We start from the raw sequence: 57,350 nt of genomic DNA, 5'->3' as shown, positions 1-57,350 counted from the left end.
CTGTCGCCCTTTTCATGTTGAGCACTCCTGACGCCACCGCAAAACCTGGCACGGTCGACCTGACGTCCTGTGACCGCGAACCGATCCGCTTTCCCGGCAGCATACAGCCACACGGTTTCCTGCTGACCCTGGCACCGGCACCCGCTCTGCATGTGCTGCAAGCGAGCGCCAACCTGGCCGACTGGGCAGGCCCGGCAGCTGCCGAGGTGATCGGCCGGCCACTGCACGAGGTGATCGGCAGCGCTGCCGCCGCCAGCCTGGGGCCGGAGCTGGCCGCCGGCACGGTCGGGCCGCGCCCGTTTTATCTGGGCACCGTCACGCTCGCCAATGGCAAGCATTTCGACGTGTCCGCGCACCTGTGCGACCAGGTCACGATCATCGAGTTTGAAGTGGTGCAGCGCAGCCGCACCGCCGACTTCCGCCACCTGTACCCGCTGCTGGGCGACTTTTTACTGAAGGTGAACGACGCCCCGACCATCGAATCGCTGGCGCAACTGGCCGCGCGTCAGATCCGCGCCGTGACCGGCTACGGGCGCGTGCTGGTCTACCTGTTCGACCGCGACGGCCACGGCCAGGTGCTGGCCGAAGCGCGCGATCCGGCATATCACTCTTACCTGGGCCAGCGCTTTCCGGCCTCGGACGTGCCGCGCCAGGCGCGCGAACTGTACGCGTCGTCGCGCATCCGCGTGATCCAGGACGCCAACTACACCCCGTCACCGCTGGTGCCCGCCATGAATCCCGTCACCGGCGGCGCCAACGATCTGTCGTTCGCCAGCCTGCGCAGCGTCTCGCCGGTGCACCTGCAGTACATGCGCAATATGGGCACGCTGGCGTCGATGTCGGTGTCGCTGATGGTCAAGGGCAAATTGTGGGGCCTGATTTCCTGCCATAACGACAACCCGGCGCCGGTGGGCTTCGAAGAGCGGGCTGCCTGCGAGCAGCTGGGCCAGATTCTGGCGCTGTGCATCGGCGCGCGCGAAGATGCGCAGGAGTTGCAATTCCGCCTCGATGTGCGGCGCATCATGGTGTCGATGCTGGGCGGCCTGACCCAGAGCCAGGATTTCATCGACAACCTCAGCAAGCTGTTCCCGGAACTGCTGCAGTTTGCCCGCGCCGACGGCGTGGCGATCGTGGTCGACGACCAGGTCATGGCCTTCGGCGACACGCCCGGGCAAGACCAGATCCGCGACCTGACCGGCTGGCTGCAGACCCGCATCAACGATGATGTGTTTCATTCCGACGCGCTGTCGACCGTGTACCCCGGCGGCGCGGCCATCGCGCACAATGCCAGCGGCTTGCTGGCGATGCCAATTTCGAAGATTCACCAGCATTATTTGCTGTGGTTCCGGCCCGAGCAGGTCTACAGCATCGACTGGGCCGGCAATCCGCACGAGAAACTGACGCTGTCCTCTGGCCAATTGTCCCCGCGTACCAGCTTTGCCGCCTGGCACGAAACCATACACGGGCACAGCCGTCCGTGGCACGAGGCTGAAGTCGAGCTGGCGGTAGAATTTCGCGCTGCCCTGCTCGGCATTGCGCTTGAGCGCGCCGAGCAGATGGCCGAACTGGCCGAAGAACTGGGCCGCGCCAACAAGGAGCTCGAAGCCTTTTCGTATTCGGTGTCGCACGACCTGCGCGCGCCGCTGCGCCACATCGTCGGCTTTTCCGACCTGCTGCTGGACACGTCCGACAGCGACGACCCGACGCGGCGCCAGCGCTTCCTGAAAAACATCAAGGATTCGGCACGCCTGGCCGGCAAGCTGGTCGATGACCTGCTCAGCTTTTCCCAGATGGGACGCGCCTCGCTGCGCCCGGCCGCGGTCGACATGGGGGAACTGGTGCGCGCCTGCATGCAAAAACTCCTTCCCGACGTCGGCGCGCGCCGCGTCGAGTGGCGCATTGGCGCGCTGCCGAACGTCACCGCCGACCCGGCCTTCCTGTACCAGGCGCTGTACAACCTGCTGTCAAATGCGGTCAAGTTCACCGGCCAGAAAGAGATCGCCATCATCACCATATCGGCCGAGAAAAATGCGCTTGAAACCGTGTTTCAGATCGCCGATAATGGCGCCGGTTTTTCCATGGACTACGTGCATAAACTGTTCGGCGTGTTCCAGCGCCTGCACCGGATGGAAGATTTCGAAGGCACCGGCATTGGCCTGGCGAATGTCCGCCGCATCATCGAGCGCCACCATGGCCGCGTCTGGGCCGAAGCCGTGCCCGGCCAGGGCGCCACCTTTTCCTTTACGATCCCGAACCATTTTGAAGAATGAGCGCAATGACCTCGATGCTTAAACCAATTTTGCTGGTCGAAGACAATCCGCACGACCTGGAACTGACCCTGATCGCGCTGTCGAAAAGCCAGCTTGCGAATCAGGTGGTGATTTGCCGCGACGGCGCCGAAGCGCTCGATTACCTGCTGGCGCAGGGCGAATACGCCGGCCGCTCGGCCGGCAACCCGGCCGTCGTGCTGCTCGACCTGAAGCTGCCGAAAGTCGACGGCCTGGAAGTGCTGAAAACCGTGCGCGCAACGCCGACGCTACGCTCGATGCCGGTGGTGATGCTCACGTCCTCGAAGGAAGAACAGGACCTGGTGCGCAGCTACGAGCTGGGCGTGAATGCCTACGTGGTGAAACCGGTCGACTTTACGGAGTTCGTGCGGGCGATTGCCGATCTGGGGATTTTCTGGGCGGTGCTCAATGAACCGCCGCCTGGGTCGCTGCGCTACATCAAGCCGCATTGACGGCAGTGGGCCAATCAGGCTTCGCATGGCACACCACGCAAATTTTGTTGCCCTCCGTATCCCTGAAATACGCGCCGTAGTAATCCGCATGGTATTCCGGACGCAAGCCAGGCGCGCCATCGCACGTGCCGCCATGTTCCAGCGCCAGCCCATATGCCCTGTCGACGCCGTCGCGATCGAACGCCAGAAAAGCCGCCATCTGCCCGTTCCCGGGCGCGTGTGCACGGCCATCCTGCGGCGCGCCAATTAAAAATAACGGCCGCGGCTCATGCTGCGCTTGCCAGCCGGCCCACGGCCTCGACCGATCGCAAAAACGCAGCGCATTACCGAGGCTTTCCATCAGCGCCATATAAAAGGGCAACGCTCGCTCGAAGTCGCTGACACCGACAAATATATGTGAAAACACCTTCGCCCCACTGGCAGAAAATAGAAGCCGATTCTAACCCGGCCCCCGCCGCGCCGCCTCAATTGTCGCAATATCGATGCGCCGTGCGCACCCTAGCTGCCCGGAAAATGCGTGGCACTTTCCTGCAGTCCGGGCAAGGGCAGATACGGCGCCCGGTGGCGCAGCAAATGGCGGATGCGCGCGCCCAGTTGCTCGATGCTGTAGGGTTTTTGCAGCAAATTCAGGGTGGCGTCGACCTTGCCGGCATGCGCCAGCACGCCTTCGGCATAGCCCGAGGTGAACAGGATCTGCGCGGACGGCAGCTTCTCGCGCACGAAACTTTCCAGGTCGCGGCTGCTCACCGGCCCCGGCATGATCACATCGCTAAACACCAGGTCGATGCGCCCATCCCCTGCCAGCGTGGTGCGGATCACCTCGACCGCGGCGGCGCCATCGGCCGCTTCCAGCACCCGGTAGCCGAGCGCCGTCAAAATACCGCTGCTGGCGCTGCGCACTGCTTCTTCGTCTTCCACCACCAGGATTGTTTCCAGTCCGCCCACCACGTGCGCATCGACGCCGGGCGCCATGGCGCTGGCCGGCGCCGCGTTGCGTGGCAAATAGATACGCACGCTGGTGCCCGCCCCCAGCGTGCTGCGCAGGACAATCTCCCCACCCGACTGCTTGACGAAACCGTAGGCCATCGACAGGCCCAGGCCGGTGCCCTGCCCGATCGGCTTGGTGGTGAAAAACGGTTCGAAGGCGCGTTCGATCACGTCGCGCGTCATGCCGGCGCCGGTATCCCTGACTTCTATGAGCACGTGTTCGCCTTGCGGCACTTCAGCGGGACGCTCGGCATCGCGCCCATTGTTGCGCGCCGAAATGGTCAGGGTACCGCTGCCCTGCATCGCGTCGCGCGCGTTGATGGCCAGGTTCAGCAACACATTGTTCAACTGGCTCGGGTCGACCAGCGTGTTCCACAGGCCCGGCTCGACGTCGGCGACGACATGGGCGTTCGGGCCCAGCACGCGCCGCATCATGTCGTTCATCTCCAGCAGCAATTGGCCCGGGTTGATGACCACCGCCTGCAGCGGCTGGCGCCGGGCAAAGGCCAGCAGGTGGGCCGACAATTTGGCGCCCCGCTCCACTCCGGCCAGGGCAGTATCGACCCGGGCACGCGCCGCATCGTTCAGCCCGCCCAGCAGTTTTAAAAGTTGTAAATTGCCGCCGATAATTTGCAGCACATTATTAAAATCGTGGGCCACGCCGCCGGTCAGCTGGCCGATCGCTTCCATTTTTTGCGCCTGGTGCAGGGCCGACTGGCTGCGCGCCAGCTCGTCCTGGCTCACGCGCAGCCGGGCGAAGGCCTGGTCGCGCTCGCGCCGCGCATGGCAGGCTGCAGTGTGATAGCGCACCCGCGCCACCAGCTCGCGCGTGTCGGGCCATTTCACCAGGTAATCGTTGACCCCGGCGTCGAACGCCAGCGCCTTGATCTCCGGGCTGTCTTCGGACGACAGCAAAATGATGGGAATGTGTTCCGTGGCCGGATGGGCGCGCAGGCGCCGCGTGACGTCGAAACCGTCGGCGCCCGGCATGCGCAAATCGACCAGCACCAGGCTGGCATCGATGGCGCGCGCGCTGGCGACCGCCTGTTCGGCATCAGGCTGGTAATGGAGGATGACCTCCTTGCAGCTATCCAGACTGGTGGAGACGATGTCCTGGGCAAAGGACTCGTCATCGATCAGGAGAACCGAGCAAACGGCGGCGTTTTCGACAGTCATGGTGGCAGCTTGCTACCGGCGCTGCGTGAGGACCCGCCTCTTCCACCCTGCCAATAGTCTTGCTATAAAGTAAGCACTCATTTTACACAGTTCTAAAATCTCTTGCCGTAGCCCAGCCTATCGTGCGCTGGGCTAAAATCTGCGGTGACCTTTATTTTTCCATTGGAGTTCCATGACCGATTATGTGATTACCCAGCCTGCCGTTCCCTCTGTCGCCGTGGCCGGGACGCTGGCGCGCTTCCCGATCCGCCGCGTGTTTTGCGTCGGCCGCAACTACGCCGCCCACGCTCGCGAAATGGGAAGTGACCCGGACCGTGAACCGCCGTTTTTTTTCTCCAAGCCAGCTGACGCGGTGATTGCCGCCAGCGGCACCGTGCCCTACCCCACCGCCACGTCCGATCTGCACCACGAAATCGAACTGGTGGTGGCGCTGGGCAAGGGTGGCACCAACATCGACCTGGCCGATGCCATGGACACGGTGTGGGGCTATGGTGTCGGCCTCGACCTGACCCGGCGCGATTTGCAGGCCGCCGCCAAGGAGATCGGGCGCCCGTGGGACATGGCCAAGGGCTTCGACGCCTCGGCGCCCTGCACCCCCTTGATTCCCGCGAGCACCCTCGGCCATCCGGAAGGCAACACCATCTGGCTCGATGTGAACGGCGTGCGCAAGCAGGAAGGTTTACTCAGCGACATGATCTGGTCGATTCCGGAAGTGATCGCCGCCCTGTCGCGCCTGGTAACCCTGGCGCCGGGCGACCTGATATATACCGGCACGCCCTCCGGCGTCGGCGCGCTGAACCCGGGCGACGTGGTGTCTGGCGGGGTTGACGGCGTCGCCGAATTCACGCTGACGTTCGGGCCAAAACCTTAAATCTTCTGCAACAAAAAGATGGTGCCGTGTACCGCTGCATCGCGGTCGCGGCGCAGGATGGCCGGGAGCGCGGCGTGCAGGCGCAGGCCTGCATCGCGTACCACATCCTCCACGTAGCCGGGCGCATGCGCGTAGCGGCTCGACGCCTGCAACACAAAGCCGGCGCCGGCGTGGGTCTCGACCGAACAGGCGAACCAGCCCTGCGAACGCAGGGCGACACCGACCTGGCCCAGCAACGGCGCCAGGTCGCCCACATACACCAGCACATCGGCGGCCACCACCAGGTCGAATGCCGCGCGGTGCTCGGACAACCACGCGCCCATCTCGGCGCAGGCCAGCACCTCATACGCGTTGCGCGCGCGCGCTTTCTCCAGCATCAAGGGCGACAGGTCGACACCGGTGAGCGAGCGCGAGCGCGCGCGCAGCACGGGGACGCACAAGCCTGTGCCGCAACCGAGGTCGAGCGTATCGAGCGCCGCCGGCAAATCGAGCGCGTCCAGCGCAGCACCGATCAGTTCGGGCGTGCGGTAGCCGAGCGTGTCGACCAGGTGCGTATCGAAGCGTTCGGCGTAGGCATCGAACAAGGCCGTGACGTAAGCGGCCGGCGCCGTGGCTGGCGCGGTGCCGGGCGCGAGCGACGCGATGGCAAACGCCAGCGCATCGGCGTCACCACCCAGCGCCAGTGCCTGCTGCCAGGCCGCCAGGGCCGGCGCGTGCTGCCCCAGTGCGCGCAGCACATTGCCGAGGAACTGGAACGCATCGGCAAACCCCGGGCGCTGGGCGATCGCCGCGCGGTAACTGGCGACCGAGTCCTCCAACCGTCCGGCCTTTTGCAGCGCGATGCCGCGCCAGCACCAGGCTTGCGCATGCTTGCCATCGAGGTCCAGCGCCTTGCCGAATTGCGCGGCGGCGTCGTCGAAGCGCTGCAAGCCATGCAAGGCATTGCCGCTGGCGCACAGTGCATCGACGTAGCGCGGCCGCAAGGCCAGTGCCTGGCTGGCTGCATCGAGCGCCGCCGCGTCGCGGTGCAGCGCGTGCAGGGCGATGGCGAGGTTGCAGAGCGCTTCCGGATAGTCCGGCCGCAACGCCAGCGCATGCTGGTAACTGGCACAGGCCTCCTCCAGCCGCTGCAACTGGCGCAGGCTGTTGCCGCGGTTGCTCCACGCCAGCGCGTACGCCGGCGTCAGGGCCAGAGCCGCATCGTAACTGGCGAGCGCCTTGCCTGGTTCACCGATATCTTGCCAGGCTGCGCCCAGGTTGCAGTACATGGTGGCCTGGCGCGGATCGATGGCAATCGCTTGCGCGATCAATTCGATGGCCTCCTCCGGGCGACCCTGTTGCCTTGCTACAACACCAAGCAAATGCAACGTGTTCGCGTGGCGCGGCGCTGTGGCGAGTATCGCCAGGTAGGCCGTGCGCGCCTTTTCCAGCTCGCCGCGCTGGTGAAGTGCCAGTGCCGGCTGCAGCGCGGTGTCGGGGTCATGACCCGGGTTTGTTGCGTTCATACAATAATCTCGGTCAGGTAATGTTTGCCGTATGGAAATAAAAGATCTAATCTTTCCAGCGTATCGAAGCGGAGATGTGCACTGCCTGTATTTATGCATTAAAATATTTCTCGTGCATAAGACATATTTCCGCATAGATAAATATTTATCTTTTGCAAACTTCCGGCACCATAAGGCAGGCGATTATCCGCCCTGCTGCCGGCCCAACAAGACTCTCCGTGCCCTGCTGACATAAAGCGCCACGGCTTACCAGTGGCGACGCTCACATGAAATCCGACAGCACCTACTACTCCGAAAACGCCGTCACCAACGCGCGCGACCAGAACGCCATCATGGAAGCGATCCACCGCATCCAGGCCATCATCGAGTTCGGCACCGACGGCACCATTTTGCATGCCAACGCGCTGTTCCTCGACACCATGGGCGTCACCCTGCGCGACATCGTCGGCAAGCACCACAGCATGTTCTGCCAGCCGGGCTACCCCGAAAGCGAGGCTTATCGGGCCTTCTGGCAGCGCCTGGGCGAGGGCCAGATTGCTTCGGGCGACTTCGAGCGCGTCGGCGCGAATGGCAAAACGGTCTGGTTGCACGCCTCGTACAACCCAGTGTACGGGGAGGACGGTGCGGTCCACAAGATCGTCAAGTTCGCCAGCGACATCACTGCCGCCAAGACGCGCGCGGCCGACGCCCAGGGCAAGATCGACGCCATTGACCGCCTGCAGGCGGTCATCGAATTCGACCTCGAAGGGCGCGTACTGCATGCCAACGACAATTTCCTGCAAACCTTCGGCTACGCGCTGGACGACATCGTCGGCCAGCATCATCGCATTTTCTGCGAGGCGCAGTACGTACGCACCAGCGAGTACGCCGATTTCTGGAAGCACCTGGTCGGCGGCCAATCACACTCGGGCGACTTCAAGCGCGTGGACAAGGACGGCGTCCCGGTCTGGATCAGCGCCACGTACAACCCGGTCTTCGACGCCAGCGGCAAGCTGCTTAAAGTGGTGAAATTCGCCAGCGACATCACCGCCGCCACCCTGACCCGCGTCGATTCGCAAGGCAAGATCAACGCGATCGAGCGCGTGCAAGCCGTCATCGAATTCGATTTGACCGGGCGCGTGCTGCGCGCCAATGATAATTTCCTGCTCACGTTCGGGTACCGCGCCGACGAAGTGGTCGGCCAGCATCACCGCCTGTTCTGCGACGCCGACTACGCCCGCTCGCCGGAATACCTGGCCTTCTGGGAACGCCTGTCGCGCGGCGAATTCAACGCCGGCGAATACCGCCGCTTAAACAAGCAAGGTGACGATGTCTGGATCCAGGCCTCCTACAACCCCATCCTCGACATCGATGGCAAGCCCTTGAAAGTGGTGAAGTTCGCCACCGATGTCACCCCGATCAAGCTGCTCAGCTCGGAAACCGCCGGCAAACTCGATGCCATCTCGCGCTCGCAGGCAGTGATCGAATTCGACATGGCCGGGAATATCCTCACGGCCAACAACAATTTTCTCCGCACCATCGGCTACACCGCCGACGAAGTCAAGGGCCGCCACCACAGCATGTTTTGCGACGAAGCGCTGGTGCAGTCCCCGGTCTACCGCCACTTCTGGGCCGACCTGGGCGAAGGCCAGTTCAAGAGCGCGCGCTTCCGGCGCGTGGGCAAGCATGGCGCCGAGGTCTGGCTGCAAGCGACCTACAACCCGATCATGAACATCGATGGCAAGCCGTTCAAGGTGGTCAAATTCGCCATGGATATCAGCACCCAAGTGCAGCGCGAGCAACTGGTGAAGAACAAGGTGGCCGGCATCACCGGCGTGCTCGATGAACTGGCCAAGTCGATCGACACGATCGCGCGCAATGCGCAGAGCTCGCGCGACATCGCCTTCGAGACCCAGATCCAGGCCAAGGACGGCAACGGCCTGCTGGACAAATCACGCGATGCGATCGGCCATCTTCAGCGGTCGTCGCAGGACGTGCACGAAATCATCGACACCATCAGCGACATCGCCAGCCAGACCAATTTGCTGGCCTTCAACGCCGCGATCGAAGCGGCGCGCGCCGGCGAACATGGGGTGGGCTTTTCGGTCGTGGCCGAAGAAGTGCGCAAGCTGGCCGAAAAATCGGGCAAGGCCGCACGCGACATCGGTAAGCTCATCAACGAGAACAACCGCCGCGTCGATGAGGGCGGCATGCTCTCCGACCAGGTCAAGCAGGCCTTCGACCGCATCGAGCGCGCGGTGGCGAATACCACCGTGTCGATCTCGGAAATCCACGACGCCACGATCGAACAGTCGAACGCCAGCCGGAATGTCGCCACGCTGCTGGCTGAACTGCAAAGCTCGGCGCAAGCGAGTTAATGGACGCCGCAGCCAGCCCAGGCGCCGGGACGCGCGGTTTCGCGCAGGTCGAACTGGCCGGCATGGCGATCGGCATTCCCGCCGAATACGTGGTGCGCGTGGTGCCGCGCCCGGCCGCGCTGACCGTGTTGCCGCGCAGCCATGACGCCATCGAAGGCGTGTTCCGCGACCGTGACCAGCTCATCACCGTGGTCGATTTGTGCAAGTGGATGGCCAAGCCGCCGGCGCAGGGCGGCGTGTCCGCGCACGTGATGCTGCTGTGCGTCGACGGGCGCACGATTGGCCTGGCGGTCGACGCCGTGCACGGTCTGGTGCGCCTGGCCGCAGAACAGATCGACCGCATCCATCACCATGCGCAGGACGACGGCTTTTTCCACAGCGTCGGCACAGGCGCCGATGACGCGCTGATCACGCTGCTCGATCCGGCCATCCTGATTGCCCAGGTGGGCGCCTGGGGCGCCGGCGCCCACCTGGACCAAACAAGCGTCGCGGGCGCGACCGAATTGGCGCCCGACAGCGCGATCCAGGCACTGGTGCGCATCGGCAGCACGGTGTTCGGCTTCCCCGCGACCATGGTGGGCGAGATCGTCCGGCACCTGCAGCTGCAGCCGCTGGCACTCGGTGGTGGCGAGATCACTGGCACCACCGAATGGCGCGCTCGCCTGACGCTGGTCGTCAACCCGGCCCGCACTGTGCTGGCGGTGGACGGCGGCAATACCCTGACGGTGGTGCTGGCGCATGACGGCCTGACGCTGGCGTTCCCGGTCGATGAAGTACTGGCAGTACGCACCTTCAAGGCCGCACAGGTGCAGGATGCCGCTACAGCCGGCCTGGACAGCGACATTTACCTCGGCTACGCGACCGAAGAATCCGGGCGTCGCATCCTGCTTGTCGATGGCCCGGCCCTGCTGGCGCGCTACGCCCTGCCGGCGCTGGACGACGCCGGCGCGCGCGCCAAAGCAGCAGAGCAGACCCGCACGCCGTTGCCGGCGCACGTGGTCTACGACGTCGGCCAGCTGTGCGCAGCGCCCATGCATGCGCTGCGCGAAATCGTGCCCCTGCCGGGCGACTACCAGGCCAGCGCCGAGCGTGCCGGCGGCATCGATGGCCAGTGCTCGTGGCGCGGACGCATGCTGCCAGTGATCGATTTGCGCACGCCGGACGCGCGCGCCAGCCTCGACAGTGCGCGCCTGATGGTGGTGCACCACGGCGAACGCGAAGTGGGTTTGCTGGTCAGGGACGTGGTGGCGTTGCTGCCGGCCAATACCGGCGAGCGCCTGCGCTTCAGCATGCCGGGCGGCCAGGCGATGCATATGATCACGGTCGGCGCGGCCACCGAAAGGAAGAGTTACCAAGTGCTGGATGTGGAGACGCTGCCGTATCTGGCAGCGTAGCGCCTCGCGCTAGCCCGCGCTATTTTTTTGATCGCGCTCCATGTCCGGCAACAGGACCGTCAGGATGCCCAGCAGCGGCAAGTAAGAACACAACTGGTAGACATGGGTGATCCCGGACACGTCCGCGATATGCCCCATCGCGGCCGCGCCAATGCCGCTGATGCCGAACATCAGGCCGAAGAACACCCCCGCGATCATGCCGACATTGTTCGGCACCAGTTCCTGGGCGAACACCACGATGGCGGAAAACGCCGAGGAAATCACGAAGCCGATGATGACGCTCAGCACCGCGCTCCAGAACAGGTTGGCGTACGGCAGCGCCAGCGTAAAGGGTGCGGCGCCCAGGATCGAGATCCAGATGACGCGCTTCCTGCCGATTCGGTCGCCGATCGGTCCGCCCAAAAACGTGCCGGCCGCAACCGCCGCGAGGAACAGGAACAGATAGATCTGCGCGCTGGCCACCGGCAGCGAAAATTTCTCGATCAAATAAAACGTGTAGTAGCTCGACAGGCTCGACATATAGATGTACTTCGAGAACACCAGCAGCGCCAGCACCACCAGGGCCCCGACGATCTGCCGCTGCGACAGGTTCGGGCCGACCGCGCCGCCGGCCTTGCGCCTGAACGTGGCCAGGTGGTGCGCGTACCAGTGCGAAACGCGGTACAGCACGCCGATGGCGAGAATCGCAAACAGCGCGAACCAGGCGATATTGCCCTGCCCCCGTCCCACGACGATGCCCGCGGCCAGTAGCGGCCCCAGCGCGCTGCCGCTGTTGCCGCCCACCTGAAACAGCGACTGCGCAAAGCCAAAGCGTCCGCCGGACGCCATGCGCGCCACGCGCGACGCTTCCGGGTGGAAGGCGGATGAACCGATGCCGATCAACGCCGCGGCCATCAGCAGCGTCGGGAAGGTGTTCACAATCGACAGCATCAGCACGCCGGCGAGTGTAAAACACATGCCAACCGGCAGCAGGTACGGGATCGGACGGCGGTCGGTGTAGAGGCCGATCCAGGGCTGCAACAGGGAGGCGGTGGCCTGGAACGTCAGCGTGATCAGGCCGATCTGGGTAAAGCTCAGGTGAAACTGGGCCTTGAGCATCGGGTAGATCGACGGCAGCATAGCCTGGATCAGGTCGTTGAGCAGGTGGGCGAAGGCGACCGCGCCGAGGATGCGCATGACGGTGCCAGGGACGGCAGCAACAGGGGTGGCGGCGAGCGCCGGCGCGAGGGGACGCGGTACAACAGTCGACATGATGGGTAGTAGCATGGAAGCCGGGTCAGCAGGACCTCCAGTGTAGCGTGATGCAGTGACGTTCAGTGTAGCGTGATGCAGTGACGTTCAGTGTAGCGTGATGCAGTGACGTTCAGCGCCGTTCGTCCAAACTTACGCAAACCTAGCCGAAGCTAAGTTTTCTTGCCGTTGGATTCCTGCTTCGCTGGGGCCGGTTTCGCCTTGCGTTTGCACGCCTGGGCGTAGCAGGGGTTTCTCGCCATATGCGGCGAGCCTGCGCAGCGACTTGCGCTTACAAGCGCAAGGCTATTCCAGAGCTATCCCCTCCACAGGCCGCAGCGGTAGAACTTACCGCCAGATTTCTCAAATTGATCGCCGCGTTGACGTCGCGGTCATGCATCGCATGGCACACCGGGCAGCTCCACTGCCTGACTCCCAGATCAAGCCTCTCGAGCTTGTCCCCACAGTTTGAACATGGCTTGCTGCTTGGATACCAGCGATCGGCGACGACGACTTCACCACCGCGCCGTGCTGCTTTGTAGGTGAGTTGGCGTAGCAGGGGTTTCGAGCCGCATGCGGCGAGCCTGCGCAGCGACTTGCGCTTGCAAGCGCAAGGCTCTCCCGGCGCTTCTGACCAGGTCCTCGATGACGATGGAATGAAAACGGCGCGTCAGCTCTGTCGTCAGCTTGTGCAGGCAGTCGCTACGCAGCTGGGCGATGCGCGCATGTAGTCGCGCCAGCTTCTGCCTGGCCTTGGCCCGGTTGCGTGAGCCTTTTACCATCCTCGACAGACCGCGTCCGAGGCGGCGCAGCTTCTTCAATAGCGTTGTCAAAGCCTTCGGCCCGACAAATTTCTCACCGGTCGACAGCGTGGCCAGCGCCGTAATGCCCAGGTCTACCCCAACCGCACCTTGGTTTTCGGCTTGCGGCAAGGACGTTTCGTCAGGCGTATCGACAGTAATGCTGGCGTACCAGTGGCCGGCATGACGCGCGACCATCGCCGAGACGACGTGGCCGGTATATCGCAACGACTCGCGCATGCGAACCCAGCCCAGTTTAGGAATGCGGATGCGTTTGCCTTCAATGTTGAACTGGTCGTTGGTGAGCGTAAAACGATCGTCACGGCCTTTCTGGCGGAAAGTCGGGTAGCGGCTGCGCCCCGCAAAGAAGTTCTGGAAAGCGTCGCCCAATTGCATGATGGCCATTTGCGGCGCGTTCTTGGTTACCTCCAGCATCCACGGAAAACTGCTACGCTTGATGGCATTGAGCTGGCGACGCAGTGCAGCCTCGTTCGGTTTTGGCAGCGCAGGGTTTGTTTGGCAAACGTCGTACTGCGGTTTCCACTCATTGAGCGCCCAGTTATAGGCGAAGCGAGCAACACCGGCGGCTTTGGATAATGACGTTGCCTGAACATTGTTCGGATTTAGCCGGATGCGGTGGGCTAACATTGTGCCTCCTTGAAGGCGCAGCGGGCAAAGTGAACCTGTGCTTGGCGAGACGCCGATGACTCTGGCTGCGGTACTGATCGGTACAGGCTTGTTCATCCGGATAAGACTAGCCAAGTTCAATTAAGTTCCAAGAAACTCTTAAAACTCTATTCCGGCGCGTGGCGGGCAAGACGGCGCAGGATTATTCTGACGGCATGGCGCCGGCCGGTCGTAGCCTCGACGGCAAGCATCCAGAATTGCGCGCCGTGTTACGATGCCCCGACGATGCTTAACACTTCACCTCATACATTTTCGCGGATCCGCCTGAAAATGCGCCAGCTGCTTCTGCTGAACGCACTCGACGAGCAGCGCAACATCCATCGCGCAGCCGCAGCGCTGCACATGACGCAGCCAGCCGCGTCGAAGCAGCTCAAGGAACTGGAAGACCTGCTCAATGTGCGCTTGTTCGAGCGCCTGCCGCACGGCATGCAACCTACCCTGTACGGCAAGACCATGATCCACCAGGCGCGCATGGCGTTGATCAGCCTGTCGCTGGGGCACGAAGACGTGGCCGCGCTGAAATCGGGCCTGACCGGTCAGGTTACCGTGGGTGCGATCATGTCGTCGGCGATGACCCTGCTGCCGCGCGCCATCGCCCGGGTAAAACAGACCACGCCGCTGATGCGTGTCGGGGTCGATTTTGCTACCAGCAATATCCTGCTTGATCGCCTGCGCCGCGGCACGCTCGATTTCCTGATCGCGCGCGTGGGCGAGCGGGACGACAGCGCCGAACTGGCATACGAGGAATTGGCTGACGAGCCGGTGTGTGTGGTGACGCGGCGCGGCCATCCACTCCAGCGTGCCGGTGCCTTGCAGCTGGCCGACATCGCCGGCGCGGCCTGGGTGTTGCCGCCGCCAGGCAGCACGCTACGCCACCGCTGCGATACCATGTTCCACCGCGCCGGACTGGCGCCGCCGGGCAATGTCGTCGAGACCACTGCCCTGCTGCTGACGGTCTCGCTGCTGCTGCAGACCGACAGCGTGCACCTGATGTCGCTTGATATTGCCCGTTACTACGCCGGGCTGGACCTGCTCGCCATCCTGCCGGTCGCTGTGCCGGTGCAGATGGATGGGTTCGGGATTATCACCCGCCGCAATTATCTTCTTTCGCCCAGCGCCACCATCCTGCTGGACGCGGTCCGGGCGGTTGCCGGGGAAATCTACCCAGAACCGTGAAAAAAGGCGTTGCCGCGCTCCGTCCCGGGCGCGGTGCAACGCCAAACGAGAGCCCCTCAGGATCAAAGGCTCTCGGGGACGACTGCCCTCTCAGGCCGCCATTGCCTTGTCAGGCGCTTAAAACCACGTTTCGACCTGGAAGCCGGCCGATGCGCCGCTGGTGTTGTTGTTGTACACCGGGCCGCTGTTGTTGGCAGCGTTGACCGACGCCGTGGCAGCATCGTTCCACTTGCCGTAGCTGACGTAGAGGCGCAGTTCAGGACGGTCGAACAGGCCAGGACCGGCTGAAATGCTCGGTGCCAGCGTGATCTTGGTCAGGCGCTTTGCAGGACCGCCATTCGGCGACGTGACGCGGTCGGTGCCCAGTTCCAGCGCTACTTTGAAGTTCTTGTGCAAGGCGTACACAGGACGCACACCCAGCGTGGTCCAGGTCGACGAGCCGCCGGCGTCGGACTCGTCGCGCTGTGCCAGGGCGACGAGTTCCATGCCGAAGTTGGTCATCGGCTGGATCGCCAGGTCATTGAAGACACGGAAGCGCTTCACGTCCGAACCGGACAGGGTGCTGCCGGAGGAACCCATGCGGGCGTTACCTACGCCGATGCCGCTACCAGGACCGACGCCATACTGCACGCCGAAGGTATTGCCGCCACCCATCACCTTGGCCTGGCGGTGGAACAGCGAAACTTGCCAGCCGTCATGGCGATCGGCCTTGCCCTGGGCGGTGATCACGGTCGCCACCACGTCGAGGGTGCCGTTCAGATTGACCGGGATGTCTTCATAGATGAAGTTCTGGCGGATGGCCGCGCTCGTGTTGGTCACCACGCCGGTATTCGGATCGATGTCGTTGGCATCGTTATCCTTGAAGAAGGCGTAGCTGGCATGACCTGGACCGAGGGCGACGCGGTTGATACCGGCGCCGGTACCGTTCAGGTTGATGTATTGCAGATCGAGCATGTGGATGTCAGGACGCATGTAGTAACGCTTGCCGACCCACGCGGTGCCGCCCTTGAGGAAGTCGATGCCCTTGGCCTCGACGTAGGCTTTGGCAACCTCCACATTGGCGTCGCCGAAATTCGAATTCGGTTTGTAGGCAGCGAACCACACCGTGCCGGTGTAGGTGACGCCCTCGACCGTGGCGAAGTCGCCGGTGTAGCCGCCTTCGAGGTAGGAATCGCACTCATTGCCCAAACGATATTTCATGGTGTTGCCGCCCAGGCCGAAGCAGCTTTGCGGGCCATGGGTGGAACTGGTACCAGCGCCGACCCGTGCGTAGCCGTGAAAGCCTGGGGTGTCGATGCCGGCATCGGCATGGGCGCTGCCGAACGCGAGCGTCAGCGCTGCGGCCATGGACAATTTTTTGAGCAGTTGTTGCATTTCGTCTCCTTGTTTTTTTTAAAAAAAGCGCGGTACTGTTACCGCGATTCGAGCGCAAGGCTCAAATTCGTTGTGGTGCCCGCCTCTCAAGAGCGGGTCACGGCTGGATCGTGGCAAACTTCGGCCGCTGCGCTCCCTTAGCGCAGCGAAAGCCTCGTCGCTGATTCGATCAGGATTGCCATTAAGGCAGTCGTCAAGCGGCACCGGCAGCACAAGCACGCACTGCAGGCGACTGCGGCGAGTTGAACTGCAGTAAATAATTACCAAATCTTAATGAACTGTAAAATACCCTCCTAATCAAAATTTCTTATGACCTCATACTGATTTCGGTATGTCAGGCCTGAACCTCCTGCAAACGAGCACTTTTTCATGCAGATTGCATAATTTATACGCAATTGATCGCAAATCTGTACTATTTCAGTAGAAAAAGAATACAATTTGCAAAAAAATATTTTTGGTATCGGTCGATATCAAAAATTGATTAGGTGAGAGTTGTGTAGACCTTTTACTATTGCCAGCAGCATGACTGCATGTACCTCCCGATGGAGGTGCTGTCGTGCGACTTGGCAGATGCCTTATAAAAAAATCACAATGATCTGGAGACGCAGTATGAAAATGCAAAAATTATTCGCCTTGTTGTTGACGGCCGGCGCCCTAGGTGCGAGTGGCGCGGCGCTGGCGCAGGCCAAGGGCCAGATTGGTATTTCGATGCCGACCAAAGCTTCGGCACGTTGGATCGACGACGGCAACAATATGGTGAAAGTATTCCAGGCCAAGGGCTACAAGGCCGACCTGCAGTACGCAGATGACGATATTCCGAACCAGTTGGCGCAGATCGAAAACATGATCACCAAGGGCGTCAAGGTGCTGGTCATTGCCGCCATCGACGGCACCACCCTGTCGGACGCGCTGCAAAAAGCGCACGACAAGGGCATCAAGGTCATTTCGTACGACCGCCTGATCCGCAATTCAAAAAACGTCGACTACTACGCCACCTTCGATAACTTCCAGGTCGGCGTCCTGCAGGCACAATCGATTGAAAAAGCGCTCAACCTGAGCGCTGGCAAGGGCCCGTTCAACATCGAACTGTTCGGCGGTTCCGGCGACGACAACAATGCCTTTTTCTTCTATGACGGCGCGATGTCGGTCCTGAAGCCGTATATGGACAAAGGCAAGCTGGTGGTGCGCAGCAAACAGCTGGGCATGGCCAAAGTGGCCACCTTGCGCTGGGACGGCGCGGTCGCGCAGTCGCGCATGGACAACCTGCTCAGCGCCAACTACGGCACGGCACGCGTCGACGCGGTACTGTCGCCGTATGACGGTTTGTCGATCGGCATCCTGTCGTCGCTCAAAGGCGTCGGCTACGGCACGCCGAAGATGCCAATGCCAGTGGTCACCGGCCAGGATGCGGAAGTCGCATCGGTCAAGTCGATCCTGCGCGGCGAACAGCGCTCGACCATCTTCAAGGATACGCGCCAACTGGCCAGCGTCACCGCCGAAATGGTTGACGCCATGATGAGCGGCAAGCAAGTAACGGTGAACGATACCAAGACCTACAACAACGGGGTCAAGATCGTGCCGGCCTATCTGCTGAAACCAGTCGTGGTCGATATTTCGAACTGGAAAAAAGTGCTGGTCACCGACAGTGGCTACTACAAAGAGACGCAATTCAAGTAAACAAGTAACGGGCCGCCCTCCCCTGCCCAGGTACGGGGCGGTCCAGATTGTCGAGGTTTAGTTATGGGCGATACCATCCTGGAAATGCGCGGGATCAGGAAGACGTTCCCGGGCGTCATTGCGCTCGACAACGTGAATTTGAAAGTTCGCAGTGGAGAAATCCACGCCATCGTCGGCGAAAACGGCGCTGGCAAATCCACCCTGATGAAAGTACTCAGCGGTGTCTATCCGCACGGCAGCTATAGTGGCGGCATTCATTTCCTGGGCGAGGAACGCCGCTTCAGCGGCATCAGCGACAGCGAAAAACTCGGTATCATCATCATCCACCAGGAACTGGCGCTGGTGCCACAGCTGTCCATTGCAGAGAATATCTTTCTGGGTAACGAGCAAGCCAGCGGCGGCGTCATCGACTGGCACGCGGCGTACGTGCGCACCCGCGCCCTGCTGCAAAAGGTGGGCCTGAAAGAGTCGCCTGACACCATCGTCAGCAAGCTCGGCGTTGGCAAACAGCAGCTGGTTGAAATTGCCAAGGCGCTGTCGAAAGAGGTCAAATTGCTGATCCTCGACGAGCCCACGGCCAGCCTGAACGAGAGCGACAGCGATGCGCTGCTCAAATTGCTGCTGGACCTGAAATCGCAAGGCATCACGGCGATTCTCATTTCCCACAAGCTTAACGAAATTTCACAGGTCGCCGACGCGATTACCGTGCTGCGCGACGGGAATACAGTCGACACCTTCGATTGCCGTGCCCAGCCGATCAGCGAAGACCTGATCATCGCCAACATGGTCGGGCGCGAAATGGCTGACCGCTATCCACCGCGCGTATCGCAGGTGGGCGCCACCATGTTCGAAGTGCGCAACTGGCGCGTGTTCCATCCGGAGCAGAGCGAGCGCGAAGTCATCAAGGGCATCGACCTGCACGTGGGCAAAGGCGAAATTGTCGGCATTGCCGGCCTGATGGGCGCCGGCCGCACCGAGCTGGCGATGAGCCTGTTCGGTCGTTCGTACGGCCGCAAAATCAGCGGTAGCGTGTTCAAGGACGGCGTCGAAATCGATGTCAGCAGCGTGCAGAAAGCCATCAAGCACGGCATTGCGTATGTCACCGAAGACCGCAAGGCGCTCGGCCTGGTGCTGGACGAAGACATCAAGAAAAATGTCAGCATGGCCAATTTGAAGGGCGTGTCCGACCACCTGGTGATCGACGAGCAGCGCGAGGCTGCAGTTGCCGCCGACTACCGCAGCAAACTGAAAATCCGCTGTTCCGGCGTGCTGCAGAAAGTGCTCAACCTGTCCGGTGGCAACCAGCAAAAAGTGGTGCTGGCGAAATGGCTGTTTTCGCGGCCCGACCTGCTGATCCTGGATGAACCGAGCCGCGGCATCGACGTCGGCGCCAAATATGAAATCTACAGCATCATCAACGAACTGGCGGCGGAAGGAAAAGGCATTCTGATGATTTCGTCGGAAATGCCGGAACTGCTGGGAATGTGCGACCGCATCTATGTCATGAACGAAGGCAAATGGGTGGCGCAATTCACGCAAGCGGAAGCGACACAGGAAAAGATCATGCGAGCAATTGTAAAGAATGGAGAAGTGGTTTATGGGTAAGAATGAAAACGTGCGCGTGCCGGCACTGCAAGCAGTCGGGGACGTGACGCCACCGCAAGCACCAGCGCAGCGCAGCCACGCCGCCTTCATCAAGGAACACGTGCGCGATTACGGGATGCTGCTGTCGCTGGTGGCGATCATGGCCTTCTTCCAGTACATGACCGACGGCACCCTGATGCAGCCGCTCAATCTCACCAACCTGATCCTGCAAAACAGCTACGTCGTCATCATGGCGCTGGGCATGCTGATGGTGATCGTGGCCGGTCACATCGACCTGTCGGTGGGTTCGGTGGTCGGTTTCATCGGCGCACTGGCAGCCGTGCTGATCGTCAACTTCGACATGAATTTCGTCAGTGCCGGCCTGATCTGCCTGGCTGCCGGCGGCCTGATTGGCGGCGCCCAGGGCTATTTCGTGGCGTTCTTTAAAATCCCGTCGTTCATCGTCACGCTGGCCGGCATGCTGGTCTTCAAGGGCCTGACGCTGGCGCTGCTGCAGGGCCAGTCGGTCGGTCCCTTCCCGGGCGGCTTTCAACGCTTGAGCTCGGGCTTCATCCCCGATCCGATCGCCGCTGGCGACCTGCGCTACACCTCGCTTCTGGTCGGCGTGCTGCTGGTCGCTGCCTTCCTGTTCGTCAACGTGCGCAGCCGCGCCAAGCAGGTCAAGCACGGCATGGCGGACGAGCCACTGGCCTTTTTCATCACCAGGAACGCCGTACTGGCGGCCGCCATCGTCTACCTGAGCTACCTGCTGGCCTCGTACCGCGGTATGCCGAACGTCCTGATCGTGATGGCAGTCCTGATCGTCGTCTACAGTTTTGTGGCGAACCGCACCGTGATCGGGCGGCGCGTGTATGCAGTCGGCGGTAACGAAAAGGCCAGCAAGCTGTCCGGCATCAAGACCGAGCGCGTCACGTTTTACACCTTCGTGAATATGGGCGTGCTGGCGGCGCTGGCTGGCCTGATCTTCGCCGCGCGCCTGAATACCGCCACGCCGAAAGCCGGCACCGGCTTCGAGCTGGACGTGATCGCAGCCTGCTTCATTGGCGGCGCTTCGGCGTCGGGTGGTGTGGGCAAGGTCATGGGTGCTGTGATCGGCGCCTTCGTGATGGGCGTCATGAACAACGGCATGTCGATCATGGGCATCGGGATCGATTACCAGCAGGTCATCAAGGGGCTGGTGTTGCTCGCTGCGGTGTTCTTCGACGTGTACAACAAGAACAAATAAAACAGCACCACGTAAAAAAGCGCCGCATGCGGCGCTTTTTTTTATCGGTCGTGCACAAGCGTAGGGATCACCACACCACATTCTCCGGGCCGGCCAATTGCTGATGCGCCACCGCCTGCGGCCTGGACATCAGCACCGTCACATTCTCGGGATACGCAAACCCGGCGCCCGAGTGGCGGTCGATCAGGTAGCCCACACCCACCGTCGTCACCACATTGCCCACCATGTCCATCGCCGCGTAGCGTGAATTGAACTGTTCGCGCGCCGTGCCCTCACCTGGCTTGCTGCAGTGAACCGCCAGGGCACTGGTGCTGGTCGTGACCATCACGCGGCCCGGCGCGGTGGTGAACCAGCGCCCCACATCATTCGACAGCACGCAGCCGACCCCGCCGATTTCGCGGTTCTCGCTGATAACGTGAACGGTCAGGAGTTGTTGATTCGACGCGCTGATGGTGGCGCAGCCGCCCAGGGCAGCGAGCAGGGCCAACGAAACGACGGAAGGAAAGGAAGCCATGGCGTGATCCGGGGTTGTTCTCCTGCCTGTTTACGGCAGAAAACCCGGGATCATGAGGGACATGGCGAGCGCTGCGCTCAGGAGAGCGGCGCGAAACGCGGCGTCTGCACACCATCGACGTCGATATCCTGGAAAAATACATCGCGCGGACGTATCCAGACCGAGCCGTCGGCAGCCTTGTATACGACCATCGGTGTGAGGTCCGCTTCCAGCGTCGCCTCACACACGAAGTCGTAAATGCCACCTTTATAGTGGCGGTATTGCATCAGCCTTCGCTGCCGGCCGTGGCCATCGCCTTTTGCTTCTTCTTCAGGCTCTGGATCACTTTCAGCAAACCTTCGATGCCGGCGTTTTCATCGAGTTCGCTGAATGCATCGAGGACCTCGTTGAGCACGCTGTTGCGGACTGCCGCTTCATCGGCGACACTCGGGTCGGGACGCACGCTGGCGCGGACCGGCTCCGGCGGACGCACGGCAGGCCTGGCGGCCACGGCGGGTGCGGCGACAGCCGGCTTGGTCGCGTCACTTGCCTGCTGGCCATGTGCCAGTGCAGCTTGCCAGATCACCCAGCGGCGCTGGGTCTCGTAGACCAGGTATTCCTCGGGTTTGTCTTCACGGCGGCGAACGATGTGGCCGTCGCGTTGGGCCCAAGCTTCAAATGCGTTACGCATTTCTATCCTTTTCATGAATATACGTGGTGTGGAACGATTACTATGCAAACTGCAACATTTCTTGATAGTACCACCGTTCCCACCGGATGATCGTTAACTTGCAAGCAACATAGTTGACTGTTGCTACAAACTGACGATTGATCGTGTTGTCAAACGCTATCTCACCACTAGCGACAGAACAATGAACGTTATGTGAGCGCAATTTTATATTACTTAAAGGTAATAAAGGTGTTTGTAACGCATTTTTATACTTGTTACATATTGAAACTACTTCATCTAAAAACTTACACCACTTGTACATACCGCGCAACAAAAATGCGTTATTCCCACCATTTGCTTATCATTACTACAATTACTATCTCGCACAGTCGATACAAAAATGAAAATTGCCACCTGGAACGTTAATTCTCTCAAAGTCCGCCTGCCCCATTTATTGGCATGGTTGGCGAACAATCCCGTCGACGTTATATGCCTTCAGGAAACGAAGTTGACCGATGATAAATTTCCGGTCGCCGAATTGAACGCGGTCGGTTACGAGGTCGTGTTTTCTGGCCAGAAAACTTACAACGGCGTCGCCATCCTGTCGAAATTGCCTGTCACCGACGTCCAGAAGAACAATCCGCTGTTCGATGACCCGCAACAGCGCATCCTCGCCGCCACCATTGGCGGCATGCGCATCGTGTGCGCATACGTGCCGAACGGCCAGGCCGTCGACTCCGACAAGTACATCTACAAGATGGCCTGGCTGGCCGCCTTCCGCGACTGGCTGGCGACTGAGCTGGTGCTGCATCCGCAACTGGCCGTGCTGGGCGACTACAACATCGCACCGGAAGACCGCGACGTGCACGATCCGGTCGAATGGGAAGGCGGCGTGCACGTCTCGCCGGCCGAACGCGCGGCGCTGGCGAGCTTGTCGGCACTGGGCTTGCAGGATGCGTTCCGGCTGTTCGAGCAGCCCGAGAAATCCTACAGCTGGTGGGATTACCGGATGATGGGATTCCGGCGCAACCGAGGGCTGCGCATCGACCATATCCTGCTCTCACCGGCCCTCGCCGCGGCCTGTACCGCCTGCACCATCGACCGCGAGCCGCGCAAATGGGAGCAACCGTCGGATCACACGCCGGTGGTGGCCACACTCACCTGACCCACGTCGTGCGCGCGCAGGCGGGGACCCATCGCACGACCATGCGCTAAAGCAGACTTGCTGGAACGCTCATTCAGGGCGCCAGCACGCTCCAACAATTTCTGCGTCGCCGCGGCGTCTACCGGCTTCGAAAACAGATACCCCTGCACCAACTGGCAACCCTGTTCACGCAGCAGCGCGAACTGGGCTTCAGTCTCGACGCCCTCGGCCACCACCGCCAGCTGCAGGCTGCCCGACAAGGCGACGATTGCCGCCACGATGGCGCGGTCTTCGCTGCTGGTCTCCAGGTCGCGCACGAAGGCGCGGTCGATTTTAAGCGTATGCACCGGGAAGCGCTTCAGGTAGGCCAGGCTGGAGTAACCCGTGCCGAAATCGTCGATCGACAGCTTGACCCCCATCTGCGCGATCTGGCTCAGGATTTCCAGGGTCTGGGCGCCGTGCTCCATCAACGCGGTCTCGGTAATCTCGCACTCAAGCAGCGCCGGGTCGATCCCGGTGTCGCTAACGATGGCCTGCATGGCATCGACCAGGCCACGATGCATGAACTGGCGCGCCGACAGGTTGACCGCGATCGGCACAGCCGGCAAGCCGGCCCGCTGCCAGGCCATGCTTTGCTCGCAGGCGCGCCGCATCACCCACTCCCCCACCGGTACGATCATGCCGTTTTCTTCCAGGATAGGGATGAACTCATCGGGCAGCATGAGGCCGTGAACGGGGCGGCGCCAGCGCAGCAGCACCTCGAGCGCAGCGAGGCGGCGCGTGGCCGTCTTGAACAGCGGCTGGTAGAACAGTTCGAATTCACCGCGCGCCAGTGCACCGCGCAAGCTGCTCTCCAGTTCGAAGTGGCGCGCTGCGGCCTGGTTCATGTGCGCCGTGAAGAACTGATAATTATTGCGCCCCGCCGCCTTGGCTGCATACATTGCAGCATCGGCGTGGCGCATCAGCGTGTCGACATCCACGCCGTCGTCCGGGTACAGGCAAATCCCGATCGACGGCGAGATGTGCAGCGTGCGTCCCTCGATCAGGAACGGCGCCGCCAGTGCTGCGATGATCTTGTCGCCCACCGCGGCGCACTCGCCGTTGCCGCGCACGCCAGGCGCGACCACCACGAATTCGTCGCCGCCCAGGCGCGCCACCGTGTCGCTCGAGCGCACCGCACCGACCAGGCGCTGCGCCACCTCCTTGAGCAGAGTGTCGCCGGTCATATGGCCGAGCGAGTCGTTGATGTTCTTGAAGCGGTCGAGGTCGAGGAACATCACGGCCAGCTGGCGCTGCCCACGCCTGGCCATGGCCATGGCGCGCTCGAGCCGGTCGGCCAGCAGCGCCCGATTCGGCAAACCGGTCAGCGCATCGTAATACGCCATATTGTGGACGCGCGCCTGCGCCGTGCGCCGTTCGGCAATCTCCGCTTCCAGCAGCGCATTCGCGCCGGCCAGCTCCGCCGTACGCGCCAGCACCCGCACTTCGAGCTCATCGCGCGCGCGGCGCACCGCATCGGCCGCTTCGACCCGCTCGGTGACATCGTCGACCATCCAGACGCTACGCCCGCGCGGGTGCTGCGGATCAAACGGGCGCCCGGACAAACGGCCCCAGAAGCGGCTGCCGTCGCGCCGCGCCAGCTGGTATTCCGCCTTGTGCACGCGCCCTGCGGCGAAATCGCGCGCGGTGGCGTCGCGCGCGACCAGCCAGGTGGCGTCATCGGCGTACAAGGAGCGCACCGTGACGCTGGGTGTCGGGTCGCCCGGCGCCGGCGCCGGGTAGCCGAACAGTTCGCTCATGCGCGCGTTGGCATGCAGCGTGCAGCCGTTTTCCACCACCGCGATGCCCAGCACGGCGTTGTCGAGGATGGCCTGGTTTTGCATCAGCGCCTCCTTCAGCGCCTCTTCGTCGCGCTTCTGGCGGGTGCGGTCCTCGATGATCCAGACCGTGCCCTGATCCACTTCACCGGGCACCACCAGGTAGCCGATCACCTGCACCCAGAGGCAGACGCCATCGCTGCGCACCATCGCGGTTTCGCCATGAAAGGACTGCCCCTGGAACAGCGCCGGATAGGCCGCCGCGCCAATCCGGTCGTAGGTCGCATCGTCGTGGTACAGCAGGCGCGCCGGCATCGCGACGGCTGCCGCCTCCGGATAGCCGAACATCCGGGCGAACCCGCTGTTCGAGCGCCGGATCACGCGGTCCTTGGTGAACAGGATGCTGACCGACGGATTGGTCATGATGGCCTGCACCTCGGTCAGCACGCGCCGTTCGTCGCTGATGTCTTCGACGATCCAGATAGCGCCGGCGGCGCTGGCATGCGGGTCGATCGGGCGGGCCCGGATGCGGGCCCAGAACGGCGTGCCGTCGGCCCGCCGCACAGCGTATTCGGCCGGGTCGAACGGCAGCCCGGCGGCGCACTGGCGCAGCATATCGGCCGCCGCACCGTCCTGCAGAATATCGCGCAGGGCGCGGCCGACAAGCGACATACCAAACAGCGCCGCGAGTTCCGGGTTGGCGGCGAACACGATGCCGCCGGCACTGCACGCGCACGCCGGCATGCCGATCAGCTGCAGCGCTGCGGCCACCACGTCCGCCTTGTTTGACACTCGATCCATGTTCCGTTTATCCCCATGCTGCAGTCTCAAGCGGACTGCATGTCGGGGTGGATAATAAACAAGTTATTAAAAAAGCACCAGCACTCTCAGTTACATAATTGGTTACAGCGTCATCCCGGCACCCGTACCCAGCCTTCCATCAGCACGCGCGCGCTGCGGCTCATAACGGCTTTGGTCACGCTCCAGGCGCCGTTCGCCTGCAGCGCGGCCGCGCCCACGCGCAAAGTGCCGGACGGGTGGCCGAAGCGCACTGCCTCGCGTGCGCCGCCCGCCGCCAGGCTGACCAGCGTGCCCGGAATGGCGGCCGCCGCGCCGATGGCCACGGCCGCCGTCCCCATCATCGCGTGGTGCAGCTTCCCCATCGACATGGCGCGCACCAGCAGGTCGATGTCGTTTGCTGCCACCTGCTTCCCGCTGGCGGCCGTGTAGCCCGCCGGCGGCGCGACGAAGGCCAGCTTCGGCGTGTGCTGGCGTTGCGCGGCCTGGTCGACGTGATCGATCAGGCCCATGCGCACGGCGCCGTGCGCGCGGATGGCCTCGAGGCGCGCCAGCGCCTGCGGGTTGCCGTTGATGGCGTCCTGCAGTTCGGCCCCGGTGTAGCCGAGGTCTGCGGCGTTGAGAAAAATGGTGGGAATGCCGGCGTTGATCATGGTCGCCGCGAAGCGACCGATGCCGGGCACGTCGAGCAGGTCGACCAGCTGGCCGGTGGGGAACATCGCGCCAGCGCCACCCTCTTCATCGGCGGACGGATCCATGAATTCGAGCTGCACCTCGGCGGCCGGGAAGGTCACGCCATCGAGTTCGAAGTCGCCGGTTTCCTGGACTGCGCCAGCGCGCATGGGGACGTGGGCGAGGATGGTTTTGCCGATATTGGCTTGCCAGATGCGCACCAGCGCCTTGCCGTCGGCCGGCACGGTGGCGACCATGCCGCTGGCGATCGCGAACGACCCGACCGCCGCCGACAGGTTGCCGCAATTGCCGCTCCAGTCCACAAAAGGTTGATCGATGGCGACCTGGCCGAACAGGTAGTCGACGTCGTGACCGGGACGGCTGGACGGGGCCAGGATCACCGTCTTGCTGGTGCTCGAGGTGGCGCCACCCATGCCGTCGATCTGCTTGCCGTAGGGGTCGGGGCTGCCGATGACGCGCAGCAGAAGCTGGTCGCGCGCCTCACCGGGAACCTGGGCGGCGCGCGGCAGGTCTTGCAGGCGGAAGAAGACGCCTTTGCTGGTGCCGCCGCGCATGTAGGTGGCGGGGATTTTGATTTGGGGGGAGTGGGACACGGATTCTTCCTTTTGCTAACGTCATCCCGGCGAAAGCCGGGATCCATACTGAGCGTGCTACATAGGTAAAGCACATTGAGCACGGGCCCCGGCGTGCGCCGGGGTGACGGTTTTTAGGGTAACAATGTGAACAACGCTGTCGTCACGCCGCTTGTTTCGACGACGCCAGAAAGTCCTGCGCAAAACGCTGCAGCACGCCGCCGGCCTCGTAGATCGACACTTCCTCGGCCGTATCGAGGCGGCATTTGACCGGCACCTCGACCCGTTCACCCGAGCACCGGTTCAGCACCAGCGTCAGCACCGCACCCGGCGTGCGATCGCCGACGACATCGAAGGTCTCGGTGCCATCGATCGCCAAGGTGATGCGATTCGTGCCTGGCATGAATTCCAGCGGCAGCACGCCCATCCCCACCAAATTGGTGCGGTGGATACGCTCGAACCCTTCGGCCGCAATCGCCTCCACGCCGGCCAGGCGCACGCCCTTCGCGGCCCAGTCGCGCGACGAACCCTGGCCATAATCGGCCCCGGCGATGATGATCAAGGGCTGCTTGCGCGCCATATAGGTCTCGATGGCTTCCCACATGCGCATGACCGTCCCTTCCGGCTCCACGCGTGCCAACGAGCCAGTTGGCCCCGCCATCTCGTTTTTCAGCGTCGGGTTGGCGAAGGTCGCGCGCTGCGCCGTCAAATGGTCGCCGCGGTGGGTGGCGTAGGAATTGAAGTCTTCTTCCGGCAGACCCATCTTGTGCAGGTATTCGCCCGCCGCGCTGTCCATCATGATGGCGTTCGACGGCGACAGATGATCGGTGGTGATGTTGTCGCCCAGGACCGCCAGCGGCCGCATGCCGCTCAAGCTGCGCGCGCCGGCCAGCGCGCCTTCCCAGTACGGAGGACGGCGGATGTAGGTGCTCTGCGGGCGCCACGCGTACAGTGGCGCGACCTTATCAAGCTTGTCGGCCTGGATCGCGAACATCGGCGTGTAGACCTTGCGGAACTGCTCCGGCTTGACGCTGGCCGCGACCATCGCATCGATCTCGTCGTCGCCCGGCCAGATGTCGGCCAGGCGAATCTCGTTGCCTTGCGCGTCAAGGCCCAGCACATCCTTTTCGATGTCGAAGCGAATCGTGCCGGCGATCGCGTAGGCCACCACCAGCGGCGGCGAGGCCAGGAAAGCCTGCTTCGCGTATGGGTGGATGCGGCCGTCGAAATTGCGGTTACCCGACAGGACCGCGGTCGCATACAAATCGCGCGCGACCACTTCCTGCTGGATGACCGGGTCGAGCGCGCCGCTCATGCCGTTACAGGTGGTGCAGGCAAAGGCGACCACGCCGAAGCCCAGCGTTTCGAGCTCGGTCAGCAGTCCTGCTTCTTCCAGGTACAGCGCCACGGTTTTTGAGCCGGGCGCGAGCGAACTTTTCACCCAAGGCTTGCGGGTCAGACCGATCCGGTTGGCGTTGCGCGCAATCAGGCCCGCCGCGATCATGTTGCGCGGATTGTTCGTGTTGGTGCAGCTGGTAATGGCGGCGATGATGACGGCGCCATCGGGCATCAGGCCCGGCTCGTTTTCGACCACCCCACTGATGCCGCGCGCGGCCAGCTCCGAGGTCGGCACGCGCTTGTGCGGATTGGACGGACCGGCGATATTGCGCACCACCGTCGACAGGTCGAATTGCAGCGTGCGCTCGTACTGCGCGCCTTTCAGGCTGTCGGCCCACAGGCCGGTGTGTTTCGCGTACAGCTCGACCAGCTTGACCTGCGCGTCTTCGCGCCCGGTCAGCGTCAGGTACTTGATGGTCTGCTCGTCGATGTAGAACATGGCGGCGGTGGAGCCGTATTCGGGCGCCATGTTCGAAATCGTCGCGCGGTCGCCCAGCGTCAGGTGGGCCGCACCTTCGCCAAAAAACTCCAGCCAGGCCGATACCACTTTCGCGTTGCGCAAAAATTCGGTCAGCGCCAGCACGGTGTCGGTAGCGGTGATGCCGGGTCCCGGTTTGCCGCGCAGCTCAACGCCGATGATGTCGGGCAGGCGCATGTACGACGCGCGACCCAGCATCACGCTCTCCGCTTCCAGTCCGCCCACGCCGATAGCGATCACGCCCAGCGCGTCGACCATCGGCGTGTGCGAATCGGTGCCGACCAGGGTATCCGGAAAGGCGACGCCGTCGACCACCTGCACCACCGGGCTCATGCGCTCGAGGTTAATCTGGTGCAGGATGCCATTCCCCGGCGGGATCACGTCGACGTTGCGGAACGCCTTCTTGGTCCAGTCGATGAAGTGAAAGCGGTCGTCGTTGCGGCGGTCTTCCACGGCGCGGTTCTTTTCAAACGCGTCCGGGTCGAAGCCACCGAATTCGACCGCCAGCGAATGGTCGACCACCAGCTGGGTCGGCACCACCGGATTGACCAGCGCCGGGTCGCCGCCTTCCGCCGCGATGGCGTCGCGCAGGCCGGCCAGGTCCACCAGCGCGGTCTGGCCCAGGATGTCGTGGCAAACCACGCGCGCCGGGAACCATGGGAAGTCGAGGTCGCGCTTGCGGTACACCAGCTGTTCCAGAGAGGCGATCAAGGTAACGGGGTCACAGCGGCGCACCAGGTTCTCGGCCAGCACGCGCGAAACGTAGGGCAGCCTGTCCCAGGCGCCGGCTTCGATGCCGTCGATCACGGCGCGGGCGTCGAAGAAATCGAGCGCGGTGCCGGGCAAATTCTTGCGGTGTGCAGTGTTCATTTTATGGCCGTTCAGCGAGGGGAACGAAGGCGAGATCTTCCGGTCCGACGTAGTTGGCGCTCGGGCGGATGATCTTGTTGTCGATGCGTTGCTCGATCACGTGCGCCGACCAGCCGGCCGTGCGCGCGATGACGAACAGCGGGGTGAACATGGCTGTCGGCACACCCATCATGTGGTACGACACGGCCGAGAACCAGTCCAGGTTCGGGAACATTTTTTTGACTTCCCACATCACCGTCTCGAGGCGCTCGGCGATGTCGAACATTTTCATGGAGCCGCCGTCCGCCGACAGCTCACGCGCCACTTCCTTGATGACGACATTGCGCGGGTCGGACACGGTATAGACTGGGTGACCGAAGCCGATCACGACTTCCTTGTTGGCGACGCGGTTGCGGATGTCGGCTTCGGCTTCGTCCGGATTTTCGTAGCGCTTCTGGATTTCCAGCGCCACTTCATTGGCGCCACCATGCTTCGGTCCGCGCAGCGCGCCGATCGCGCCGGTGATGGCCGAGTGGATATCGGAACCGGTGCCGGCGATGACGCGCGCCGCGAAGGTGGACGCGTTGAATTCATGTTCGGCATACAGGATCAGCGAGGTGTGCATCGCCTGGACCCAGTTCTCGGGCGGCTTGTGGCCATGCAGCATGTGCAGGAAGTGGCCGCCGATGGAGTCGTCATCAAGCTGGGTCTCGATGCGCTTGCCGTTGTGGCTGAAGTGGTACCAGTACAGCAGCATCGAGCCGAAGGAGGCCATCAGGCGGTCGGCGATGTCGCGCGCGCCGGGGACGCTATGGTCGTCCTTCTCAGGCAGCACGCAGCCCAGGCTTGATACGCCAGTGCGCATCACGTCCATCGGATGACTGGCGGCGGGCAGCGCTTCCAGCGCCAGTTTCACCGCCTCGGGTAAACCGCGCAGGGAGCGCAGTTTGGCCTTGTAGCCGCGCAGTTCGCCGTCGTTCGGCAGTTTGCCGTGCACCAGCAGGTAGGCGATTTCTTCGAATTCGCAGCGGTCGGCGATGTCGAGGATGTCGTAGCCGCGGTAGTGCAGGTCGTTGCCTGTCTTGCCGACCGAACAGAGGGCCGTGTTACCGGCGGTGACGCCGGACAGGGCGACGGATTTTTTTGGTTTGAAGGGGGTGGCTGCGTCGTTCATGGTAATCCTGAATTTGTGTGGTTACCGTCATCCCGGGGCACGCCGGGATCCATGCTGAGGATCCGAAGTCCTCGACGTTGCGGCTTACGCTGACGGGTTATGGGTCCCGGCCTTCGCCGGGATGACGTTAAATAAGGTGGTGTGATGCCGGCGTTACGATTTCTTCTGCGCCGCGAACAGCGCATCGAGATGCTGCTCGAACGCGTGGTAGCCGATGCTCTCGTACAGTTCCATGCGGGTCTGCATGGTGTCGAGCACGTTCTGCTGCGTGCCATCGCGGCGGATCGCCGTGTACACGTTCTCGGCCGCCTTGTTCATCGCGCGAAATGCCGACAGCGGATACAGCACCAGTCCCACATCGGCACCCTTCAGTTCCTCGGTCGTGAACAGCGGCGTGGCACCGAACTCGGTGATATTGGCCAGCACCGGCACACCCACCGCTTTGGCGAACTGCGCATACATCGACAACTCGGTGATCGCTTCCGGAAAAATCATGTCGGCACCCGCCTCGATGCAGGCCACGGCGCGCTCGATAGCGGCGTCCAGGCCTTCGACGGCCAGCGCATCGGTGCGCGCCATGATGACGAAGTCGTCGTCGGTGCGGGCATCGACTGCCGCCTTGATGCGGTCAACCATCTCCTGCTTGCTGACGATTTCCTTGCCCGGCCGGTGGCCGCAACGCTTGGCGCCAACCTGGTCTTCGATGTGCATCGCGGCCGCGCCGGACTTGATCATCGACTTGACGGTGCGCGCGACATTGAACGCCGACGAACCGAAGCCGGTATCGACATCCACCAGCAGCGGCAGGTCGCACACATCGGTAATACGGCGCACGTCGGTGAGCACATCGTCCAGGTTCGAAATGCCCAGGTCGGGTAAACCAAGCGAACCGGCCGATACGCCGCCGCCGGACAGGTAGATCGCCCTGAACCCGGCCCGCTTGGCCAGCAGTGCGTGGTTGGCATTGATGGCGCCGACCACCTGCAAGGGCGACTCTTCCTGGACAGCGCGGCGAAACAGTGCGCCGGGGGATTGTTTCATGGGTGTACTCCTGTAAAGGCGATCGATAACGGCAGCATTGCAAGCGCCGTGCCAGTCTCCGCGCATAAAATTTTATCAACGATTTCAGGCACTTGGCGCACGGGTCGTGAACAGGCGACGTTTCATTTTGAAACAGCTGAAACCTTGTGCGTTACAATCGCAACATGCCTGACTCCACCAAACCCGTCATCTGGACCGTCTCGGTCTCCCGCCTGTCCGACCTGTTCCGCGATATCACGCTGGAATACGACCATCTGGCCACCATCGAGCCGATTCACCTCGGCTTCGATGCTGCGGCGCGCCACCTGCGCGAACGGCTCGCCACTGAACGCTGCGACGTCATCATCGCGGCCGGCTCCAACGCCGCCTGGCTGAAAAGCCGCGTCACGGTGCCGGTGGTGGTGGCGAAAGCCAGCGGTTACGACGTGCTGCAGGCACTTGCGCGGGCGCGCCGGGTATCGGACCGCATCGGCATCGTGACCTACCAGTTACCGCTGCCGGAGCTGGCCGATTTTGCCGCCACGTTCGGCTTCGAGCTGGCGCAGCGCACCTACGTCACGGAAGAAGACGCGCGCGCCGCCATCCAGGAACTGAAGGCAGCCGGCGTCGCTGCCATCGTCGGCGCCGGCCTGATCACCGACCTGGCCGAGGAAGCTGGCCTGTCCGGCATTTTCCTGTATTCGGCCGCGTCGATCCGCCAGGCGTTCGACGATGCCCTTGAGGTGGCCCGCGCCAGCCGTGGCGCGCGCGACGGCGCGGTGCGGGCCGCGCGTACGCGGCGTGGCCTGCACGATCTAAGGGGCGACTCGCCGGCCATGGAGCGGCTGCGCCAGTCGGTGGTGCTGTTCGCGCGCTCGCAGGCGACCGTGCTGATCGCCGGCGAAACCGGGACCGGCAAGGAGTTGGTGGCGCAGGCGATCCATCGGGAAGGCCCGCGCGGCCAGGCCAACCGGCCGTTCGTGGCGATCAATTGCGGCGCCATCGCCGAGTCGCTGCTCGAATCCGAATTGTTCGGCCACGAGGAAGGCGCCTTCACCGGTGCGCGCCGCGGCGGCCACGCCGGCCTGTTCGAAGCGGCCCAGCGCGGCACGCTGTTCCTCGACGAGATCGGCGAGATGCCACTGTTGCTGCAGACCAGGCTGCTGCGCGTGCTCGAAGAACGCGAGCTCACGCGTGTGGGCGGCACGCGGCCGGTATCGATCGACGTGCGCGTCATTTGCGCCACCCACTGCGACCTCGACGCGCGCGTGCGCGAGGGGCGCTTCCGGGCCGACCTGTTTTACCGGCTGGCGGTGCTGCGCCTGGCGCTGCCGCCGCTGCGCGAGCGGGCCGGGGATGCGCTGAAACTGCTGGAGTGGTCGCTAAAAACCGCGCTGGCGGCCCTGGGCGCACGGCCGCATCCGAATCTGGCGGCGGAACTGGCGGCGTGCCGCAAACTGTTTGACGGCTATGGCTGGCCGGGCAATGTGCGCGAGGTGCGCAACCTGGCGGAGCGGCTGGCGCTGTTCATGGCGGCGGAACCGTTGCAGGCGCTGACGGGGCAGTTCATCTTGACGGTGGCGCCGGAGCTGGCCGGGTCGGGTGCGCAGGCTGTGGCGCCGACGCTGGCGGAGATCGTGGCGCAGTTCGGGGGCAACCGCGATGCCGCGGCGCGACACCTGGGGATCAGTCGGACGACGCTGTGGAGAAGGTTGCGGGCGGGCGAGTAGCGCCGCTTCGGCTGACGGGTTATAGGTACCGGCCTTCGCCGGTATGACGGTTTTTAGAGTTGAGGTATGAATACCGTTAGCTTAATTTATACCGTTAGACATAAAACCGTCGTACCGGCGCAGGCGTCCTTGCTGCGCAACGACCCCATAACACATCGATAGAAAGGTTAAACCCAAGCCAGACGGGACATGGTCAACAACCTACTGCTTTGCCGCCGCCCTCTTCGCCGCATCTGCCGCCACAGCAGCATCCGCCGCCACCTTCTCGGCCGCCTTGCGCGCGTTGTTCGCCTCCCGCTCCGCCTTGCGCTGCGCGACCGCCTTCTGGCGCGCCGCCGAATCGGCCTTGCGTTGTTCCAGCTCGGCTGCACCGGCCGCGCGCTTCGGCGCATCGGCCTGGGCACGGGCCGCGGCGGCCTGTTCGCGCGCAGCCTGCTTCGCCCTGCGCGCCGCCAGCGAGGACGGCTTCGGTGGCGGCACGGCCGTCACCACTCTCGCTTCGCGCGGCGGCATCAGCGCCAGGTCGGCTTCCTTGGCCGCGAACTCCGCCTCGTTTTTGGCGATCTCGGCGTCGCGCACATCGAGCGCGTTCTGGCGCAGGAAGTGCTGCGCTTCGTTGTCCTGGACCGTGGTGAGGGCAAGCGCGAGCCGGCGCACTTCCTTCGCATCATCGAGGCAATCGTTGACAAAAAAGCGCTTGTAGCACACCACTTCCTGGGCCAGGTAGTCGTTTTCGATGCGCACTTCGGCGGCGGCCGCCGCGACAACGCGGGCATTGGCCTGCTCGACGTTGCGCGATGGCGAAATCGCCGGCTCCGGGTCGAGTACGGGCGCGCTGCCGCAGCCGGCCAGCAGCAGCGCCGGGATCATCAGTAAGGTCGTCAGTTTCATGGTTCTTGTCCTTGTGCTTGTCGGTCAGGCCAGCGAATCCGCTGCCCCGCGCCGTTCGCTCAGCATGTATTCACGCGAGCCCATTTCAATGATACGCGAGACGGTGCGGTGAAATTCATTCGACAGCACGCCCGTCGTGTAGAGCTGCTCCGGCTCCACCGCGGCCGACATCAAGAGCTTGACCTTGTGGTCGTAAAACACGTCGATCAGCCAGGTAAACCGGCGCGCCTCGGACGACATCGACGCCGACATCGCCGGAATCCCGGACAGGATCACGGTGTGAAAGCGGCTGGCCAGTTCCAGGTAATCGTTCTGCGAGCGCGGGCCACCGCACAGGGTCGCAAAATCGAACCAGATGCTGCCGCCGGCGCGCCGCAGCGCGCGAATTTCACGGTGTTCGATATGCACGCGCGGGTCTTCGTCGGTGGTCTCGGCAATCTTGCCCCAGGCGTCGCGCAGTGCTTTGTCGGCAGCAGCGCCGAGCGGGGTGTGGAAGGTTTCCACCTGCTCCAGGGCACGCTTGCGGTAGTCGATGCCGGCGTCGACGTTCATCACATCGAGCTTGTCCTTGAGCAGCGCGATGGTCGGCAGCATGCGGTCGCGGTGCAGGCCATCCGGGTACAGCAGGTCCGGATCGTAGTTCGACGTCATGATGAACGACACGCCATTCTTGAACAGTGCGCCGAGCAGGTTATACAGGATCATCGCATCGGCGATGTCCGACACGTGGAATTCGTCGAAGCAGATCAAGCGGTATTTTTTGGCGATGCGCAGCGCCACCTGGTCGAGCGGATTGGCCACGCCCTTGAGTTCATCGAGCTGGCGGTGCACGTCGCGCATGAATTCGTGGAAGTGCAGGCGCGTCTTGCGCACCACCGGCACGACAGAATAGAACGAATCCATCAAAAACGATTTGCCGCGCCCCACCCCACCCCACAGGTAGACGCCGCGCGGCACATCCGGCCGGTTGATCAGGCGCTTGAAGGTGGACGAACGCTGCGATTTGAAATGCACCCATTCATCGTAGGCCTGCTGCAGGCGGTCGACGGCGCGGTGCTGGGCCGGATCGGATTTGAAGCCGCGCTCGATCAGCGCATGCTGGTAAAACTCTTGAACGTTCATGGGCACACAATACAAAAAAAGCCGGCACGCCACGAAGGACGCACCGGCCGGTGAAGCTGAAGACAAATTAGAAATTCAAGGAACGCTTGTCGACTGCCAATGCGGCTTCCTTGGTCGCTTCCGACAACGACGGGTGCGCGTGGCAGATGCGCGCGATGTCTTCCGACGACGCACGGAATTCCATCGCAACGACCGCTTCCGAAATCAGCTCGGAGGCCATCGGGCCGACGATGTGGACGCCCAGGATTTCATCGGTGGTCGCGTCAGCCAGGAACTTCACCATGCCGGACGTGTCGCCCAGCGCGCGTGCGCGGCCGTTGGCCAGGAACGGGAAGGTACCGGCTTTATAGGCGATGCCGGCGGCTTTGAGCTGCTGCTCGGTCTGGCCAACCCACGCGATTTCCGGCGAGGTGTAGATCACCCAAGGAATCGTGTTGAAGTTGACGTGGCCGTGCTGGCCAGCGATACGCTCGGCCACTGCCACGCCTTCTTCTTCGGCTTTGTGCGCCAGCATCGGGCCGCGCACCACGTCGCCCACTGCCCAGACGTTCGGCAGGTTGGTCTTGCACTCGCCGTCGACGTTGATGAAGCCACGCTCGTCCAATGCCAGACCAACCACCTCGGCACCCAGACCGATGGTGTTCGGCACGCGTCCGATCGAGATGATCAGGCGGTCGTATTCGGCCTTCTGCGCGGCGCCGGCAGCGTCGGTGTATTCCACGGTGACGCCGTTATCATGCTTGGTGATGGTGCCGATTTTCACGCCAAGGCTGATTTTCAGGCCCTGCTTGGTAAACAGTTTATGTGCTTCTTTGGCGATCTGTTCGTCAACCGCGCCGAGGAAAGTCGGCAGACCTTCCAGCACGGTGACGTCGGCACCGACACGGCGCCAGACGGAGCCCATTTCCAGGCCGATGACGCCGGCGCCGATGACGCCCAGTTTGCCCGGGACCGCATCGATCGCCAGCGCGCCGGTGTTCGAGAGGATGATCTTCTCGTCGAACGGTGCACCCGGCAGTTCACGGGCATTCGAACCCGTGGCCACGATGACGTGCTTGGCCGACAGCGTTGCGGCGCCAGGGCCGGTCACGCTCAAGGTGTAGCCGCCTTCAGCCGCACCGGCGAAGGTCGCGCGGCCGTGGAAGAAGGTGACCTTGTTTTTCTTGAACAGGTACAGGATGCCTTCGTTGTTCTGCTTGACCACCTGGTCTTTGCGCTTCAACATTTGCGGCAGGTTCAGCGTCAGCCCGGCGACATCGATGCCGTGTTCGGCGAACGAATGGCCGGCGTGCTCGAAATGCTCGGACGATTGCAGCAGTGCTTTCGACGGAATGCAGCCGACGTTGGTGCAGGTGCCGCCTGGGGCAGGACCGCCCTTGGCGTTGCTCCACTCGTCGACGCAAGCGACGGAAAAGCCCAGTTGCGCTGCGCGGATTGCCGCGATGTAGCCGCCTGGGCCGCCACCGATGACGACGACGTCGAAGTTTTTGGTATCACTCATTAAAGTTCCTTATTTTGACGCAGTCAACCGTCCCCGCGAAGGCGGGGATCCATGCCACGCATGCGTTTGTGGTCAAGCTCGCGTGCTATGGGTCCCCGCCTGCGCGGGGATGACGGTTTTGCGTGCGTCGTATTTTTATACGTTAGCGTTCTGCAGGCGTGCTTTGGATCCCCGACTCCTCGGGTACAAAAACCCACAACAGCACATAAATCAGGATGCCCACGCCGTAAGTCACACCGAACAGCGCAAACACCAGCCGCCAGATCCAGGCATCGATGCCGGACGCCACTGCAATCCCGCCGCATACCCCGCCCAACCAGCGGTCGGTGCGCGAACGGCGCAGTCGGGAGAATTCGGCGGTGATGCTGCCATCGCCGATGGTCTTGTTCAGGTTCACGGTCGAACCTGCCAGGACCTTCTCCTTGGCGCGGATGAACTCGCTGTCGGTCAGCGCGCCGGCCAGGTGCAATTCGTGCAAACGCTTGATTTCATCGGAGACATTCATGATCATCCCTCCACTAAAGAGTGTTTGCACGCGCTACCTGCGCGCGCGTGCCAATTGATTACAAGTCCAGCAGCAGGCGTGCCGGATCTTCCAGCGTGTCCTTCATCGTGACCAGGCCCAGCACGGCTTCGCGGCCGTCGATGATGCGGTGATCGTACGACATGGCCAGGTAGTTCATCGGACGAACCACGACTTGACCGTTTTCGACGACAGCACGGTCCTTGGTCGCGTGCACGCCCAAGATGGCCGACTGTGGCGGGTTGATGATCGGGGTCGACATCATCGAACCGAAGGTGCCGCCGTTCGAGATCGAGAAGGTGCCGCCGGTCAGGTCGTCCAGCGTCAGCTTGCCTTCTTTGGCTTTCACGCCGAATTCGCCGATTTTCTTTTCGATCTCGGCAATGCTCATCTGGTCGGCATTGCGCAGGATAGGCACCACCAGGCCGCGTGGCGAACCGACCGCGATACCGATGTCGAAGTAGCCGTGGTAGACGATGTCGTTGCCGTCGACCGATGCGTTGATGATCGGGTATTTCTTCAGCGCGGCAACCGCAGCCTTGACGAAGAAGGACATGAAGCCCAGCTTGACGCCGTGCTCTTTCTCGAACTTGTCCTTGTACTTGTTGCGCAGGTCGATCACCGGCTGCATGTTCACTTCATTGAACGTGGTCAGAATCGCGTTGGTCGACTGCGATTGCAGCAGGCGCTCGGCGATACGGGCACGCAGGCGGCTCATCGGCACGCGCTCTTCCGGACGGTCGCCCAGGTTTTGCACGATTGCGGCCGACACTTGTTGCAGTGCTGGCTTGGCTGGTGCTGGTGCCAATGGGGCGGGAGCTGCCGGTTTCGGTGCTGCCACGGCGCCGAGGGCGTCGCCCTTGGTCACACGGCCGTCGCGGCCGCTGCCGGCCACGTCGGTGGCGCTCATATTGTTGTCAGCCAGGATCTTCGCGGCAGCAGGCATCGCCACACCGGCCATCGAACCGCCAGTGGCGGCAGGGCTGGACTGTGGTGCAGCAGCAGTGGCAGGCGACGGTGCAACTTGCACCGAGCTCACTTGAATCGGGCTGACCTGGGCTGATGCTTCGGTGTCGATGATGGCGATGACTTCGCCAGCCACCACGGTCGCGCCGTCGCCTTTGAGCAGTTGCACGATCACGCCAGCGACCGGGGCCGGCAGTTCCAGGACCACCTTGTCGGTTTCGATGTCGATCATGTTTTCGTCGCGGCCGACCGGCTCGCCGACTTTTTTATGCCAGGACAACAGGGTCGCTTCTGCAACCGATTCCGACAACTGGGGGACCTTGACTTCGATTTGTGCCATTAATAACTCCGTTTATATTCTTTGTGCGAGAAAGCAGAAGCACGCCGGCAAATGCGCGGCGTGCTTTACATCGTGATTACTTCGTCAGGATGAAACCCTTGAGCTTGGAGAACGCCGTTTCCAGCAATTCTTTCTGCTGAGCATTGTGCTTGTCGGCATAACCGACTGCAGGCGCAGCCGAGGCCGGGCGACCGGCATAGGCCAGCTTCTGGCCCGCTTCCATGCTCTCGAACAGGTTGTGCTGGATCTGGAACCATGCACCCTGGTTTTGCGGCTCGTCCTGCGCCCACACGATTTCCACCGCGTTCGGGAATTTTTTCAATTCGGCGCCGAACGATTTGTGCGGGAACGGATACAGCTGCTCGACGCGGACGATGGCCGTATCTGTCTGGCCGCGCGTCTTGCGGGTGTTGACCAGGTCGTAGTAGACCTTGCCGGAGCAGGCCACCACGCGCTTGACCTTCGATGCGTCTATTTTGTCGTCGACTTCACCGATGACGGTCTGGAACGCACCCTTGGCGAGATCGGTCAATGGCGAACCGGCATCCTTGTTACGCAGCAGCGACTTCGGCGTCAAAATGACGAGCGGCTTGCGGAACTGGCGCACCATCTGGCGACGCAGCAAGTGGAAGATCTGCGACGCGGAGGTCGGCTGCACCACTTGCATATTGTTGTCGGCGCACAGTTGCAGGAAACGCTCTGGACGGGCGGACGAGTGCTCCGGACCTTGTCCTTCGTAACCGTGCGGCAGCATCATCGTCAGGCCCGACGCGCGGCCCCACTTGACTTCACCGGAGGCGATGAACTGGTCGATGACGACCTGGGCGCCGTTGGCGAAGTCGCCGAACTGGGCTTCCCAGATGGTCAGCGTGTTTGGTTCAGCGGTCGAGTAGCCGTATTCGAAGGCCAGGACGGCTTCTTCGGACAGGACCGAGTCGATCACCGTGAATGGCGCCTGGTTTTCCGACACGTTGCACAGTGGCACGTAGGTGCCGGCATCCCAACGCTCGCGGTTCTGGTCGTGCAGGACCGCGTGACGGTGCACGAACGTTCCCCGACCGGCATCCTGGCCCGACAGGCGGATGGCGTAGCCGGAGGCGACCAGCGAAGCGTAGGCCAGGTGTTCGCCCATGCCCCAATCGAGGTTCATCTCGCCGCGGCCCATGGTGGCGCGGTCATTGAGCACCTTCTCGACCAGCGAGTGGGCTTTGAAACCTTCCGGCACAACCGTGATTTTCGCGGCCAGGCGCTTCAGTTCCGTCATCGGCACGGCGGTGTCGGCACTGTCGGTCCACTTGCGGTTCAGGAATGGCAGCCAGTCGACGGCGTACTTGTTTTTGAAGTCGGACAGGACCGGATCGACGGTGTGCTTGCCGGCATCCATGGCGTCGCGGAAGGCGGCGACCATTTTATCGCCGAAGTCGGCTTCGGTGACGCCCTGCGCTGCCAGCTTGTCGGCGTACAGCTTGCGCGTGCCCGGGTGCTTGGCAATTTTCTTGTACATCAGCGGCTGGGTCAGCGCTGGCGTGTCCTGCTCGTTGTGGCCCAGTTTGCGGTAGCAAATGATGTCGACCACGACGTCCTTGGCGAACATGACGCGGTAGTCCATGGCGATTTGGGTCGCCAGCACCACGGCTTCAGGATCGTCGCCGTTCACGTGCAGCACCGGCGCTTCGATCATCTTGACGACGTCCGAGCAGTACAGCGTGGAACGGGCGTCGCGCGGATCGGAGGTGGTGAAACCGATCTGGTTGTTGATGACGATGTGCATGGTGCCGCCGGTGCCGTAGCCACGGGTCTGCGCCAGGTTCAGCGTTTCCATGACCACGCCCTGGCCAGCGAAAGCGGCGTCGCCGTGAACCAGGATCGGCAGCACTTGCTTGCCTTCCTTGTCGCCACGACGCTCCATGCGCGCCTTGACCGAACCTTCAACCACCGGGTTGACGATTTCGAGGTGGGACGGATTGAAGGCGAGCGACAGGTGGACCGGGCCGCCCGGGGTCGAGATATCGCTCGAGAAACCCTGGTGGTATTTGACGTCGCCCGATGGCAGGTCGTCGGCGTGCTTGCCTTCGAATTCTTCGAACAGGTCCTGCGGCGATTTGCCGAGGGTGTTGACCAGCACGTTCAGGCGGCCACGGTGGGCCATGCCGATAACGATTTCCTGGACGCCGTTTTCACCGGCGCGCTGGATGGTTTCATCCATCGAGGCGATGAAGGACTCGGAGCCTTCCAGCGAAAAGCGCTTGGCGCCGACGTATTTGGTGTGGAGATAGCGCTCCAGGCCTTCGGCCGCGGTGAGGCGGTCGAGGATGTGCAGCTTTTTCTCTTTGGTGAAGCTCGGGGTCGAACGGATCGATTCGAGCCGTTCCTGCAGCCAGCGCTTTTCTGCCGGATCGCCGATGTACATGAACTCGGCGCCGATCGAACGGCAGTAGGTGTCACGCAGGAAGTTGAGCAGGTCGCGCAGCGAGGCGGTTTCCTGGCCAAAATAGGTATTCGAGATATTGAAGACGACGTCCATGTCGGCGTCGGTGAAACCGTACGAAGCCGGATCGAGTTCCGGGATCGGTGGGCGTTCCTGGCGCTGCAAAGGATCGAGGTTGGCCCAGTGCGAGCCGAGGAAGCGGTAGGCAGCGACCAACTGGGTCACGGCAACGCGTTTGCGGCCCATTTCGACGTCGGCCGAGGCGGTCACGACACGGATCGGGCCGGCTTTGGCGCGCTCGGCGAACGAGGCGATGACGGATGCGTGGGCGACGTCGGGCTTGGAGCTGCCGTCGACGGCGGGCACGTGCTGCATCGCGTCGAAGTATTTGCGCCAGTTCTCCGGTACGGAACCAGGATTGTCCAGATAGGACTCGTACAACTCTTCCACGTACGGCGCATTACCGCCGAACAGATAAGAGTTGGCGGTGGATTGTTGCATCATTCTTGCTCACCTTTCTTCGCGCTTCGCGAAATTGGCGGGTTAATCTAACCTTCCGCGACACGGCCTGACCGGTTAGCGGATTGCACTTCTTGACATCAAGTTGTGGGGAAGGACAGTGTTGCAATTCTCTTTACAGACGCAAATCACAGTTGCAACTCACGATCTCTGAACAGCAATTCATTGTAACGCACTATGCGATTCGACAAAACCGACGCATTCAATTTGTTACATTGAAATGATTCTCACCATTCCACCGTTGACCTCGCAAATGATAATGGTTATCATTTGCGTTAATGAAAACACCCGACTACCCCGCTGCGTCCAATGCACCGTCCGCCCTGCCCGGCGCGGGCCGTGCCGTCTGGCTGAAAAACCTGCACCAGTGGCATTGGATCAGCTCCGCCATGTGCCTGATGGCGATGTTGCTGTTCAGCATCACCGGCTTCACGCTGAACCATGCCGCGCAGATCGAGGCGAAGCCGCAAGTGACCAGGCAGAAAGCGGCCTTGCCGCCGGCACTGGCCGACGAATTGCAGAAATTTGCCGAGGCGCACCCGGATAGCCGCGCCCCGCTGTCGACCAGCCTGGCAGCCTGGGCCGAGAAAACCTTCCCGGTCGAGGTGGCCGGCAAGGCCGCCGAATGGAGCGAGGAAGACGCGTATATCGCCCTGCCGCGCCCGGGTGGCGATGCATGGGTGCGCATCGGCGTCGATGGCGCCGAGTACGAAAAAACCGACCGCGGCTGGATTTCCTGGCTGAACGACATGCATAAAGGCCGCAACGCCGGCGCCGTGTGGAGCTGGTTCATCGATATTTTTGCGCTGGCCAGCCTGGTGTTTTGCATCACCGGATTCTTGATTTTGAAGTTCCACGCGGCCAATCGGCCCTCGACCTGGCCGGTGATTGGCTTCGGGATCGTGTTGCCGATCGTGCTGGCGCTGTTATTCGTCCACTGACTTTCACTTTACTACTAGGGTTTACATGAAACTGTCCCATTCGCTCGTCCTCACCCTGCCAGTGCTGTCCGGCTGGGCCACGGCTGCCGACCTGACCGTCAAGTTCGAGATTCCGCAACTGAACGTGGCGGAGTACCACCGCCCTTACGTGGCGATGTGGATCGAACGCGCCGACCAGAGCGTGGCGGCCAACCTGACCGTGTTGTACGACCTGAAAAAGAAAGACAACGGCGGCGCCAAGTGGCTCAAGGACCTGCGCACCTGGTGGCGCAAGGCCGGGCGCGACATGACGGCAATGGATGGCATGAGCGGCGCCACCCGCGCGGCGGGCGAACAGACGATTTCCTTCGGCCCGGCCAAGACCGGCATCGACAAGCTGGCCGCCGGTGACTACAAGCTGGTGGTGGAAGCGTCGCGTGAATCGGGCGGGCGCGAACTGGTGAAAGTGCCGTTCACGTGGCCGGCCAAGGGCGGCAAGATCGCTGCCAGCGCCGCAGGTACGGAAGAACTGGGCAAAGTCGCCCTCAGTATCAATCCTTAATCTTGCCCCTTGAAGGACGCGCCAACATGAAAACAATGAAAAAAACAGTCCTGGCCCTCGTGCTGGCGAGCATCGCCGCCGGCGCTTCCGCGCACAAGCCATGGATCATGCCGACCAACACCTTCATCGAGGCGAAGGAAGTCACCGTCACGATCGACGGCGCCATTTCCGACCAGTTGTTCGAGTTCGACACCAACACCATGAAATTCGACGGCGCCATGGTCACCGACCCGGATGGTGCGGTGACGGCCATTCCGGCCCCCACTTCAAGCCGTTTCCGCAGCAGTGTCGACCTGAAACTGCCAAAGGACGGCACCTATAAAGTATCGCTGGTCTCAAGCAACACCATGGGTAGCTACAAGCTGGGCGGCGAAATGAAGCGCTTCCGCAACGAGGCTGACCTGCCGGCTGGCGCCACCGATGTCACGCGCAGCACCAACCACACCCGCATCGAGACGTTTGTGACTGCCAACAAGGCGAGCATGGGCGCCTTCAAACCGAGTGGCGAAGGCCTGGAAATGATCCCGCTGACCAACCCGACCGAACTGCGTACCGGCGAAACGGCGCGCATGCGCTTCACGCTGGACGGCAAGCCGCTGGCCAATCAACCGTTCAGCCTGATTGCCGGTGGCGTGCGCTACCGCGGCGTGCTGGGCGAAATTCGCCTGGTGACCGATGCCAAGGGCGAAGCTGCCATCAAGCTGCCGTCCGCCAACCAGTACTGGCTGGGCACCAGCTACCCGAACGACCAGCGCAAGGGTCCGCCGGAAAATGGCGCGAAACGCTACAGCTACACCGCCACGCTGGCCGTCCTGCCGGAGTAATTAGCCTTTTGCAAAACGTACTCGTCCCCATCGACATCGACCCCACGCCGCCGCGCTTCGGCAGCGTGGTGCGGGAAGTGGCCGGCCTAAGCATGGGAACCAGCTGGTCGGTCAAGGCCGTGGTCGATGCGCCTTGGCCCGACTTGCAGGCTGAACTGGACCAGGTCGTGGCCCAGATGAGCCATTGGGAAGCGGGTTCCGACCTGGGGCGCTTCAACCGCGCCCCGGCCGGCACCTGGCAGACGCTGCCCGCCGAATTCGCGACGGTGATTGCCTATGCGCTGGACGTGTCGCGTGACAGCGGCGGCGCCTACGATCCCTGCGCCGGCGCGCTGGTCAACCTGTGGGGCTTCGGCCCCGAGCGCAGGTTCGATGAGGCCCACTTTTACGCACCCTCGCCGGCCGCCATCGATGCTGTCATGCAGGCGAAACACGCGGTGCAATACGATGCTGCGACGCGCAGGCTGTTCCAGCCGGGCGGCGTGCAGCTCGATTTATCGTCCGTGGCGAAAGGTTTTGCGGTCGACCAGCTGGCGCGCTGCCTGCGCATGCAGGGCGTGCAGCACTATCTGGTGGAAGTGGGCGGCGAATTGCGCGGCGCCGGCGTCAAGCCCGATGGCCAGCCGTGGTGGGTGGCGCTCGAAGGCGTGCCCGATGCCCATGACGCGGATACCGCCAGCGCCACCATCGCCGCGCTGCACGGCCTGGCTCTTGCCACGTCGGGCGACTACCGGCGTTATTTTTCCTATGGCACGCAGCGCGCGTCGCACACGCTCGACCCGCGCACTGGCTATCCGATTACCAATGATGTGGCATCCGTGACCGTATTACACCCCTCCTGCATGGCAGCCGACGCGCTCTCGACCGTCCTCACCGTCCTCGGCGCAGTCGACGGCCTGGCGTTTGCCGAACAGCGCGGCCTGGCTGCGCGCTTCCTGGTGCGCCGACCAGGCGCGCTGGCAGAGATTACCACCAGCGCTTACCGCGCGCTGCTGCGATGATCAGTTTCGAACCGATCCGCCTCGGTGGCGCCGGGCTGCTGCTATTGAGCTACGCCGCGCTGTGCATCGCCAAGCTGCGCCGACCACCTGCCAGGCCGATGCCAAAGGGCGCCGACTGGCTGGTGGTCTACGCCAGCCAGACCGGCAGCGCCGAATTTCTGGCCGGGCGCACGGCCGCGACGCTGACGACCAGCGGGCTGCATGCGCACGCCGTCGACATCGGCAGTGTGGACGCCACCTTGCTGGCCAGTGCCACGCGCGTGCTGTTCATCGTCAGCACCTACGGCGAAGGCGATGCGCCCGACAGCGCCGCCCGTTTCGCCCAGAACATCATGGCTGCCACCCCGGACCTGGCGCACCTGCATTACGGCGTGCTGGCCCTGGGCGACAGCAGCTACACCAACTATTGCGGCTTCGGACGCGGCCTGGACGCCTGGCTGCAGGCGCGCGGCGCCCGGCCGCTGTTCGACCGGATCGACGTCGACAAGGGCGCCCCAGCCGCGATTGCCGACTGGCAGCATCAACTCAGCCACGTGGCCGGCACCAGCGACGCGCCCGACTGGGAAGCGCCGGCATTCGGCAACTGGCGCATCGTCACGCGGCGCCAGTTAAACCCCGGCAGCGCGGGCGCGCCGCTGTTTCACATCGCGCTAAGCCCAAGCGACGCCGCCCTGCCGCACTGGGAAGCCGGCGACCTGGTGCAGATCACGCCGCCGCACGACGCGCACCCGCGCGACTATTCGATCGCGTCGGTGCCGGGCGAAGGTCATCTTGGCTTGATGGTGCGCTTGCACCGCAATGACGACGGCAGCAACGGCGCCGCGTCTGGCTGGCTGTGTGCTGGCGCGCAGGAAGGCGATGTGATTTCGCTGCGCGTGCGCGCGCACCAGCGTTTCCGCCTGAATGGCAATGCCGGCCGGCCGCTGATCCTGATCGGCAATGGTAGTGGGCTGGCCGGCCTGCGTGCCCATTTGAAAGCACGCGTGGATGCAGGCTCGAAAGAGAACTGGCTGATTTTTGGCGAGCGCAGCCCTGCAAATGACGCGCTGTGCGCGGATGAATTGCAGCACTGGCGCCGGAGCGGCGGCCTCGCCGAACTCGACCTGGCCTATTCGCGCGACCCGGCGCGGCCGCGCTATGTGCAGCAGGTCGTCGACGAGCGCGCTGCCGACATTGCCGCCTGGGTGGCGCGCGGTGCGGCCATTTATGTCTGCGGCAGTTTGCAGGGGATGGCCGGCGGGGTGCACGCAGCGCTGGAACAGGCGCTGGGCGCGGATGCGCTGGAGGCACTGGATGTGGCGGGGCGGTATTGCCGCGACGTGTACTGATCCAGCCAGGCTCACGCGACGTTTTCCTGGTCGCCGTCGGCGCTGTCATTTCGAGAAATCAGCACGCTGTCCCAGCCCCCGTAGATTTTTCGGTAACGTAAATAACCACCGCGCGACGAGATGTAATACGCCTCAAACGGCTCGCGACCGCTCGTCGTCATGGTCGGAATTTTCTGGGTGCGGGCGTATTCCTGCGCGGCGGTGCGCTGCTCATCGCTCAAGCCATCCTTCGCGACGGGGCATGGCGTCTTTTGCCGCGCACGCTGTGCGGCCGCGTCCCCGTGGGTGAGTGCGAACCGTCTGTAGAACTCGGCGTTGTCGTTGAGCGCCTGCATTCGCTTGGTATCCCATTTCTTGAGCAGGGCGATCATGTCGGCTTCGTTGTCCGGGTTACCAGGAATGAGCTTGAACCAGGCGCGCGAGTCGTGCACGTACTCATCGAAGAAATGTGCGATCTCGGCTGCGAGACTCGGCCGGGTGTTCCACCAGAGCGCAATTTCCTCCCATTCGTTTTCGTAGTCATTTTCGAACCCTGGCCTTTGCGCTACCGGTCGGAACTTCTTGCCCTTGCTGCCCAACCAGGCACTGAACGCCTTGATTTCGGCTTCAAATTCCCAGTTCGCGCTACGTAAATCATTCTGATCAAATCTACTGGCACGGCCATAGCTCTCAGTTTTCTCCAGCGGTCCCCCCCCCCGTGTGGCGACGAAGAATTCGCCACTGCATGTAATAATTTCCCTGTTCTCGCATAATCGCTGTCAAGGAGCCGATTTTTGTCTTGCAGGCATTAATATAAGCATTGAAGGCGTTGATCGTTTCAGGCGCTACGGCGAACCGTTGTTTTGCGATGTCACTGGCGAGTTCCAGCTTCAGGGGCACACCGGCGAGGCGGGCTGACTGGTACATGAGCAGCAGCGGAATACGGGTCAGCATATCCTTGCCTTCTGGATCCCTACCGCGCCCCTGTTCACCTGGCGCATACCCGCAACCCAGATCCGAATGCACACCGGGCAAGACAATTTCGGTGCAATTTGACGTCGTGACATCGCCGACAGCAAAGATTGAATCCAATGGAAAACTGCGCCGCACTTCATGCGCCGCAACGAGGTGCAGACACGTGATGTTGTCTGGAATGCGGAGGCTCTCCTCGGCGTCGGCCCATGCGCCGTGCCCATCGAACATCTTGCCCAAAACGCTGTTGCCCAATGTATTGCCTGCGCCAATCGATGCAACCGAGTCAAACAACCCCAGAAAATCAAACGCGACGTCAAAGCCGCCCAGAGTCATGGTGTTGCCTCTCCCGCACAATCGGGCGTCCAGCTTGCACAGTGACATGAGCCAGTTCGTGTAGGCCCGGGCCTGTGTCGCACCGCGCGAAAAGCCAAAAATGGAGATATGGATTTTTCGTACGATGCCGGGATCGATCTTGGGAGGACGCCCGGCTTTCTTGTCCGGCCAGTGCTGCTTAACCGCGCAGTGTAGTCGACCAAGCACTTCTTCAAACGCCTGTCTGGTAAGGTGATCCGCACTGCTGTTTTCGTCGTCAGTCACCTCGCCAGGCGCAGGCGTCATCTGCCGACGCCGGCTTTTGTTCAAAACGACGCTCTTCACGAACGATGTCGTTTCTTGTGGTGTAAGCAGCGGGGCTTTCAGAAAGTAGCGATGGACGTTGTTGAGCGCCTGAAGCAAGGCCCATATGATGCGTGCTTCGCCGAGATATCCGGTAGCAGCACCGCGCTGGAGATCGAGTCCCTGTCCACTATCGTTCACGTCCTTGAATGGCGAGGAGACGCCGGGGATATACGTCCTGAAAAAATGCGTATAGCGTGACGGATCGTATTCCCAATCGGTTATTTTTGGCAGAACGTTCGGGACACTCAGTCCGGGATAACAGTCGTACAAGCGAGCGATATTGGAGTGGGTTTTGTTTTTCTCGGCAAGGACGTAGTTGTTCTTTGTTCCATCAAAGAAAAATCCAAAATATAAATTTGTTTTACAGCCAGTTGTTGGGCTACCCACGGAAGGCTGCTCTAATTTTTCAAACCTATTTACTTTGGCACGCTCAGATCCATCAAAAAAATCATTTCGCGCCGATGCATTGCAGAAATTATATTTTAATTCACTACACAGTTTCGCGGTCATGGTCGGTTCGCCTCTAGTAGCTTCAAATTTTCCTTTTCTTCAGCAAGCGATTTATCGAAATCAGCTCGCAGAAATTCCTGGTATTTTTTATCCTTGTAGCCAGCATATCCAAAATTAGCTTTTCGGTCATACCGCTCATTTAGCTCCCACATTCCTTTCGCGGTTTCTTCCGGCGCACTCCGCATTCCTTTAGATAACTCTTGAAGTGCATCAATAGTTCCTTTTGAATTATTGATGTAAATATCGGCGCGCTCTCTGTAATATGCCAATGTCGGCACTGGCCATCCTTTGACTGGCCCGGTCCACTTTGGATGGTCAGGCTGAACATTACTCAGCACAATACTCATTTCACCGTGGGCGGCACGGACCAGCCATAGCTCTTCCGGATTTATGTACTGTGGAATGTCGACCATCTCAGTATTTTTCGTCTTCCGAGCATCGCCCCCTGATGGATTAGGAAAATACAGTTCAAAGTTGAGTTTTACTTTCATCCCTGGCCGCCACTTCTTCGGGAGGCTGTAACAGCACATTGTCCCGCCAGCGGCAAAGCGACCAATTGCCTCACCGCCGCCGAGGTTCGACGGATCGGCCGGGTCTTCCAGTGTGTATTGGAATTCCTCGTCGCTATAATTGACGGCATGGACACTGACGGGTACATCGGAACTGACCGGACTGCCAGGCCTGCCGCAAGCCGATAGCATCGTTGTCAGCAGCAGGCTTGCGATCAACATTTTTTTCAAGGCCAATTTGAAACTGCATACGGGAACCATCACGCTTCTCCTGGCATCAATGTGGCGCGCCATGCCAATGCGGCGGCAGTACCGTCGGTGTCACGAAGACGAACACCGTTGTGCAGGCAGTGGCCACACCAGTCCAGGCAGATGTCCGGATCGAATCGACACAGGCCAGCGACACGTCTGGCGTCGCTGACAAGGCCATATATTTCCGATGGCCGTTGCGCTGGCAATGGGCCGCGGTCTCGCAGCAAGAGAATGGCCTCGTCGACTTCGCTGTCGCCGACCATCGCGGCAAACTGCTTGTGATCGAGGATCGGGCGCTGCGCGAAGTTCTGCGCAATCTCCGGCAGTCCAAGCTCGTTCCAGGTGCCATCCCTGCCAATCCAGGACCAGCGCCGCGCCGGCCCCGCCAGTGAGCCGCGTTGACGCGCCGACAGGGCCGCGAACAAGCCTGGCAGCCTGCGCGTATCGGGAAAACGGAAATTGAAACGCTGACCATCGTTTTCAACAATGCACCAGGCAGCGAGGCGCTGTGCCAGCGTCGCGATGGGTTCAGGCGTCTCGATTGCACTGAGCATGGGCCAGCCGCTGCACTTGCCAAGCGCGCGCCCAAGGCCGACGGGCGGCGGGGAACAGGACACCAGGAACGGCGAGACGGACCGCATTTTTTCCGAGCAGGCCGGCAACTGTTCGAACAGCAGCGAGACAGGCGATACCTTTTCAACTTCACGATAAAAGTCAGGCAGGAAAGCGCCGTCGATGAGCAGGAACAGTTGTCGCCCCTCGGCCAGGCCAGCGTGCTGGCTAGTCAGACGATCCTGCCAGTTCGACGAAAACGGATCGATCAGCATGATTCACTCCACCGTTGTAAAGGCCACGCCAGCCGCCAATGCCTTCTTCAGGCATTCCACACATACCTGGTCCGGCAAGCTGGGCATTGGATAATGCAATTTTGCCGGCCCCACAAAGCTTTTTACGCCAGCATGGATTGTCAACTTGCCCGGACACTGCACCGTAATATTCCCGCCCGCAATCGTGATATTCGCCCCGCCCGCCGTCGACAGGCTGATCGACTTCGCCGCCGCCCAGTCGATGTGCGCATTCGCGCTGATGACATTGACCTCATCGCGCGCCTGTACCGTCAGCGTGTCGGCCTGGGCCTGAAAGTCGATGTCATCCTGCGCGGCGATCAGCTGCATGCCAACGCCGCCCTCGCCCGGTTTTACGGCGCCGCCCAGCATGCCGATGGCCTGGCCCGCATGCACGCGCAGCTGCCCACCGGTGGAAAACTGGGTGTCGGCGCCGCTGAGCAGGAAAACAGCGTCGCCGGTCGCCAGTTGCACATCCTGGCCGGCAACCGCGCCCAGGCCGCCCTGGGCGGAAACGGCGATGATGGGTTGCGCCAGCTTCGGCAGGGGTTCGGCCGCCCCGATCATGGGCGCATCGTCCTTGCCGGAAACTGCCGCGAGCAGCGATTGCAAGGGCGCTTGCGCCACGCCGACCGTCTTGTGCGTGGTCGCCGCGCCATGGAAGCGCTCCGCCATGTTTGATGCTTGCTGCAGCATCGCGACCCCGGCGGCATTTTCCCCAACCGGCTCGCGTGCCTTCGCGCTGTGCGCGATCTTGTAGCTCGTGATCAGCAAGCCAGCACCGGCACGCACTGCGCCATAGGCATCGGTGCGCAACTCGGCGCCCAGCCCGCGGAAACTGCCCCGATAATTGTCGGCCGTGTGGATCAGGTGACCCAGATTGAGCTCGGTCGCCGCACCGGTCGATTTGAGCTGGACCCGCCCCCGCGCATCGGTGTCGTCGAACAGCAACTGGTTGTAGCCGCTGCCACCAAATTCCTTGCTGCGGATGCCCCACTGGGCTGCATCGTTGCGGTGCCCGGTGAACGCGGGCGAGGCGCCGTGCCAGACCGGGCTGCTGGTGCCGGCCAGGTTGCCCTGCGCCACGCGCGCGTGGTCGGTGGAACGGGCAAAGTATTCGGTTTGCCTGAGCCGCACCGTCTTGCCGCCCGGCGTGGCGTAGTGGCCGCCTTCTCCCTGCCCGTTGTACAGCGCGCCAACAATCACCGGCCGGTCGATATTGTTTTCCATGAACTGAACAAACACTTCCTGGCCTATGCGCGGCAGGAATTGCGATTTGGAACCGCCCGCCGCCCGCTGCGCCACACGCACCCAGCAACTGGCCGTTTCGTCCTGCCAGTGAAAACGGATGCGCACCCGGCCCAGCTTGTCGCAATAGATTTCCCTCGCGCCATCCGGACGGCGGCTTCCACCGGGGCCGACCACCAGCGCCGTTTGCGCGCCAATCGCGGTGGGAAGCGGATGCAGCCCCGCCTCTGCGCCGGGCAATTGCGCGCGCCAGGGACGGTCGGCGGGAATGGCGTCGAAACAGTTGGCGTAGCCCGATTGCGTCGCCTGTGCGCACAGCAGCGCCAGCATGTCGGGGTCACGCTGTGGGGCAAATTCTTCCAGGATGTCCGCGAGCGGCTCGAACAGTGCCGCCAGCGCCTGCGTGGCCGACGGCGGCAGGTTATTGATGCCGATGCTGGTCACGCGCGTCACCGTGAAGGCCGGCGCGCGGCCCAGGCGCTTGAGCGGCATGTCGGTGATCGTCACGCGCGTGCCCGCGCGCAAGGTGCGCACGGTTGAGCGGCCCAGCCAGGTCAGCGAGCGCGCTTCCAGCGTTTCCATGTGCAGATCGGCGTAGCGGCGTGCCTGGAAGGCGTCGGCGTAGGCATACGCGCCGGGGTGGTCGAACACTTCCAGCGCCTGCGTATTGGCGCCGTTGGGATAGCGCGATGGCGAGCTGGCCGTGATGTTGTGGCGCCGCTTGTAGTCGGTGCTGAGCACGGTGACAACGGTCGACAGCAGGCTGCGCGTGCTGTGCATGGCCTGCACCGTGTCCTGGCGCTCGCCGGGCCGCGCGCCGTGGTAGCGCACCCCGCCATCAACTGCACTGCTGGGGTCTTCCGGCACCGCGCACAGTTGCGTGCTGTTCGAGAACAGCACACAACAATGGCCATCCTTGTCCTGCTCGAAGCGCCAGCAAAGGCCTTCTTCGGTCAACAGGCGGCGGATGAAATCAAAATCCGATTCGCGGTACTGGCAGCAGTACGTGCGCGCCACGGCATCGTTCATGAAGCGCGCGGTCTCGCTGCTCCAGCGCCAGCGCGCCTGCGGCTGGTAATAGCGGAAGACGTCGTCGATGATTTCGACGACGGTCTTGTTTTCCCACACGCGGCAATTCTGCACCTGTTCCAGGCGCCACATCCACGGCGCAATGCGCAGGCAGTAGCGGGCGAAGCCGCCGTCGCAGGATAACATCGACGCTTCGGTAATAAAACCGCTGAAGCTGGTACGGCTGCGGTCGGCCAGGCTGATGGACAAACTGGCGGGCTGACCCAGCAGCGCTTCCAGGTCGAGATAGGCGCTGGTCGACAGGGCAATCACGTCGCGCACGCCAATTGCCTGGATGGCCTCGTCGGCCAGGAAGGCTTCGACCAGCACGTCGTCGTCGCCGACCGTCAGTGCGTACAGCCTGGTGGTGCTGGAAAAGCGCGCCAGCGACTTGACCAGATCATTTCTTGCAAACGCGTCCATCAAGCGCCCTCACATTTCCGGTTGGAATGGAAGGACCACGATATCGGAGTAAGACCAGTCTCAGGCAGGCTGTGCCCACTGCTTGCGCCAGCTCAAAAGGGCGCGTTGCTTTCTTACGAATTCAGGAAGGGGCTGCGCGATGGACCGGATAATCCGGCCCCTTATTCGAGGAAGCGGTGCATGACGAAGGCATCGACCAGCCCGAGCTCCCGGTGCCGGAATACCTGCGGCAAGGTGCCGACAATGGTGAAGCCGAGGCTCTGCCACAACTTGACCGCCGCGGCATTCGTGCTGACCACGAAATTAAATTGCATGGCCAAAAACCCGGCCTCGAGCGCCTGTTGCAGGCAATGCAGGCCAAGCTGACGCCCGATCCCCCTGCCGCCGGCGCGCGCGGCCACCATGAACGATGCATTCGCGACATGGCCGCCCAGGCCAACCTGGTTGGCAACGAGCTTGTACATCGCCACGACCGCCCCGCCCTCTTCTGCCACGTACGACGTCACGCCGGGACCGAACCAGTACGCGAACGCCTCCGCCTCGCTGGTATCGGCAGTGAAAACATAGGTCGATTCGGACGCCACCACTTCCTGGAAGATGGGCCACATGCCGGAAAAATCGGCGGGGACGGCGCGACGCAGGTGCATGGGGCGACTTTCGCATTGACAGAAGCGTGCCATATTCCCATGGAATGGCCGCGCCCGGCAACCGTGCCCATGTCGCCAAAAATACGCCAGGTCCCGTACACTGGTTACGGATGGCGCCGCTTTGAGCGCGCGCCCGAGACGCCCCGACAGGTGACCTATGAAAAAACTACTTGCATGCACTTTCAGTTGCGCTTTGAGTGTCCATGCGGCCGGCGCGCAGGGCGCCCCGGTGCACCACTGCGCCGCCGCTGCCGCCGGCCAGGCGCAGCGCTTGCTGAGCTTTCATCTCGGCCCGGACCAGCGCATCGAAATCGCCCAGGAAGTCAAAGTGCTGGCGCCGATCCGCAATCCGGCCAACCGGAAGCAGCAGTTCGATGTGCTGGAGGTGTGGGGCAATGTCTACAAGGGCCAGTACCGCATGCATTTCATTTACGCGCAAATGCAGGGCGACTGCGTGCTGATGGGGCAGGAGATCCTGGAGCACGCCAGTCTGTGACCGTCAGCGTGGGCCCAGGAAGGCCTTGGCTTCCGACTGGAAGCGCTGCGGCTGATCCCACATGATGAAGTGGGCGCTGTTGGCAATCCGCTTCAGGGTCACGCCTGCGATCGGCGCGTAGACGCTTTGATAGACCGCGTCGAACTGTTCGGGCGTCATCGGTACGCCCCTGGTCTGGACGTACAGCACGCTCACCGGCACCGTGATCTTGCCCAGTTCCGGACCCAGGTTGGTCAAAAGCAGCTCGTGAAAGGCACGCGTACCGACGTCCGGGTCGCTGGCCAGCACATCGTGCAAGGCCACCGGACGCATCGCCAGATTGTCGACCATGCCGTTGATGGTGACGGCGGCGCTCGCTCTGCGCTGCGCCGGGCTCGCGCTGCGCATGGCAAGCGCGATCCGGTCCGCCACCGCTTCGACCTGCGCCGGCGTGGCGTCCGGCCCGGCAAACATGGCGCCCAGCGCCGGCACCATGTCGACCACCATCAGGCGCGCCAGCGCGTCCGGATGGCGGGCAGCGAGCATCAGGCCGATCGTGCCGCCCATCGAGTGGCCGATCACGGCGGGCCGTTTGAGGCCAGCCTCGCTGAGGTAGCGCGCGATTTCTTCGGCCACCGGCGCGACCACGTCGCCCGCCTTGTTGCCAGCGGCAGGCGCACCACCGAAGCCAGCCAACTGCACCAGGTGGTAGCGGTAACCCGGCATGGCGGCCACGGTCGACGCCCATGCGCGCGGCGAGGAATTCAGACCCGGGATCAACACCACATCCGGGCCGCTGCCTTCAATCTGCACGCTGATCCGGCTTGATGCAAACGGCGCGGCAAACGCGGCCACGGATGGCAGGCAGGCTAACGCCGCGACGGCGGCGCACAAGGTACGGCGTGAAAACGTCATGCGAGTCATGGAGTCTCCCGGGCAGTCGTGAATGTGGAAACCAATAATAACTTGCATTTCGATACCGCAAAAAAAAGAATCTCCTCGCCGGGAAATTACTGCGCATCGGCCCCCTCCGGCAGCGGTGCCGGTGGTTTCGGTGGTTTGGGCGGCTTCGGCGGCCGTGGTGGGGCCGGCGGCGCCAGGGGTTCCTCGGCGGACCCGAGCCGCTGTCGTTGCATGTCCTCGGGCGCTGGTGGCGCTGGTGGCGCCGGCGGTGCCGGCGGTGCGACCGGCGCCACCGGACATGCGCGGCCATTTTCCTGGCAGAGAACGTGTTGCGTTGCCCTGGTTGGCGGCAACGGTGCGGCCGACGCGCGCTGGGCGACAAAGAGGATGGACAGCAAAGCCGGCAAATAAACGGTTTTCATGATGGGACACTCCGTGGTTGGGAACGTCCAGTATCGGCAGCAATTGTGGAGAAACCGTGGACGCTGCCTACACGTCGAGGCGGTAACCCAGCCCGTACAGGGACGTGATCGGCTCCGCGCCAGGCAGCACGGCGGCGAGCTTGCGGCGCAGGTTCTTGATGTGACTGTCGACGGCGCGGTCAGCCGTTTCCAGCTTGTCCTGCGCGGCCAGGTCGAGCAGCTGGGCGCGCGAAAAGACCGTCCCCGGGCGGCGCGCCATCCCGGCCAGAATCGCAAATTCGCTGGGCGTCAAATCCAGCGCCTGGCCGCGCACCAGCACGCGCTGGCCGGCAGCATCGACTGTCAGCAAAGGCTGCACGTAGCCGCTGCGGCGCAGCAGCGCCTTGATGCGCGCCATCAGTTCGCGCGGACTGAACGGTTTGCACAGGTAGTCGTCGGCGCCGGTTTCCAGGCCCAGCAAGCGGTCGATCTCCTCCACCTTCGCGGTTACCATGATGATCGGCAGGGTCGAGAAGGTGCGCACCGCGCGGCAGACCGCTACGCCGTCCAGCCCGGGCAGCATCAGGTCGAGCACCAGGACGTCGGGCGGCTCGGCGCGCACGGCTTGCAGCGCCAGCGCACCGTCACCGAACACGGTGGCGTCATGGCCGGCGGCACGCGCGTAGTCGGCCACCAGCGCGGCCAGTTCCGGCTCGTCCTCGACGATCATCACGCGCGCGCTCATGCCGGCGCGCGCGGCAGCGTGACGGCCACGCGCAGGCCGCCTTGCGGCGCGCTGTCGAAGCGCAGCGTGCCCTGATGTTGCGCCACGATCCGCTGCGACAGCGCCAGGCCGAGGCCCGCACCGCCCAGCGCGCGGCTGCGCGAAGCGTCGACGCGGAAGAAACGCTGGCCCAGCCGTGCCAGGTCGGCCGGCGCCAGACCGGGCGCGCTGTCGTCGACGATGAGGGTGACATGTGAAGCGTCCAGGCTGCCGTGCACATACACCACGCCGCCAGCGGCGGTGTAGCGGCAGCAGTTTTCCAGCACATTCGCCAGCACCTGGCGCAGGGCGTCGGCATCGGCCAGCACCGTCGCGCCGTGCGGGAGCGTATCGACGGCCAGATCCAGGCCCGCCTGCGCGAACCTGGCGCCAAAGGCTTGCGCCTGCTCGCGCGCCAGCGCCGCCAGGTCGAGCGGGGCAAAAACATAATCGGGCACGCCCACGTCCAGCCGCGCCAGCGCATACAGGTCGTCGATCAGCGCGTTCAGCGACAGCACCTGGCGCAGCATCGAGGCCAGCGTGGCCGGGTCGGGCGCGCGCACGCCATCCTGGATCGCTTCGAGCTGCGCGCGCAGCACCGACAGCGGCGTGCGCAATTCGTGCGAGGTATCGGCCACCCATCTGCGCCGTTCGTCTTCGGCCGCGTCGAGCCGGCTGGCCAGGGCATTGAAGCTGGCGGCCAGGTCGCCCAGTTCGTCGCCCCGGTCCTGCGCCAGGCGCACATCGAAGCGGCCCTCGGCCAGCGCCCGCGCGCCCTGTGCCAGCCGGTCGATCGGCTGGCGGAAGTTGGCCGCCAACAGCATGGCGGCGATCGCCGAGAGCGCGATGCTGGCCGCGCCGATGGTCCACAGGCTGCTGCTCAACTGGGCCAGGAAGGCAGTGGCCAGCGCATCGGCGGGACGCGGCGGCTGGCTGACCAGCAGGTAGCCGGCCAGCGCGCCGTTGCTCATGATGCGGCGCCGCGCCGACGGCTCGCGTCCCGGCGCACGCCCGGCCAGATACGCGCCGGCGCCATCGAGCAAGGTGACGCGCCCTTCGAGGCCGGGCGCATCCGGCGGCGCAGGGACCGGCGGCGGCAACGGCGGCGC

General features: G+C 62.9%; 48 protein-coding genes. 17 read left to right on the top strand and 31 right to left on the bottom strand.

The features are described 5' to 3' along the window. Window positions 1-14 precede the first annotated feature (14 nt). Together V6M87_RS11565 and V6M87_RS11560 are read left to right on the top strand one after the other, a co-directional pair. The gene (locus V6M87_RS11565; protein ID WP_332876777.1) at window positions 15-2,270 is read left to right on the top strand and encodes an ATP-binding protein; all 2,256 of its coding nucleotides are present in this window, start codon (window positions 15-17) and stop codon (window positions 2,268-2,270) included. A 14-nt stretch (window positions 2,271-2,284) separates the two neighbouring features. After that, window positions 2,285-2,740, top strand: a complete 456-nt coding sequence (locus V6M87_RS11560) for a response regulator (protein ID WP_332876776.1) — start codon at window positions 2,285-2,287, stop codon at window positions 2,738-2,740. Here the strand turns inward: V6M87_RS11560 and V6M87_RS11555 are convergent. Beyond that, window positions 2,727-3,146, bottom strand: coding sequence for a VOC family protein (locus V6M87_RS11555; protein WP_332876775.1), 420 nt, complete (start codon window positions 3,144-3,146; stop codon window positions 2,727-2,729). The two genes, V6M87_RS11560 and V6M87_RS11555, sit on opposite strands and share 14 nt — an antisense overlap. A gap of 92 nt (window positions 3,147-3,238) precedes the next feature. Beyond that, entirely contained in the window at window positions 3,239-4,903 is a 1,665-nt protein-coding gene (locus V6M87_RS11550) for a response regulator (RefSeq protein ID WP_332876774.1), read from the bottom strand. A 172-nt stretch (window positions 4,904-5,075) separates the two neighbouring features. Between V6M87_RS11550 and V6M87_RS11545 the strand changes: the two genes are divergently transcribed. After that, window positions 5,076-5,774 (top strand): fumarylacetoacetate hydrolase family protein, encoded by a 699-nt coding sequence (locus V6M87_RS11545; protein ID WP_332876773.1) that lies wholly within the window; start codon window positions 5,076-5,078, stop codon window positions 5,772-5,774. Here the strand turns inward: V6M87_RS11545 and V6M87_RS11540 are convergent. Then, a complete protein-coding gene (locus V6M87_RS11540) occupies window positions 5,771-7,279 on the bottom strand; it encodes a tetratricopeptide repeat protein (protein WP_332876772.1) in 1,509 nt (502 codons plus the stop codon). The two genes, V6M87_RS11545 and V6M87_RS11540, sit on opposite strands and share 4 nt — an antisense overlap. Before the next feature lie 266 nt (window positions 7,280-7,545). Between V6M87_RS11540 and V6M87_RS11535 the strand changes: the two genes are divergently transcribed. Then, window positions 7,546-9,636 carry a methyl-accepting chemotaxis protein gene (locus V6M87_RS11535; protein ID WP_332876771.1) on the top strand — a complete coding sequence of 697 codons (2,091 nt, stop codon included), beginning with the start codon at window positions 7,546-7,548 and terminating at the stop codon, window positions 9,634-9,636. After that, window positions 9,636-11,030, top strand: a complete 1,395-nt coding sequence (locus tag V6M87_RS11530; RefSeq protein ID WP_332876770.1) for a chemotaxis protein CheW — start codon at window positions 9,636-9,638, stop codon at window positions 11,028-11,030. Before V6M87_RS11535 ends, V6M87_RS11530 begins: the two co-directional genes overlap by 1 nt. 9 nt (window positions 11,031-11,039) lie before the next feature. Here V6M87_RS11530 and V6M87_RS11525 read toward each other — a convergent pair whose 3' ends face one another. The 3 genes from V6M87_RS11525 to V6M87_RS11515 all read right to left on the bottom strand — a co-directional run bounded on the left by V6M87_RS11525 (window position 11,040) and on the right by V6M87_RS11515 (window position 13,708). Further along, window positions 11,040-12,281, bottom strand: a complete 1,242-nt coding sequence (locus V6M87_RS11525) for an MFS transporter (protein ID WP_442920579.1) — start codon at window positions 12,279-12,281, stop codon at window positions 11,040-11,042. Window positions 12,282-12,552: 271 nt separating this feature from the next. Continuing rightward, a complete protein-coding gene (locus tag V6M87_RS11520; protein WP_332876939.1) occupies window positions 12,553-12,819 on the bottom strand; it encodes a transposase in 267 nt (88 codons plus the stop codon). After that, window positions 12,776-13,708: an RNA-guided endonuclease InsQ/TnpB family protein gene (locus V6M87_RS11515; protein WP_332876769.1), complete on the bottom strand. Its 933-nt coding sequence runs from the start codon at window positions 13,706-13,708 to the stop codon at window positions 12,776-12,778. Before V6M87_RS11515 ends, V6M87_RS11520 begins: the two co-directional genes overlap by 44 nt. A 264-nt stretch (window positions 13,709-13,972) precedes the next feature. On the opposite strand from V6M87_RS11515, the gene V6M87_RS11510 reads away from it, so the two are divergent. After that, the gene (locus tag V6M87_RS11510) at window positions 13,973-14,923 is read left to right on the top strand and encodes a LysR family transcriptional regulator (protein ID WP_332876768.1); all 951 of its coding nucleotides are present in this window, start codon (window positions 13,973-13,975) and stop codon (window positions 14,921-14,923) included. A 117-nt stretch (window positions 14,924-15,040) separates the two neighbouring features. On the opposite strand, the gene V6M87_RS11505 is transcribed toward V6M87_RS11510, so the two are convergent. Next, window positions 15,041-16,297, bottom strand: coding sequence for a maltoporin (locus V6M87_RS11505; RefSeq protein ID WP_332876767.1), 1,257 nt, complete (start codon window positions 16,295-16,297; stop codon window positions 15,041-15,043). 615 nt (window positions 16,298-16,912) lie between these two features. Here V6M87_RS11505 and chvE point away from each other — a divergent pair. From chvE to mmsB, 3 genes are all read left to right on the top strand, one after another. Continuing rightward, on the top strand, window positions 16,913-17,974 hold the full coding sequence (gene chvE / locus V6M87_RS11500) for a multiple monosaccharide ABC transporter substrate-binding protein (protein ID WP_442920585.1): 1,062 nt from the start codon (window positions 16,913-16,915) through the stop codon (window positions 17,972-17,974). Between the two features lie 63 nt (window positions 17,975-18,037). Next, window positions 18,038-19,579, top strand: coding sequence for a multiple monosaccharide ABC transporter ATP-binding protein (gene mmsA, locus V6M87_RS11495; protein ID WP_332876765.1), 1,542 nt, complete (start codon window positions 18,038-18,040; stop codon window positions 19,577-19,579). Further along, window positions 19,572-20,804, top strand: coding sequence for a multiple monosaccharide ABC transporter permease (gene mmsB, locus V6M87_RS11490; protein WP_332876764.1), 1,233 nt, complete (start codon window positions 19,572-19,574; stop codon window positions 20,802-20,804). The genes mmsA and mmsB overlap by 8 nt, the downstream gene beginning before the upstream one ends. A 67-nt stretch (window positions 20,805-20,871) precedes the next feature. Here the strand turns inward: mmsB and V6M87_RS11485 are convergent, their stop codons facing one another. The 3 genes from V6M87_RS11485 to V6M87_RS11475 all read right to left on the bottom strand — a co-directional run bounded on the left by V6M87_RS11485 (window position 20,872) and on the right by V6M87_RS11475 (window position 21,988). Continuing rightward, on the bottom strand, window positions 20,872-21,318 hold the full coding sequence (locus tag V6M87_RS11485) for a hypothetical protein (RefSeq protein ID WP_332876763.1): 447 nt from the start codon (window positions 21,316-21,318) through the stop codon (window positions 20,872-20,874). 77 nt (window positions 21,319-21,395) lie between these two features. Further along, on the bottom strand, window positions 21,396-21,584 hold the full coding sequence (locus V6M87_RS11480; protein WP_332876762.1) for a DUF1653 domain-containing protein: 189 nt from the start codon (window positions 21,582-21,584) through the stop codon (window positions 21,396-21,398). Further along, entirely contained in the window at window positions 21,584-21,988 is a 405-nt protein-coding gene (locus V6M87_RS11475) for a hypothetical protein (RefSeq protein ID WP_332876761.1), read from the bottom strand. The genes V6M87_RS11480 and V6M87_RS11475 overlap by 1 nt, the downstream gene beginning before the upstream one ends. Before the next feature lie 379 nt (window positions 21,989-22,367). Between V6M87_RS11475 and xth the strand changes: the two genes are divergently transcribed. Further along, entirely contained in the window at window positions 22,368-23,132 is a 765-nt protein-coding gene (gene xth / locus V6M87_RS11470; RefSeq protein WP_332876760.1) for an exodeoxyribonuclease III, read from the top strand. On the opposite strand, the gene V6M87_RS11465 is transcribed toward xth, so the two are convergent. From V6M87_RS11465 to prpB, 5 genes are all read right to left on the bottom strand, one after another. Then, the gene (locus tag V6M87_RS11465) at window positions 23,102-25,729 is read right to left on the bottom strand and encodes an EAL domain-containing protein (RefSeq protein ID WP_332876759.1); all 2,628 of its coding nucleotides are present in this window, start codon (window positions 25,727-25,729) and stop codon (window positions 23,102-23,104) included. The two genes, xth and V6M87_RS11465, sit on opposite strands and share 31 nt — an antisense overlap. A 110-nt stretch (window positions 25,730-25,839) precedes the next feature. Further along, on the bottom strand, window positions 25,840-27,012 hold the full coding sequence (gene prpF, locus V6M87_RS11460) for a 2-methylaconitate cis-trans isomerase PrpF (protein ID WP_332876758.1): 1,173 nt from the start codon (window positions 27,010-27,012) through the stop codon (window positions 25,840-25,842). Between the two features lie 142 nt (window positions 27,013-27,154). Continuing rightward, entirely contained in the window at window positions 27,155-29,737 is a 2,583-nt protein-coding gene (gene acnD, locus V6M87_RS11455; protein ID WP_332876757.1) for a Fe/S-dependent 2-methylisocitrate dehydratase AcnD, read from the bottom strand. A 1-nt stretch (window position 29,738) separates the two neighbouring features. Further along, window positions 29,739-30,890: a bifunctional 2-methylcitrate synthase/citrate synthase gene (gene prpC, locus V6M87_RS11450; protein ID WP_332876756.1), complete on the bottom strand. Its 1,152-nt coding sequence runs from the start codon at window positions 30,888-30,890 to the stop codon at window positions 29,739-29,741. Window positions 30,891-31,043: 153 nt separating this feature from the next. Continuing rightward, window positions 31,044-31,931, bottom strand: coding sequence for a methylisocitrate lyase (gene prpB, locus V6M87_RS11445; RefSeq protein ID WP_332876755.1), 888 nt, complete (start codon window positions 31,929-31,931; stop codon window positions 31,044-31,046). Between the two features lie 164 nt (window positions 31,932-32,095). Here prpB and prpR point away from each other — a divergent pair, with 164 nt between their 5' ends. Next, entirely contained in the window at window positions 32,096-33,640 is a 1,545-nt protein-coding gene (gene prpR, locus V6M87_RS11440) for a propionate catabolism operon regulatory protein PrpR (RefSeq protein ID WP_332876754.1), read from the top strand. Window positions 33,641-33,841: 201 nt separating this feature from the next. On the opposite strand, the gene V6M87_RS11435 is transcribed toward prpR, so the two are convergent. The 6 genes from V6M87_RS11435 to V6M87_RS11410 all read right to left on the bottom strand — a co-directional run bounded on the left by V6M87_RS11435 (window position 33,842) and on the right by V6M87_RS11410 (window position 41,915). Continuing rightward, window positions 33,842-34,531 carry a hypothetical protein gene (locus tag V6M87_RS11435; protein WP_332876753.1) on the bottom strand — a complete coding sequence of 230 codons (690 nt, stop codon included), beginning with the start codon at window positions 34,529-34,531 and terminating at the stop codon, window positions 33,842-33,844. Window positions 34,532-34,555: 24 nt separating this feature from the next. Next, window positions 34,556-35,653, bottom strand: a complete 1,098-nt coding sequence (gene zapE, locus V6M87_RS11430; RefSeq protein ID WP_332876752.1) for a cell division protein ZapE — start codon at window positions 35,651-35,653, stop codon at window positions 34,556-34,558. A gap of 67 nt (window positions 35,654-35,720) precedes the next feature. Further along, on the bottom strand, window positions 35,721-37,154 hold the full coding sequence (gene lpdA, locus V6M87_RS11425) for a dihydrolipoyl dehydrogenase (protein WP_332876751.1): 1,434 nt from the start codon (window positions 37,152-37,154) through the stop codon (window positions 35,721-35,723). Between the two features lie 142 nt (window positions 37,155-37,296). Further along, window positions 37,297-37,659, bottom strand: coding sequence for a PspC domain-containing protein (locus V6M87_RS11420; protein WP_332876750.1), 363 nt, complete (start codon window positions 37,657-37,659; stop codon window positions 37,297-37,299). A 58-nt stretch (window positions 37,660-37,717) separates the two neighbouring features. Continuing rightward, window positions 37,718-38,983 (bottom strand): 2-oxoglutarate dehydrogenase complex dihydrolipoyllysine-residue succinyltransferase, encoded by a 1,266-nt coding sequence (gene odhB, locus V6M87_RS11415; RefSeq protein ID WP_332876749.1) that lies wholly within the window; start codon window positions 38,981-38,983, stop codon window positions 37,718-37,720. A 76-nt stretch (window positions 38,984-39,059) separates the two neighbouring features. Continuing rightward, window positions 39,060-41,915 (bottom strand): 2-oxoglutarate dehydrogenase E1 component, encoded by a 2,856-nt coding sequence (locus V6M87_RS11410; RefSeq protein ID WP_332876748.1) that lies wholly within the window; start codon window positions 41,913-41,915, stop codon window positions 39,060-39,062. Window positions 41,916-42,208: 293 nt separating this feature from the next. Here V6M87_RS11410 and V6M87_RS11405 point away from each other — a divergent pair, with 293 nt between their 5' ends. Genes V6M87_RS11405 through V6M87_RS11385 form a run of 5 tightly spaced genes read left to right on the top strand, consistent with a single transcriptional unit; the run spans window position 42,209 to window position 46,565 of the window. Further along, window positions 42,209-42,871: a PepSY-associated TM helix domain-containing protein gene (locus V6M87_RS11405; protein ID WP_332876747.1), complete on the top strand. Its 663-nt coding sequence runs from the start codon at window positions 42,209-42,211 to the stop codon at window positions 42,869-42,871. 25 nt (window positions 42,872-42,896) lie between these two features. Next, window positions 42,897-43,412 carry a DUF2271 domain-containing protein gene (locus V6M87_RS11400; RefSeq protein ID WP_332876746.1) on the top strand — a complete coding sequence of 172 codons (516 nt, stop codon included), beginning with the start codon at window positions 42,897-42,899 and terminating at the stop codon, window positions 43,410-43,412. A gap of 35 nt (window positions 43,413-43,447) precedes the next feature. Then, window positions 43,448-44,236: a DUF4198 domain-containing protein gene (locus tag V6M87_RS11395; protein ID WP_332876745.1), complete on the top strand. Its 789-nt coding sequence runs from the start codon at window positions 43,448-43,450 to the stop codon at window positions 44,234-44,236. A gap of 8 nt (window positions 44,237-44,244) precedes the next feature. Then, window positions 44,245-45,237, top strand: coding sequence for an FAD:protein FMN transferase (locus V6M87_RS11390; RefSeq protein ID WP_332876744.1), 993 nt, complete (start codon window positions 44,245-44,247; stop codon window positions 45,235-45,237). Then, the gene (locus tag V6M87_RS11385; RefSeq protein WP_332876743.1) at window positions 45,234-46,565 is read left to right on the top strand and encodes a sulfite reductase subunit alpha; all 1,332 of its coding nucleotides are present in this window, start codon (window positions 45,234-45,236) and stop codon (window positions 46,563-46,565) included. The genes V6M87_RS11390 and V6M87_RS11385 overlap by 4 nt, the downstream gene beginning before the upstream one ends. A gap of 11 nt (window positions 46,566-46,576) precedes the next feature. Here the strand turns inward: V6M87_RS11385 and V6M87_RS11380 are convergent, their stop codons facing one another. From V6M87_RS11380 to V6M87_RS11355, 6 genes are all read right to left on the bottom strand, one after another. Continuing rightward, window positions 46,577-47,143: a hypothetical protein gene (locus tag V6M87_RS11380; protein ID WP_332876742.1), complete on the bottom strand. Its 567-nt coding sequence runs from the start codon at window positions 47,141-47,143 to the stop codon at window positions 46,577-46,579. A gap of 91 nt (window positions 47,144-47,234) precedes the next feature. Next, entirely contained in the window at window positions 47,235-48,707 is a 1,473-nt protein-coding gene (locus V6M87_RS11375; protein ID WP_332876741.1) for a phospholipase effector Tle1 domain-containing protein, read from the bottom strand. Next, complete coding sequence (locus V6M87_RS11370; protein ID WP_332876938.1) at window positions 48,704-49,477, bottom strand: DUF3304 domain-containing protein; 774 nt, start codon at window positions 49,475-49,477, stop codon at window positions 48,704-48,706. Before V6M87_RS11370 ends, V6M87_RS11375 begins: the two co-directional genes overlap by 4 nt. Then, entirely contained in the window at window positions 49,477-50,295 is an 819-nt protein-coding gene (locus tag V6M87_RS11365) for a DUF4123 domain-containing protein (RefSeq protein ID WP_332876740.1), read from the bottom strand. Before V6M87_RS11365 ends, V6M87_RS11370 begins: the two co-directional genes overlap by 1 nt. 3 nt (window positions 50,296-50,298) lie before the next feature. Continuing rightward, window positions 50,299-53,052 (bottom strand): type VI secretion system Vgr family protein, encoded by a 2,754-nt coding sequence (locus V6M87_RS11360; protein ID WP_332876739.1) that lies wholly within the window; start codon window positions 53,050-53,052, stop codon window positions 50,299-50,301. Between the two features lie 161 nt (window positions 53,053-53,213). Next, window positions 53,214-53,699, bottom strand: a complete 486-nt coding sequence (locus tag V6M87_RS11355) for a GNAT family N-acetyltransferase (protein WP_332876738.1) — start codon at window positions 53,697-53,699, stop codon at window positions 53,214-53,216. A gap of 157 nt (window positions 53,700-53,856) precedes the next feature. Between V6M87_RS11355 and V6M87_RS11350 the strand changes: the two genes are divergently transcribed. Continuing rightward, complete coding sequence (locus V6M87_RS11350; protein WP_332876737.1) at window positions 53,857-54,195, top strand: hypothetical protein; 339 nt, start codon at window positions 53,857-53,859, stop codon at window positions 54,193-54,195. A gap of 3 nt (window positions 54,196-54,198) precedes the next feature. Here V6M87_RS11350 and V6M87_RS11345 read toward each other — a convergent pair whose 3' ends face one another. From V6M87_RS11345 to V6M87_RS11330, 4 genes are all read right to left on the bottom strand, one after another. Next, complete coding sequence (locus V6M87_RS11345; protein WP_332876736.1) at window positions 54,199-55,098, bottom strand: alpha/beta fold hydrolase; 900 nt, start codon at window positions 55,096-55,098, stop codon at window positions 54,199-54,201. 86 nt (window positions 55,099-55,184) lie between these two features. Next, entirely contained in the window at window positions 55,185-55,499 is a 315-nt protein-coding gene (locus V6M87_RS11340) for a hypothetical protein (protein WP_332876735.1), read from the bottom strand. 67 nt (window positions 55,500-55,566) lie between these two features. After that, window positions 55,567-56,223: a response regulator gene (locus V6M87_RS11335; RefSeq protein ID WP_332876734.1), complete on the bottom strand. Its 657-nt coding sequence runs from the start codon at window positions 56,221-56,223 to the stop codon at window positions 55,567-55,569. Continuing rightward, a partial coding sequence (locus V6M87_RS11330; RefSeq protein WP_332876733.1) for an ATP-binding protein occupies window positions 56,220-57,350 on the bottom strand: 1,131 nt, incomplete at its 5' end. The genes V6M87_RS11335 and V6M87_RS11330, both read right to left, overlap by 4 nt.

Source organism: Massilia sp. S19_KUP03_FR1 (assembly GCF_036688685.1).
GTDB lineage: Bacteria > Pseudomonadota > Gammaproteobacteria > Burkholderiales > Burkholderiaceae_D > JALYUM01.
Note: the sequence above shows the minus strand (reverse complement) of the source record. Positions and strands in the feature narration are given on the sequence as shown.

Excerpts from the sequence above, each read along its gene's own strand:
- V6M87_RS11565 (WP_332876777.1), top strand. The coding sequence starts at position 15 with ATGTTGAGCACTCCTGACGCCACCGCAAAACCTGGCACGGTCGACCTG.
- V6M87_RS11560 (WP_332876776.1), top strand. The coding sequence starts at position 2,285 with ATGCTTAAACCAATTTTGCTGGTCGAAGACAATCCGCACGACCTGGAA.
- V6M87_RS11550 (WP_332876774.1), bottom strand. The coding sequence starts at position 4,903 with ATGACTGTCGAAAACGCCGCCGTTTGCTCGGTTCTCCTGATCGATGAC.
- V6M87_RS11545 (WP_332876773.1), top strand. The coding sequence starts at position 5,076 with ATGACCGATTATGTGATTACCCAGCCTGCCGTTCCCTCTGTCGCCGTG.
- V6M87_RS11540 (WP_332876772.1), bottom strand. The coding sequence starts at position 7,279 with ATGAACGCAACAAACCCGGGTCATGACCCCGACACCGCGCTGCAGCCG.
- V6M87_RS11535 (WP_332876771.1), top strand. The coding sequence starts at position 7,546 with ATGAAATCCGACAGCACCTACTACTCCGAAAACGCCGTCACCAACGCG.
- V6M87_RS11530 (WP_332876770.1), top strand. The coding sequence starts at position 9,636 with ATGGACGCCGCAGCCAGCCCAGGCGCCGGGACGCGCGGTTTCGCGCAG.
- V6M87_RS11525 (WP_442920579.1), bottom strand. The coding sequence starts at position 12,281 with ATGTCGACTGTTGTACCGCGTCCCCTCGCGCCGGCGCTCGCCGCCACC.
- V6M87_RS11515 (WP_332876769.1), bottom strand. The coding sequence starts at position 13,708 with ATGTTAGCCCACCGCATCCGGCTAAATCCGAACAATGTTCAGGCAACG.
- V6M87_RS11510 (WP_332876768.1), top strand. The coding sequence starts at position 13,973 with ATGCTTAACACTTCACCTCATACATTTTCGCGGATCCGCCTGAAAATG.
- V6M87_RS11505 (WP_332876767.1), bottom strand. The coding sequence starts at position 16,297 with ATGCAACAACTGCTCAAAAAATTGTCCATGGCCGCAGCGCTGACGCTC.
- chvE (WP_442920585.1), top strand. The coding sequence starts at position 16,913 with ATGCAAAAATTATTCGCCTTGTTGTTGACGGCCGGCGCCCTAGGTGCG.
- mmsA (WP_332876765.1), top strand. The coding sequence starts at position 18,038 with ATGGGCGATACCATCCTGGAAATGCGCGGGATCAGGAAGACGTTCCCG.
- mmsB (WP_332876764.1), top strand. The coding sequence starts at position 19,572 with ATGGGTAAGAATGAAAACGTGCGCGTGCCGGCACTGCAAGCAGTCGGG.
- V6M87_RS11485 (WP_332876763.1), bottom strand. The coding sequence starts at position 21,318 with ATGGCTTCCTTTCCTTCCGTCGTTTCGTTGGCCCTGCTCGCTGCCCTG.
- V6M87_RS11480 (WP_332876762.1), bottom strand. The coding sequence starts at position 21,584 with ATGCAATACCGCCACTATAAAGGTGGCATTTACGACTTCGTGTGTGAG.
- V6M87_RS11475 (WP_332876761.1), bottom strand. The coding sequence starts at position 21,988 with ATGCGTAACGCATTTGAAGCTTGGGCCCAACGCGACGGCCACATCGTT.
- xth (WP_332876760.1), top strand. The coding sequence starts at position 22,368 with ATGAAAATTGCCACCTGGAACGTTAATTCTCTCAAAGTCCGCCTGCCC.
- V6M87_RS11465 (WP_332876759.1), bottom strand. The coding sequence starts at position 25,729 with ATGGATCGAGTGTCAAACAAGGCGGACGTGGTGGCCGCAGCGCTGCAG.
- acnD (WP_332876757.1), bottom strand. The coding sequence starts at position 29,737 with ATGAACACTGCACACCGCAAGAATTTGCCCGGCACCGCGCTCGATTTC.
- prpC (WP_332876756.1), bottom strand. The coding sequence starts at position 30,890 with ATGAACGACGCAGCCACCCCCTTCAAACCAAAAAAATCCGTCGCCCTG.
- prpB (WP_332876755.1), bottom strand. The coding sequence starts at position 31,931 with ATGAAACAATCCCCCGGCGCACTGTTTCGCCGCGCTGTCCAGGAAGAG.
- prpR (WP_332876754.1), top strand. The coding sequence starts at position 32,096 with ATGCCTGACTCCACCAAACCCGTCATCTGGACCGTCTCGGTCTCCCGC.
- V6M87_RS11435 (WP_332876753.1), bottom strand. The coding sequence starts at position 34,531 with ATGAAACTGACGACCTTACTGATGATCCCGGCGCTGCTGCTGGCCGGC.
- zapE (WP_332876752.1), bottom strand. The coding sequence starts at position 35,653 with ATGAACGTTCAAGAGTTTTACCAGCATGCGCTGATCGAGCGCGGCTTC.
- lpdA (WP_332876751.1), bottom strand. The coding sequence starts at position 37,154 with ATGAGTGATACCAAAAACTTCGACGTCGTCGTCATCGGTGGCGGCCCA.
- V6M87_RS11420 (WP_332876750.1), bottom strand. The coding sequence starts at position 37,659 with ATGAATGTCTCCGATGAAATCAAGCGTTTGCACGAATTGCACCTGGCC.
- odhB (WP_332876749.1), bottom strand. The coding sequence starts at position 38,983 with ATGGCACAAATCGAAGTCAAGGTCCCCCAGTTGTCGGAATCGGTTGCA.
- V6M87_RS11410 (WP_332876748.1), bottom strand. The coding sequence starts at position 41,915 with ATGATGCAACAATCCACCGCCAACTCTTATCTGTTCGGCGGTAATGCG.
- V6M87_RS11405 (WP_332876747.1), top strand. The coding sequence starts at position 42,209 with ATGAAAACACCCGACTACCCCGCTGCGTCCAATGCACCGTCCGCCCTG.
- V6M87_RS11400 (WP_332876746.1), top strand. The coding sequence starts at position 42,897 with ATGAAACTGTCCCATTCGCTCGTCCTCACCCTGCCAGTGCTGTCCGGC.
- V6M87_RS11395 (WP_332876745.1), top strand. The coding sequence starts at position 43,448 with ATGAAAAAAACAGTCCTGGCCCTCGTGCTGGCGAGCATCGCCGCCGGC.
- V6M87_RS11385 (WP_332876743.1), top strand. The coding sequence starts at position 45,234 with ATGATCAGTTTCGAACCGATCCGCCTCGGTGGCGCCGGGCTGCTGCTA.
- V6M87_RS11375 (WP_332876741.1), bottom strand. The coding sequence starts at position 48,707 with ATGACCGCGAAACTGTGTAGTGAATTAAAATATAATTTCTGCAATGCA.
- V6M87_RS11370 (WP_332876938.1), bottom strand. The coding sequence starts at position 49,477 with ATGGTTCCCGTATGCAGTTTCAAATTGGCCTTGAAAAAAATGTTGATC.
- V6M87_RS11365 (WP_332876740.1), bottom strand. The coding sequence starts at position 50,295 with ATGCTGATCGATCCGTTTTCGTCGAACTGGCAGGATCGTCTGACTAGC.
- V6M87_RS11360 (WP_332876739.1), bottom strand. The coding sequence starts at position 53,052 with ATGGACGCGTTTGCAAGAAATGATCTGGTCAAGTCGCTGGCGCGCTTT.
- V6M87_RS11355 (WP_332876738.1), bottom strand. The coding sequence starts at position 53,699 with ATGCACCTGCGTCGCGCCGTCCCCGCCGATTTTTCCGGCATGTGGCCC.
- V6M87_RS11350 (WP_332876737.1), top strand. The coding sequence starts at position 53,857 with ATGAAAAAACTACTTGCATGCACTTTCAGTTGCGCTTTGAGTGTCCAT.
- V6M87_RS11345 (WP_332876736.1), bottom strand. The coding sequence starts at position 55,098 with ATGACTCGCATGACGTTTTCACGCCGTACCTTGTGCGCCGCCGTCGCG.
- V6M87_RS11340 (WP_332876735.1), bottom strand. The coding sequence starts at position 55,499 with ATGAAAACCGTTTATTTGCCGGCTTTGCTGTCCATCCTCTTTGTCGCC.
- V6M87_RS11335 (WP_332876734.1), bottom strand. The coding sequence starts at position 56,223 with ATGAGCGCGCGCGTGATGATCGTCGAGGACGAGCCGGAACTGGCCGCG.